Below are 57,671 nucleotides of genomic sequence, written 5' to 3'. Positions count from 1 at the left end.
TGCTCGTGTTCATCGGGGCCGTGGCCGTGCTCCTGGCGCTTTTGTGGCCGTTTCGCCACTCCATCTTCCTGGCCGCCATCCTCGCGCTGCTGCTGGCCCCGCTGCGAAAGCGCATGTTGCCGGTGTTTTGGGGGTCGCGCCTTGTTACGGCCGCCTTGCTCTCCACCGCGACGCTGCTCTTCATCGTCCTGCCCACCGCCACCCTGATCGTAATTCTGGCCAACGAGGCCGGGACAGTCATCGAGGCAGGCGCCCACTGGTTCAACGATGGAGGCATGGCTATCCTTCTCGACTGGTTTAATTCCCTGGGGCTCCCTGGCTGGCTCCAGGCCATCGTGAACAAAATCCCCTTTGATCCCCAGGAGCTGAAGACCAGCCTGGTGGGAGCCGCCGGAGGGGTCGGCAAGGGGATTTTGTCCATCGGGCGCGGGTTTGCCGGACAGATGACCAGCTTCCTGGCTCAGGTCGTCATGCTGCTGCTGTTCCTGTTCTACTTTCTGGCCGAAGCTGAGCGCGTGGTGAAGGGATTGCGGCGCTTGTCGCCGCTTCGCCGCTGCCAGGAGCAGGAATTGGCCGAAAGGCTCAAGATGGTGACGCGTTCCATTCTCGCCGGAGGCGTCGCGGCCGGTTTGTCGCAGGGCCTGGCTACCGCGCTCGGCCTGTGGATCGTGGGCATCGACGCGCTCTTCTGGGGCATGGTCGCCATCGTGGCCTCGCTTGTGCCAATCATCGGCCTCGCCCTCATCCACATTCCTTTCGTGCTTTACCTGTTTGCCCAGGGCTCCAACGGCAAGGCGGCATTTCTGCTCTGCTGGTGGCTTTTGGTGGTGAGCACCGTGGACAACGTGGTGCGCCCATTCTTCATAAGCGGGAGCGCGCAGTTGCCGCTGCTGATGATCTTCGTGTCCATCGTGGGAGGCGTGCTCCTCTTCGGGCCGCTGGGGATCATCTACGGTCCTGTGGCCATGAGCCTGTGCCTCGTGGTCTTTCAGCTGTTCATAGAGTCCCAGAAGACGACGTAGCGCACCCGGCGGGCGAAGGCTGCAGGGCGGGCTGGGAAGGGCGCGGGGCAGGCGTCGGGCAAACAAAAAGCCGCCAGGGGGCGGCTTGGACCGATCAACGTCTGCGAATATCCGCATGGCTGGCTGCCATGGACGAACTCGTACGCGAGGACGGGAAAACGCAGGCGTCAGCCTCCGCAGTATCCTCCATGCCGCTGCGCTCCATCAGCATTCGTCTGCTCACCAATCATGGTGTCCCAACAAATCCGGCGTGCACGCCTAGCCCAGACCCTGGCCACACGCATCAAACGATCCTCGTGCCAGTCCGGATGCGCAGTCCGCAGAATTTCTACCTGTCTTTTTAATACGATATCCATAGATCTTGATGACAACACCTGAAAGTGATCTTGTTTGATTGACCAGTCAACGTGAGGACCACCTGCCAGTGCCTATTCCGAAATGCTACACAAGAACCTCAGTCATGTCCACCTCGTGACGTTCATACGGTATACGCGCCACATCCCAGGCCGGGGCCTGACCTGCCGGTCGGCCATGCCAGACCATGAGCCTGCGCGACGCGCCCACGCCCAGGCAAGCCATCAAAACAGTCTATAAAAAACCTCCATTCAATGCCTTTCATCTATCTTGAACGGAGAGAATACTTCCTGCAAATCATACCAAAAAGAATCCAGCTTGGGAAAAACAGCACATTGGCTTGTTTTTCTTGACGATTATTTCCCGCTCCTGCATAAGTCGTTTCAAGAGTCGGCAGTCCGTGACGCAACGACAACAGGCAGGGGAGCAATGGTTTTCACATGGCTGAACGTGGCGGTCTTTGCATGTCTGGCTGCCGGCATCGCTTTCGCGGCAGGCCCGCTGGCGGCATCCTACCTCCTGGCTCCCCGCACGCGCGGCGGCGCTTTCGCCGCACCGTATGAATGCGGCATGATTCCGCGCGGACAGGCCTGGACGCGCTTTGGCATCAACTACTCGCTCTACGCGCTGATTTTCCTCTCCTTCGACGTCGACGTGCTCTACCTCTTCCCCGTGGCCGCGCATTATCCGCACAGCCAGGGGTGGGGGCCGTTCATCGCCGTGGCGCTGTTCGTGGCCGTTCTGGCCATGGCCATGGTCTATTTCCAGAGAAAAGGGGTGTTCACATGGCCCAGGCGCATCCAATAGTCCCGCGCGCGGACGAGGTCCTGCCCCCGAGGCTCGATTTCGCGCTCCCCGCGCAGGTCTTCGACCTCTGCCGGTCCATGTCGCTGTGGCCCATGACCTTCGGTCTGGCCTGCTGCGCCATCGAGATGATGGCCGTGACAATGCCCCGCTTCGACCTGTCGCGCTTCGGTGCGGAAGTCTTCCGGCCCTCGCCGCGCCAGAGCGACCTGATGATCGTGGCCGGGACCGTCACCCGCAAGATGGCCACGGCCCTGGTGACCCTCTACGAGCAGATGCCCGCCCCAAAGTACGTGCTGGCCATGGGCAACTGCGCCGTGTCCGGCGGGCCTTTCAAGTATCCGGGGCAGTACGCCCTGATTGAGGGCGTGGACAATCTGGTGCCCGTGGACATCTACGTGCCCGGCTGCCCTCCCCGCCCCGAAGCCCTGATGGAGGGCATCTTCCGCCTGCAGCAGAAGATCACCGGTCGCCGCTTCTGGCCCACCCCGGCCCTGGTGGAGGAAGACTGAGATGCCTGAACTCACCTCGCGACTGAGCCTGGCCCTGCCCCCCGGAGAGACCGGGCGGGAAGCGGCGCTGCTCATCACTCCCGAAGACCTGCGCCCCGCCGCCGAGCGCCTTTTGTGCCAGGACTGGTTCCTGGAGGACATCTGCGGGCTGGACCTGGCCGAGGGCATGGCGCTCCTGTATCATTTCGCCCACTGGACCCGCCCTGGCCGCATCGTCCTGCGCCTCCTGCTGCCTCACGAGAACCCGTCCTGCCCCACCATCGAGGGCATCTACCCCGGCGCTGCCTGGCACGAACGCGAGACCCGCGACTTCTTCGGCGTGGTCTTCACGGGCGCGTCCAACACCACGCCGCTGCTGCTGGCCGAGGCGCTGGATCCGCCGCCGCTCCTGAAAGCGCCGGTTTCGCGCCTGTCGCGCAACGTGATCTGGCCGCACGCGCAGTGGCAGGGCTCCGCCAAGGGCCACGCCCTGACCGAGGAGCTCATGGCCGCATGCGGCGGCGAGGATGGCCAGGAGGACGAATCATGAGCGGCGCCTTCAACCAGAGCATTGGCGCAGACCCCTGCCAGGGGCTGGACGGCGACTTCTACGCCCAGACCTTCGCCCTGGACGCCAGGGAAGACTCGCTCATCGTGAACATGGGGCCGCAGCACCCCTCCACCCACGGCGTGCTGCGCGTATTGCTGGAGATGGACGGCGAGTACATCCTTCGCTCCGAGCCTGTGCTTGGCTACATCCACCGCATGCACGAGGCCATGGCCCAGAACCGCGCCTACGCCCAGTTCTTCCCCAACATGGGCCGCGTGGACTACCTGCACGCCCTGGCCTGGAACTGGGTCTGGGCCGGGGCGGTGGAACGCCTGGCCGAGATCGAGGTGCCGGAGCGCGCCCAGTACATCCGCGTCATCTCCACGGAGCTGAACCGGATAAACTCCCACCTGCTCTGGTGGGGGGCCTATCTCCTGGACCTGGGGGCGGTCACCCCCATCATGTACGCCTTCCAGGACCGCGAGATGATCATGGACATCCTCCAGGAGATCACCGGTTCGCGCCTGACCTACTGCTCCTTCCGCTTCGGAGGTGTCACGGCGGACATCACCCCCAACTTCGTGAAACGCACCCGCGAACTGCTGGACATCATGCCCGAGCGCTTGAAGATGTACCGCGAGTTGGTGACCGGCAACGTCATCCTGCGCGGACGCCTGGAGGACGTGGGCGTCATAGACGAGATGATGGCCCGGCGCTACGGGGCCACCGGCCCGGTGCTGCGCGGGTCGGGCATAGCCTACGACGTGCGCCGCGCCGAACCCTACGGCGTGTACGACCGCTTCGACTTCAACATCCCCGTCTACCCGCAGGGCGACTCCATGGCCCGCTACATGGTGCGCATGGACGAGATCGAGGCGTCGCTTTCCATCGTGCGCCAGGCCCTGGACGGACTGCCCGAGGGCGACTTCATGAACCCCGACGCCCCCCGCGGCAAGTGGAAGCCCCCTGCGGGCGAGAGCTACTTCGCCGTGGAAGGGGCCAGGGGCAAGATCGGCCTGTATCTGGCCAGCGACGGCAGCGAGATCCCCTACCGGGTGAAGCTGCGCTCCCCCAGTTTCTCCAACCTGAGCCTGTTCCCCGAGCTTGCCAAGGGCACGCTGCTCTCGGACGCGGTGGCAATCCTTGGCAGCCTCGATCTGGTTATCCCGGAGATTGACCGATGACCGACTTCATACCCGGCGAGCTCATCCGCCTCGCGGTGGCCCTGGTGGCGCTCATGGGCTTCATCGCCGCCAACGGCATGATGCTCCTCTATGTGGAACGCAAGGTGGCAGGACACGTGCAGCGCCGCCCAGGCCCGTTTGAGGTCGGCCCGCACGGGCTCTATCAGGCCCTGGCCGACGCCGGGAAGCTCGTGGGCAAGCAGTTGGCCACACCCTCCGGCGCGGACGCCCTGCTCTTCTGGACCGCTCCGCTCATGGCCTTCATGCCCGTGCCGCTCATGTTCATCGCCATGCCCTTCGGCGAGAACCTCTGGGGCTTGGACACCAACCTGGGGCTGGTGCTGATCCTCTCTTTCGCGGGGTTCAACGTGCTGGCGCTGTGTCTGGCGGGCTGGGCCTCCAACAACAAGTGGTCGCTTCTGGGCGCGTCACGCGCCGTGGCCCAGGCCGTAGCCTACGAAATCCCGCTGCTCCTGTCCGTCCTGGCCATCGCCCTCATGACCGGGAGCCTCGATCTTCGCGTGCTGGCCTCAAGCCAGGGCGGCTGGCCCTGGCAGTGGAACGTTGCCGTGCAGCCCCTGGCCTTCTTCATCTACTTCGTGTGCGCCGTGGCCGAGACCAACCGCGCCCCCTTCGACCTGCCCGAAGCCGAGTCCGAGCTGACCGCAGGCGTGCACACCGAATACTCCGGCATGGGAAACGGCATCATCTTCCTGGCCGAGTACGCCAACATGCTGGTGGTCAGCTGCGTGGCCACGGTGCTGTTCCTGGGCGGCGCGCAGGGGCCGTTCATGCCTGGGCCGTGGTGGTTTCTGGCCAAGATGTACGCCTTGGTCACGCTCATCATCTTCATGCGCTGGACGTACCCGCGCGTGCGCTTCGATCAGCTCCTGAACCTGAACTGGCGCTGGCTCATGCCGCTGGCTCTGGCGAACCTGGTGCTCACGGCTTTTTTGACCAAGCTGTTCGGGGGTGCGTGATGGGAAAATACTGCGTGAAGAAAGCCTCCGGCGGCCAAAGGGCCAAAGCCCTTTGGAATCCCTTATGGGGGGCGCGAATGGCTTCAGACATCGGAGCCAGGGGGTAGATGATGGGATATTTTGAAAAGATTGCAGAGGCATTGAAGGGCTTGGGGAGCATGGTCACGGGTCTTCGGATCACCGGGACCAACTTCCTGAAGCCTCAGGTGACGGTTCATTATCCGCGCCAGGAAGTCGACACGCTGGCCACGTTCAGGGGGCATGTCGAACTGGTGCCATCGGACGAGGACCCGACGCAGTCGCGCTGCGTGGGCTGCGGCCTGTGCGCAGAGTTGTGCCCGTCCAACTGCCTGCGGGTGGTCGCCGAGGACCCTCCCGCCGATTCGGGCGTCTGCTACCCCTCCCAGGCAGGCACGGAGATGCTCATGCCCACCCCGCGCTTCCGGGTGGCTCCGCCAAGCCAGACCCCCACAGTCAGAAAGCTGCTTGGGCACTTCCTCACCTACCACACGTGCAGCCTGTGCGGCCTGTGCGCCCAAAACTGCCCGTCCGGCGCGCTGCGCTTCTCGCAGAACGTCTATCTGGCGGGCACTGCGCGCGAAAACTTCGAGATCGACCTCATGGCCCGGCTGCGCCGCCAGGCCGAAAAGGGAGGCACACCCCATGCGTGAGTTCGTGGTTCAGGTCTCCTTCGCACTCTATGCGGCAATCACCCTGGGCGGGGCCGTGTGGGCCGTCACGGCCAAGAGCCTGGTCCGGGCGCTTCTGGGGCTTACCATCTCGCTCATGGGCGTGGCCGCGCTTTACGTGCTGATCGCAGCGCCCTTCGTGGCGCTCATGCAGATCCTCATCTACGTGGGCGCGGTGGTGGTGCTCATCTTCTTCGCGGTGATGCTCACCCGGGCGCAGTCCGAGGTCGAGGAAGAAGGCCCCAAAGACGTCAGGCGGCTGTGGCGAAGCGGTGCTGCCGGAATCGGCATCGCGGGCCTTCTGGCAGCAGCCTGCCTGAAGCACGGCCCCACGCTCACGCGCGAGGCCGTGGAGATCTCCCCGGCGAAGCTTGGCGAGGTGTTCATGGGCACCTACGTGCTCGGTTTCGAGGCCATCTCGGTGGTTCTTTTCGCGGCCATGGCCGGAGCGGTGCTCCTGGCCTTCCAAAGGAGGAAGGGACGGTGAGCACTCAGGTGATGACAAGGAGGCAGGCATGAACGCGCTGGCTCTGTATCAGCTGGTGGCCCTGGGCCTCCTGGCTGTGGGACTCTTCGGGCTCTTTTCGCGCGCAAGCCTAGTGGGCATGCTCATAAGCGTGGAACTGATGCTGAACGGCGCGGGGCTGGCCGTGGTGGCCGCAGGGCAGCTCACGCCCATGCCGGGCGAAATGTCGCAGGCAACGGCGCTCTTCATCATGGGTCTGGCGGCGGCGGAATCCACGCTGGTGCTGGCCATCGTGTACGTGGTGCGCAAGCGCTTCGGCAGCGCCTCCAGCGCCACACCATCGGAACTCAAGGGGTAGCCAATGGCCGAATTCATCGAAAGCCCGAGGCTGCTTCTGCCTTTGGCCATCACCATGCTCGCGCCGCTGGCAATCTGGCGGTTCGGGGCGCGTCCCAACCAGCGCGAGGGCGTGAGCCTGCTGGCGGGCCTTGCGGCCTTCGCCTGCGTGTGCTGGCTGGCCCCGGCGGTGCTGGCGGGCAAGGTCTGGATGTGGACCATGTTCACGCTGCTGCCGGGCGTCACGGTCACCTTCTGCGCGGACGGCCTGTCCCTGGTGTTCGCCCTGGTGGCCTGCTTCCTGTGGATGTTCGCCACCAGCTACAACATCGGCTACATGCGCACGCTGAACGAGCACGCCCAGACCCGCTATTACTTCTGCTTCGCCGTGGCCATCTTCGGGGCCGTTGGCGTGGCCTTCTCGGGCAACGTGTTCACGCTGTACCTGTTCTACGAGCTCATCACCATCTTCACCTACCCGCTGGTGGCCCACCACCAGGACGAAGAGGGCTTCTCGGGCGCGCGCAAGTACATGGTGTACCTGATGGGCTCTTCCAAGCTCTTTCTGCTGCCAGCCATGGTGCTCACCTACGTGCTGGCAGGGACGCTTGATTTCAACCTGTCGGATGTGTCGCGCGGCATCTTCCCGCCGGACGCCAACCCGACGCTGGTGTCCGTGACCTACTTCCTGTTCCTGTTCGGGCTGGCCAAGGCGGCCATCATGCCCCTGCACAACTGGCTGCCCGGCGCCATGGTGGCCCCGACCCCCGTCTCGGCGCTGCTGCACGCGGTGGCGGTGGTCAAGGCGGGCGTGTTTTCGCTGAGCCGCGTCATGCTCTCGGGTTTCGGCGTGGACCTCCTGGACAAGCTGGGCCTTGGCATGGTCACGGCATACCTGGCGGCCTTCACCATCGTGGCCGCGTCGGTGATCGCGCTCACCAAGGACGACCTGAAGGCGCGGCTGGCCTACTCCACCGTCAGCCAGCTCTCCTACATCATCCTGGGCGTGGCGCTCCTGACGCCCATGGCGGTGTCCGGCGGGCTCACGCACATCGCTCACCATGCCTTTTCCAAGATCACGCTGTTCTTCGCCGCAGGAGCCATCTACGTGGCCGCGCACGTGAAGAAGATCAGCCTCATGGACGGGCTCGGGCGCAAGATGCCGTTCACCTTCGCGGCCTTCTCCCTGGCCAGCCTGTCCATGATCGGCGTGCCGCCCTCCTGCGGGTTCGCCAGCAAATGGATGCTGGCCGGAGGGGCGCTCCAGGCCGACAAGATGATCATCCTGATCGCCCTGGGAGCGTCCACGGTGCTGAACGCGGCCTATTTCACGCCCATCATCTACCGGGCCTTTTTCAAGGCGGCTCCGGCTGGCGCGGAGCACCACGGCGGCGAGGCCCCACTGACCATGGTGGTCCCCTTATCCGTGACGGCGCTCATCTCCATCTACCTGGGCCTGTTCCCGGAAACCTTCCTGCGCTTCGTGCAGACCTTCGGAGGCTACTGATTATGCGAACGCTCGAAACCCGCGAAGCTAAAGCCGGGTCCAGGGGGAGGCTTCTCCCCCTGGCCGCCGGAGGCATCTTGTATCTTCCCTCCCACGAGCACGCGCCATGCTGACCTCCACATCAACACGCGTCCTCCTGGTTATCCTGGCCGGCCTCCTCGTGGCGAACATCTTCATACGCCCGGCGCACCCGCACTTCGCCGTGGAGGCCCTGCCCGGCTTCTGGGCCGCCTTCGGCCTCGGCGTCGGCCTGGGGCTGGCCGCTTTCGCCGGAAAGCTCCTGGCCCCGGCGCTTCGCCAGAAGGAGGACGCCCATGACAGCTGAGTCCGTGGCCTTCGTGAACCCGGCTTGGGCCTTCATCCTGCTGGCGGCGGCCCTGCCTTTCCTGGGACGCTTTTCGCCCTGGCGCTCACTGACGCTCATCCCGCCGGTGCTGGCCATCGCCTGCGCGGCAACGCTGAGCATCGCGGTGCTGGACGGCCCGCTGCTGCTGACCCAGGTCCACTGGCTGGGCATGACGCTGACGCTTGGGCGGGTGGACAAGCTGTGCCTGGTGTTCGTGTGGGTGTTCGCCATCCAGTCTCTGCTGGCTGCGGTCTATTCCATGGACTCCAAGACCCCCGGCGAGCCCGCAGCCGCCGCCTTGCATGTGGGCGGGGCCTTCGGGTGCCTGTTCGCGGGCGACTACCTGACCCTGTTCATCTTCTGGGAACTGACCACGCTGGGCTCCACGCTGCTCATCTGGTTGCGCAGAACCGACGCGGCCCTGGGCGCTGGCTACCGCTACTTCCTGTTCCACATATTCGGCGGCGTGCTCTTGCTGTTCGGCCTGATCCTTCGAGCCAAGGCCACGGGCAGCTTCGCCTTCGAGCACCTGGATGTGGCCGCGCTCCAGTACTACGACTGGCTTATCCTGGGCGGCTTCGCGGTGAACGCTGCCGTGGTGCCGCTGCACGCATGGCTGTCCGACGCCTACCCCGAGGCCTCGGCCATGGGCGCGGTGTACCTGTGCGCCTTCACCACCAAAACGGCGGTGTACGTGATGGCCCGGGGCTTCGCCGGACTCGAGACGCTGACAGCGTTCGGCGCGGTCATGACCCTGTACGCGGGCATCTACGCCCTGGTGGAGAATGACGCGCGCCGCGCCCTGGCCTACCAGACCATCGCCCAGGTGGGCTTCATGGTGGCGGGCATCGGCGTAGGCACGGAGTTGGCCATAAACGGCGCGTGCGCCCACGCCTTCGCCCACGTTGTCTACAAGGGCCTCATGTTCATGACCGCAGGGGCGGTGCTCACGGCAACGGGAACCAGCCGCCTGGACAAACTGGGCGGCCTTGGTGCTCGCATGCCCCTGGTGGCGGCGTGCTATCTGGCGGCTGCGGCCAGCACCTCCGGCCTGCCTCTGTTTTCGGGCTTCACCACCAAGTCCATGACCATCGCCGCTTCCAGCGAATACAGCGCGATCCTGGGCCTTGCCCTGGAAGTGGGCGCGCTGGCGGCCATCCTGGGGGTGGGCGTGCGCCTGCCGTATCTGCTCTTCTTCGGTGAGCGCAGAAGCGAAGGCGAGCTGGCCCCCATCTCCAATACGGCCAAGCTGGCCATGGCTGCCGGAGCCGGACTGTGCCTGGCCGTGGGCGCGGCCCCGCAGGCGCTGTACGCCATCCTGCCGTACCCCGTGGCCTTTGCCCCGTATTCCTCATGGAGCGTGCTCCAGGCCCTGCTGCTGGCCGGGTTCGCCGCGCTGGCCTACCTGATGGCCAAACCGCTGCTGGCCCCCACGCCGGGCCGCCTGCACGACTTCGACGGTATTTACCGCCTGATTGGCCGGGCCTTCTACCAGCTGGTCTCGACTCCGCTGGCCTGGGTCGACGCCATCTGGAGCGAGGTCTACCGGACCATCGGCCTGAACGGCCTGAGCTTCCAGGCCCGTTCGGCGGCGGTGTTCGACCGCAAAGGCATCGACACAGTAGTGGACGGCACAGCCTACACCACGGCCCGCCTGGGGAGCCTTGCAGCATCGGCCCAGACCGGACGTTTGCAGCAATACCTGACGGCCTCTGCGGTGATCGCCGTGGCGGTTTTCGCCATCATCTGGTTTTCGTAGCGAGGAGAACGCATGACCGGCCACAGCGGATTTCCCATATTGACCTGCCTCATGGTCCTGCCCCTGGCGGCGGCGTTGGCCGTCCTCCTCCTTCGGCGCGAATCCGCCGTCAGGGGTCTGACTCTGGCCGTGGGCGTGCTGGAGCTTCTCCTGAGCATCCCGCTCTACAATTTCGACCCCGCCCTGCCGGGCTTCCAGTTCGTGGAGATGCGCGCCTGGGTGCCGCAGTGGGGCATGAGCTACTACCTGGGCCTGGATGGGTTGAGCCTGTTCATGGTGATGCTCTCGGTGCTGCTTCTGCCGCTGTGCGTGCTGTGCTCCTGGACCTACATCAAGATCCGCGTGAAGGAGTTCCACATCTGCCTGCTGGTGATGACGGCGGCCTGCGTGGGCGTTTTTTCCGCGCTCGATCTGGTGCTGTTCTACGTGTTCTGGGAGGCCATGCTCGTCCCCATGTTCCTCTTGATCGCCGTGTGGGGTGGGCCTGAGCGACGCTACGCCTCGCTGAAATTCTTCCTGTACACCCTGGCGGGCAGCACGCTTTTGCTGGTGGCCATCATCGCCTTCAAGGCCGTGGGCGGCAGCTTCGCCATACCGGAACTGCTGGGCAAGGACTTCCCCGTGGCCTTCCAGCGCTGGACGTTTTTGGCCATGGCCCTGGCGTTCGCCATCAAGGTGCCCATGTTCCCGTTCCACACGTGGCTCCCGGCGGCCCACGTGCAGGCTCCGAGCGCGGGCAGCGTCATCCTGGCGGCGGTGCTCCTCAAGATGGGAACCTACGGCTTCATGCGCTTCTGCCTGGGGCTGACGCCTGAGGCCAGCGTGTTCTTCGCGCCGCTCATGATCGCCTTGTCCGTGGCCTCCATCCTGTACGGCGGGCTTACCGCCCTGGGCCAGACGGACCTGAAGCGCATGGTGGCCTATTCCTCCGTTGGACACATGGGCTTCGTGACGCTTGGCATCTTCATGTTCAACATCCAGGGGCTCTCCGGTGCGCTGTTTCAGATGCTCAACCACGGAATCACCACCGGCGCGCTGTTCATGATGCTGGGCGCGGCCTACGAGCGCAGCCACAGCCGCGAGATGGCCGACCATCTGGGCATGGGCAAGTACCTGCCCGCCTTCATGGGCATGTGGGGCTTGTTCGCGCTGTCCTCCCTGGCCTTTCCCGGCACCAACAGCTTCGTGGGCGAACTGCTGGTGCTCACCGGGGCCTTCTCCACCAACCTGTGGGCCGCCTTCCTGTCCATTCCCGGAGCCATGCTGGCCGCTGCCTACATGCTGCGCGCCACGCGCAGCATGGCCTGGGGATCGCCCACCACGGCCAAGGGATGGGCTGACCTGAACCGGCGCGAGTGGGCCGCCCTCATCCCTATGGCGGTCCTGGTGCTCTATCTGGGATTCGCTCCCGGACTGGCTCTGCGCACCATCGAGCCGTCGCTCACGAGGCTTTTGGCCAACATGAACCGGGGCACGGTCAAGGTCGTGATGACTGCGCCCCATGGCGCGCCTGCCAGTGCGCCAACAGCGCCCATACTCGCGGAGGCCGCCAGATGAACGCCAGCTTGCTCGCTCCTGAAATCGGCATGGCCGCTCTCGTGGTGGTCTTCTTCCTGGAGACCCTGGGCTACGACTGCTTCAAGCGCCTGGGCGGCCTGACCATCTGGCTCTCAAGCGCTGTGGCTCTGCTGGCTGCGGCGAGCCTCGGCGCGCACGGCACGGCCTTCAGCGGCTGCTACCAGGTGGACGCGCTGTCCCAGTTCTTCAAGCTGGCCGTGGCCTTCGGCTTCGCGGTGGTCACGGCCATCGGGCCGCGCCCTGCTGGCGTGGGAGACGAAAAGCGCCCTGACTACTTCATGCTGCTGGCGATATCCTCGCTTGGCCTCATGCTCATGGCCTCTGCGGCGGAACTGACCACCATGTATCTGGCCCTGGAGCTTGCATCGCTCAGCCTCTACGCCGTGGCCCCGCTGCGCGCGGACAGCCGTCCGGCAGCAGAGGCCGCCGTGAAGTACATCCTGTACGGGGCCATGGTCACGGCGCTGTCCCTGTACGGGCTGTCGCTCATCATGGCCTCGCAGCATACGACGTATCTCTCCGAGCTGGCCGCAAAGCCCTGGAACATGACCGAAGCGCCGTTGGCCATCCTGGGAATGTCGCTCTATCTGTGCGGGTTCCTGTTCAAGCTGGCCCTGTTCCCGTTCCACTTCTGGTGCCCGGACGTGTACCAGGGCGTGGGCAACGAGACGGCCGCCTTCGTCTCCACCCTGCCAAAGCTTGGCGCGCTGGCCGTACTGGTGCGGCTTGTGGGCGAGATCGGCATGAACGCCCAGACCGGGACCGCCCTGGCCGTGCTGGCGGCTCTGTCCATGACGGCCGGCAACCTCTCGGCCCTGGCCCAGAAGGATCTCAAACGCCTGCTGGGCTTTTCCAGCGTGTCGCATGCCGGTTTCGCGGTGATGGGGCTGGTGGCTGCCGGGCCGGAGGGATTGGCCTCGGCGGCCTTCTACGGCATCTGCTACCTGCTCATGAACCTTGCGGCCTTCTTCGTGGTCTGCCGCCTGGGACAGGGGGACGTGAACCCGACGCTTGAGAGCCTGAACGGCCTGTACAAGCGCTCGCCCGGCATGGCCTTCGTGCTGCTGGTGGCGGCGTTCTCGCTGGTTGGCCTGCCGCCCACGGCCGGATTTGCCGGAAAGTTCTTCCTGCTTGGCTCGCTGTGGGGCAAGGGGCACGACTGGCTGGTGATCGTGGCGGTGATCAACACGGCCATCGCCATCTTCTACTATCTGAACATGGTGCGACACGCCTACACGGTTGAGCCCACGGAGCAGGACGCACAGACCCAGGACGCGCAGGCCCAGGCCCCGGCAGGCAGCCTGCTGGCGTCAGTGGCCCTCACCCCGGCCCGAGCGCTCCTAGGCGGCGGGCTGGCCGTGTCGCTGCTCATCGGCGGGCTGTACCCGGCCCCGCTCTACGCCCTGGCCCAGGCCGCCGCACGCCTGACCCTGCCCTGATTTCGTCCCGCACTCCCGAACGCAAATACGCCCCGCCAGCGCGCATAACGCTGGCGGGGCTTCTCTTTTGAATCAATCCGTGCGAAATAATTCTTCATATTTCGCCAAGGAGTTCACCATGTCCCAGCAAGACCAGGGCCAGCAGGTCCAGATGCAGTTTCCCGCCGACCTGGAGTACGTCTACCGCGACTTCTTCACCGTGTATGCCGGCCCCGACGACGTGATCCTGGAGTTCGGCAACGTGAACCGCTCCGTGGCCAATCAGGTGAAGATCGCCAACCGCATCGTGCTCACCCCGGCCAACGCGCTGCGCCTGCGCGAGATCCTGGACCGCACCATCGCCGAGATGCAGCGCCGACTCTCCGCCAACGCCGGGCAGGCTTAGCGCCTGAATCTTTTGATCGCCCACTTGGCAACAACAGGAAACGCGGCCAGCAGCACGAAAGCCACCAGCAGGCCGGGCGAAAGGATGTCCCGCAGGCTCTCGATGCGACCAAGCTCCGTGCCCGCGTTCACGTACACCGCCGTTCCCGGCAGCATCCCCGCCTGCGACACCCAGTAGAAGGTGCGCAGCGGCATGGACGTCAGCCCCATGGCCAGATTAATCAGGAAGAAGGGGATCACCGGCACGAGGCGTAGCGAGAAGAGATACCAGGCCCCTTCGTGGGCCACGCCTGTGTCCATTTTGGCGATGGCTATTGTGAACCGCTGGCGGATCATGTCCCGCAGCACGTAGCGCGACAGGGCGCAGGCCAGGGTGGCCCCCATGCTGGACGCGAACGACACAACCAAAAGCCCCGCCCAGAACCCGAATACCGCGCTACCCGCCAGGGTGAGCACCACCGCGCCCGGCAGGTTCAGGGCCGCAGCCGCCACATAGATGAGAAAAAATCCGCCCAGCATCAGCACGGGCTTCTGCTCGTAGAGCGCCTGCAACCCGTCGCGGGAGCTTTTGAGCGTCTGAAGGTCCAGGTACTTCGGGCCGTCCAGCCAGAAGAACAGGCCGATCGCCGCTGCCACCAGGGCAACGGCCCCAAATTTCTTTCCGGTGTGTCCCGTCATGTCTGTCCCCTTGTGCTCCTGCGGCACGTGCAAGACGTGGCGTATTGATCGACCGCGCCTTGCCAGCTGCACAGGCCGGTGCTATTTTTTTGAATGCGCTACGAACCAGCCAGAATCGGCGTCGCCCTCATCAATTCGGACTCCGCCCAGATGAACAAGGACCGCCAGACCCTCTCCCGGCTCGGGTTCACCAACATACAACAATTCCAGAATATTGGCGAGGCCAAGCCCTTCCTGCCGGAAGCGTCCATCCAACTGGTCCTGGTGGGCGACAAGACCGGGGACATTGGCGGCATACAGTGCATGCGAGCCATCAAGCGCGACCAGGAACTCTCGGGCAAGGCCGTGGTCATGGTTTCCGCCAATGGCCGCCGCGAGCACGTGCTGACCGCCATCTCCGCCGGATGCGGCGGCTACGTGCTGCGGCCCTACCTCCAGGACACCTTCGCCAAGCACATCAAGGCCGCCTGGGAAAGCAGCAGGCCCGACGACGAGAGCCAGGCGCGCCTGGAAAAGGGCATGCAGCTGGCCTGGACAGGACACCATGGCGAGGCCGTCCAGGAGCTGACCTTGGCCGTCTCCCAGGAAAACGACGCCCTGGCCTGGTTCAACAAGGGCCTGGAGCACCTGCGCAAGCAGGAGTTCGGCCAGGCCATCCAGTGCTTCAACAAGTCTTTGGCCATGAACACCCTCTTCGCAGAGGCCTACCGGGGGCTCGCCCACGCCTACAAGGGCCTGGGCGACATGGAGCGGCACATGGAGAACCTGAAGAAAGCTGCGGACATCCTGGCCATGCAGGACAAGCTCCAGGAGCTCAAAGAACTGTACGTGGAGATCCTCGGGCACGACCCGGAAGCCGTGAACCCCTACAACACCCTTGGCGTGCGGCTTCGCCGCTCCGGCGACCTGTCAGGGGCGCTGCACGCCTACACCCGCGCCTTGTCGCTCACGCCCTCCGACGAGAATCTGCATTACAACATCGCCAAAGCCTATGTCCACGCAGCCAGGAAAGACAAAGCCGCCGACCATCTCCGCCAGGCCCTGGCCATCAAGTCCGATTTCACCGAGGCCGCCCAGATGCTTGCCGAATTGGAAGCCCAGAGGCCCCAGGACTCCTGACCGCTTCGGACCGCCCGCATCGCCTGCGATGCCCGATTCGTCGAATTCATACGCAAACGCACGGAATTCCATCCGATACGGCCTTGATCTTTGGTCCGCATAGGGTCTATTGCGCGTGTTCGCCGTCGCGCAGGGCCAGTGGTCGGCGCGCATCCGCACGCACGGGAGATAACAATGTCCAAAACCCTCAGGGCCGATCTGCTGCTCATGGTCACGGCCACCATCTGGGGCCTCGCCTTCGTGGCCCAGCGCGTGGGCATGGAGCACGTGGGGCCGTTTCTCTTCAACGGCGTCCGCTTCGCCCTGGGCGCGGCCGCCCTGCTGCCCCTGGCCATGCGCTCGAAAAACGCCATGCGCGCCGCCCCCGGCATGCACGCCCCGGCCTGGCTCGGCTGCTTGTGCGCCGGGTTGGCCCTCACCTTCGGCGCCAGCCTGCAACAGATCGGCCTGCAAGACACCACCGCCGGGAAAGCCGGGTTCATCACCTGCCTGTACGTCATCTTCGTGCCCATCTTCGGCGCGTTCCTTGGCAGCCGCACTCCGCTGGGCACATGGATCGGGGCCGCCATCGCGGTCGTTGGCATGTATCTGCTGAGCATCACCGACGATTTCAGCATCAATCGCGGCGACCTGTTCGAGCTGGTCGGCGCGTTCTTCTGGGCCGGACACGTGCTGGTGGCAGCATGGTTCGCACCGCGCATGAACCCCATCCATCTGGCAGTGGGGCAGTATGCCTTCTGCTCCGTGGCAAGCCTTGGCATCGCCTGGTTCGCCGGAGAATCCTTCGCCCTCTCCGGGCTGATGGACGCCGCAGCGCCGATCCTCTACGGCGGCCTTCTCTCCGTGGGCGTAGCCTACACGCTGCAACTGATCGCCCAGCGCGACGCCCCGCCCTCCCACGCGGCCATCATCCTCAGCATGGAGTCGGTGTTCGCGGCCCTGGCGGGCTGGGTGCTCATCGGCGAGGTGCTCACGCCGCGCGGCATGCTGGGCTGCGCGCTTATGCTCTCGGGCATGCTGTTGTCGGAGATGTGGCCGTATTTGAAGAAGAAATAAGACAATGCCTCCGGCGGCCAGGGAGGGCTCCGCCCTCTCTGGACTCTCCCGCCAGGGGGATGATCCCCCTGGACCCTCAGTAGGCTTCGCATATCGCCCCGCTACGTTTCCGATATCTTGCAAGAAAGCCCGGAAGCGCGCAAAGCCGCGCTACCGGGCTGTATATTCTTAAGATCGTCGTCATAACGATAGCAGGGGCTGGGTGCTGTCACGATCGGGTTCTGGCGGGCGGGCGACGAATCGTCTTCAAATCGATTCTAGCCCGCCCGCCAGGACACGAACGGGACAGTACCCAGCCCCATGCCGTCCAGACGACGTTACCCCGCGATGGAATGCGAAGCCCGCTAAAAGTTTTTGAGAGGAGGTCCCGGAGGAGAACTTTTTCCAAAAAGTTCTCCTCTGGGCCGCCGGAGGCATCCCCCTCCCCTTCCAAAGACAAAAGCCGGGAGCGCTCAAACAAGCGCTCCCGGCCTCTTTGCATGGGAGGTGACGAAAGAGGCTAGCGACCCAGGGCCTTCGCTCCGCTGATGCCTGCTGAACGCTCCAGTCCATTGTCCAGGAAGGTCTTCACGTAGCGTTTGTCGGTCTTGATGATGTGGTTCGCCAGCCAGTCCTTGAGGAAGTTCATAAGGTCCATGGACACGTCGGCCTGTCCGGACTTGAACTTGCCGATCACCGCCACCACCTGGCTCTTGAGCTCCTCGTGCAGGCGCTTGTGCTGGACGGTCTCGGAGTACTTGAACTGGTCGAAGTATTTCTCCTCGGTGCCGAAGTGGTACACGGTGTATTCGGCCAGCCCGTCCAGAATCTTCTCCATCACGCTGCGGCTCTGCCCGGACTTCATGGCGCCGTAGAGCTGGTTGACCATGTCCACCAGCTGGTGGTGCTGCTCGTCGATGATCTTCACGCCCGTGGCCAGCTCGCTGTTCCAGGGCATGAGCACGTTGGTCTGCATGCCGCTTTTGAGGTCCGCGATGAGCACCGAGAGTTCTTGGGACAGTTCGGAAAGTTCCAGCACGGAATGGGCGGACTCGTGGATGCCGTCGGCGATCTCCGTGGCCACCTGCTCCACCTCGTCGATGGCCTTGGTGATGTGGGAGGAACTGGCGGATTGTTCTTCGGAGGCGGTGGCGATGGACAGAATCTTGGACGTGTTGTCCTCGGTGTAGCGCAGGATCAGTTCCGCCGATTCGCCGGACTTGCGGGCCATGGAAGACGCCTCGTCCGCGCGCGTGACAGCCATTTCCATCTGCTCCACGTTCTGGTGGATGGCGTTCTGGATGGCCATGATGGAATCGCCCACTTCCTTGGTGGCGTGCATGGTCTTCTCGGCGAGCTTGCGCACCTCGTCGGCCACCACTGCGAAGCCGCGTCCGGCCTCGCCAGCTCGCGCCGCCTCGATGGCGGCGTTCAGCGCCAGCAGGTTGGTCTGGTCGGCAATGTCGTTGATCACGTTGATGATCTGGTCGATGCTCTTGGCCTGGTCCCCAAGGCTGCCCATGTTCTGCTTGAGCACCGCCGTGGCGTCGTTCACCTTGGCGATGGAGGCGATGGCCTCCTGCGCTATGCGCGAACTGGCCCCGGCCTGTTCCTTGGAGTGCTCGACGCTGACCGAGGCGTCCGAGGAGCTGCGGGAGATGTCCCCGATGGCCATATTCATCTCGTCCATGGCCGTGGCGGTCTCGATCATGCGCTGCTTCTGAAGGTCCGCGCCCTCGGAGATGCGTTCCATCCGGTTGGACAGCGCCCCGGCGGAGTTCATGATGCGCTCCACCACTGTTTCAAGTTTCGTGGAAGCCGAGAGCAGGTTCTCTGCGCGCGACTCCTCTGCCAGCCGAGAGGCTTCCTGAGCCTGGAGGATGGAGTCGTCGCAGGTTCTCTGCGCCTGAAGCAGCGCCGCCTCATTGTCGGCAGCAGCTTTACGGGCAGTTGCGAGGCATTCGGAAAGATCGCACAAGGCCGTAGAAAGCACTGCGAATTCGCCGGGACCGGCAGACGGCGTGCTGGAGTTCAATTTTGTGGATTCTGCTGCCTGGGCCATCTCCAAAAGTCTGTTCAAGGGGGAAGCCATCATAAAGCCAAAAACCGACAATGTTACGAGGACCGTAACGGCAATACTTAAGATCAGCCAGGCAGGCGCTCCACCAGAACCCAAAGACATTATAGCAGCAGCGACTGCCAAAACAGCAGCAATGCCCAACAGGACAAGTACACTTGACTTAATTGACATACACGCTCCCAGATTCTGCTTCCAAAATATGTTACTACAAAGGAGGACACCCCCGCAAGACGAAGGTTTTACAATTTCGTGTTCTTCCGCCGCAAAAAATACTCGTCTGTGACTTGCATTCCTCGCCATGGGCGGCTAAAGACCCGGCTTATTCGGAATAAATCTGAAAATCCAGGAGATATCTCATGTCCACTTCCGAGGCGCCCCGCGGCGCCATCCTTCAGCGCGACGGCCAGACCTGGGCCATCGTCCCCCGCACCCCCGTCGGACTCATCACCCCCGAAGTTCTGGACGCCCTGAACAACGTGGTGAAGAAATATTCCATCCCCATCGTCAAGATCACCTCTGGCCAGCGCATCGCCCTGGTGGGCATGAAGGCCGAACAGGTGGAGGACATCTGGAAGGACCTGGGCACCCTGGTGGGCCAGGCCATCGAGCTGTGTGTGCACTTCGTGCAGGCCTGCCCCGGCACCAGCGTGTGCAAGTTCGGCGTGCAGGATTCCCTGGGCCTGGGCCTGGAGCTCGAAAAGCTCTATGTGGGCATGGAGCTTCCCGCCAAGGTGAAGATGGGCGTTTCCGGCTGCCCCTTCTGCTGCGCCAGCTCCCTGGTGCGCGACGTGGGCGTCATCGGCAAGAAATCCGGCTTCACCGTGTCCTTCGGCGGCCATCCCGGCGGCAAGCCCCGCGTTGCGGACGTGGTGGCCGAGGACCTGGACAAGGACCAGGTGGTCGCCCTGGTCAAAAAGCTCCTGGAATTCTACCGCGACAACGCCAAGAAGAAGGAGCGCTGCGCCCGCTTCGCAGAGCGCCTGGGCATCGACGCCATCAAGGCTGCCGTGCTGTAACACCATGACGACCGGCCGCCCCTCCCGGGGCGGCCGGTTTCGCTTTCACCTTGACGGCGACGGGTATTCGCGGTTTCCTGCCGATCCTATTGCGCCGAGGAAGGCCGGGACAACAGCCCCAGCCGCCCCCCCCGGAGCACCAGGAATACTCATGGAGTCCGGCCCGTGACGCAACCGGTCGTTTCGGTTCTCCTTCCGGTCCGCAATGCGGCGGACCACCTCTCCACTGCGCTGGAAAGCCTGCGCGCCCAAACGCTCCTCGATCATGAAATCCTGGCCGTGGACGACGGCTCCGACGATGACGGCCGCACCGTCGCGCTGCTGCGGGAGCATGCCGCCCTGGACGCCAGGATCATCCTGCTGGAACCGGGCAGGCTAGGCATCGCGCACGCCCTGAACCTGGCCGCGTCGCGAGCGCGCGGACGCTATCTGGCGCGCATGGACGCCGACGACTCCTGCCATCCCGACCGCCTGCTGCTCCAGGCCCGTCATCTGGACGCCAATCCCGAAACCGACGTGGTGGGCTGCGGTGTGCATTTCGGCGGCGACAGGGACGCATGCGCGGGCTATGCCCGCCACGTGGACTGGCTGAACAGCCTGCGCACGCATGAAGACATGGCCCTGGGCGCATTCCGCGACGCCCCGCTGGCGCATCCGTCGGTGATGTTCCGTGCGGATTCCTTCGTCCGTTTTGGCGGCTACCGCCAGGGGCCTTTCCCGGAAGATTACGAACTCTGGCTGCGCTGGCTCCAGGCCGGGGCAAGACTGGGCCGCGTGGCGGACGCCCTGCTCACCTGGAACGATCCGCCGGACAGGCTGTCGCGCACCGACCCCCGCTACTGCCTGGAAGCCTTCCACGAGCTCAAAGCGGGCTATCTCGCCGCCTGGCTCGCGCGCAACAATCCGCACCATCCACATGTGACGATAGTCGGCGGTGGGCGCGTCACCCGACGAAGGGCCGAGGCACTCTGTAGGCACGGCGTACGCATCTGCGCCTACCTGGACATCGATCCGAGAAAAATCGGCAATGTTTTCCAGGGGCGTCCCGTCATACATCACAACGAGGTTTCACCCCCGCAAGATGTGTTCGTTGTGTCTTATGTAGCCACACCGGGGGCTGCGGAGCATGTGGCGGGTTTCCTGGAAAACAGGGGATTCAGGCCGGGGCGCAACTATGTCCAGGCAGGATGAGGTCTTGTGCGATTTCGCCTCAAAAAACGCCCATATTCGTGCGAAATAGGGATTTTTCAAGACATGCTCCCGGTTGCGTGACGGACACGATTTCAAGCATCAGTTTCAGTATTTTTGACATATTAAAGAATTCAAAACACTTACCAAAAGACAGGATCCGTCGGGTCACGCAGGTAAAAATGACAACTACCTTGTCAACCCCAAAAGTAGAGAAAAATTGCTAGCAAAACCTGACAATAGCCAAAGAAAAAGAAATGAATCGTGAAGAATGGGGAATAAACAAAAACAGACCCTGTTAATAACTTTCCAAGATGCTGTGCATAACATTCGGCTTGCCCCAGTGAAATCCCTGAGCACATGCCGCTTCCCGGCCTCCTGGCCTTCGCTGACACGGCCCCGTCGTTTTCGCATCTCTCACGCAATAACAAGAACTTACGTTTGGGAAAACCAGTGACGGGCTCCGTTCGGCTCCCGCCACTCAGCCGGGTTGAGAAAAATGCCACGCCGGCGCATCACACCCAACATGACGAACACGACCTGGAAACACATCCAACAAATCCTCGAACGCAGCCTGAATCCCGGTCTGTATCAAGTCTGGATCAAGCCTTTGACCGCCACTCTCGAGGATGGCGGCCTCACCCTGCACGCTCCCAACGAGTTCGTCGCCGCCTGGGTGCGCGACAGGCTTGCAGGCCAGATCCTCGAAGCGGCCAAGCAGGTCATGGGACACAGCCCCAACCTGATCGTGACCGCCGGAACACCAGCCAGAACGCCGCTCATCGCCATGCCCGGCCAGACCGGCCAGAGGGGCCAGGCGGGCGTCCTCAGCGCGCCCCAGAAGTCCAGGCGCCGCAAGACCACGGACCAGGCAGCCCCTGCGCCGTTCCGTTTTTCCTTCGACCAGTTCGTGGTCGGGCCCTCCAACGCCCTGGCCTACGAGGCGTCCCTGGGGCTGTGCCGCGAGACCCTGCCCGCCGGACAGCTCTTCATCAGCGCCGGGCCGGGCCTGGGCAAGACGCACCTGAGCCAGGCCGTGGGCAACCACTTCCTGTCCGAGTCGGACTCCGCCCCCCCTAAAGTTGCTTACCTCACGGCGGAAGAGTTTTCCTCCCGCCTGATCCTCTCCATCAAGACCCGCGAGATGGAGCGCTTCAAGGCCCAGTTCCGCGAAAACGTGGACGTGCTCATCCTGGAGGACATCCACTTCTTCCAGGGCAAGCTGAAGCTTCAGGACGAACTGCTGAACACCCTCTCCGCGCTCCAGTCCAGGGGCTGCCGCGTGGTGTTCACCAGCTCCTTCCTGCCCAAGGAGCTCACCGGCCTGGACAACCAGCTGGCCTCCAGGCTGTGCGCCGGGTTCATGGCCACCATCGAGCACCCCGACCTGAAAACCCGCCTGAACATCCTGGAGAGCAAGGCCCGCAGCCATCAGGTGCTCCTGCCCGGCAACGTGGCGGGGCTTTTGGCCGACCGCATCAGGACCGACATCCGCCAGCTGGAATCCTGCCTGCAGAACCTGGCCCTCAAGGCCCGCATCCTGGGGCAGGCCATCTCCATGGAAATGGCCTGGGACGTCCTCCAGAACTACGACCTGGAGCAGCCCTCCCTTGGCCTGGACCAGATCGTGGACTACGTCTGTTCGGTCTACGACATCAAGGCCGAGCACCTGACCTCCAAAAGCCGCAAGCGCCAGTACGTCATCGCCCGCAACACGGCCTTCTTCCTGGCCCGCCAGCACACCGAGCTTTCGCTGCACGACATCGGCGACCGCTTCAACCGCCGCCACTCCACCGTGGTCAAGGGCATCACCGCCGTGGAGCGTCAGCTGAGCCTTCAGACCCCGCTGGGACGCCAGATCGAATCAGCCATAGACCGGCTGGCTCATTAAGCCTTTCCGCCCGGCTGCCGGACATGACCGGGACAATGCCGCAGCACGTGGGATTCCCCGCATCATCATGAGTAGTGACCAAGTCGAGTGATTACGTCCGTCAAGGGCGGCCGTGCCGTGAAGGTCCGGCCGCCCTTTCTGCGCCTGCCGCCACCACTTTGACGCCAGGCCCGATGTGCGCCGGATTTGCGCCGGATACGCGCCGTATCTTTGTCGCTCCGGTCGGACCTTGCGGACACAACGCGAGCTCAGGCCTCATTATATTTCGTATTATCAGTAACCTCCGACCCGTCGTCCGTGCAGGCGCATCTGGCAGGATATTTGCTAGCCATGCGCCATGATCAACCTGCACCAATACCTCACCGCCAACCTGGAATCCCTGGCAGCCCGCAAGGAGCCGGTGGCGACCTGGCTGGCTCACGCGGCCAAGGATATCGAGGGCGCGCTCTCGCGAGTTTTCGTCAACCACATGGGCCTTCTGGACTGGCGCATGGAAGACGGCGGCGGGGTTTTCGAGAAGTGCCCGCCCTTGCCGGTACTCTACGACGAATGGCGCGTTCTGAAGCAGCCGGAGCGCGACGCCACGGTCATCGTCGGCGCGAACCTGGGGTATGGGTTGAACCACGTGCTCACCGGCACGCCCAACACCCACAAGGTGCTGGTGATCGAGCCGCGCCCCGACATGCTCCTGGCCTGCCTGGGCCAGACCGACTACCGCCCCTTCATCGAGGCGGGCAAGCTGCGGTTCATCGTTCCCAGCCACGACCAGGTGGAAGCCGCCATACAGCGCCTGGACCTCAATCTGGTGTACGGCAACATCCATCTGCGAAACGACCTTGCCTCGCAGCAGATCGGGCCGGAATACGCCCAGTTGAGCCACCTCACCCGTGGCAAACTGGAAAACTTCTCCGTTGAGCTGGCCACGCTTCGCCTGAAGCAGGAGGTCATGGTCGGAAACGAGCTCAAAAACTACGCGGACGCCATGGACAACGGGAGCCTCCTGCCCATGAAAGGCATGGCCCAGGGCGTCACGGCGGTGATCCTGGGCGCGGGTCCGTCCCTTGCGGACATGGGCCCGCTTTTGGCAAAACGTCCAGGCCACGCCCTCTACGCCTCGGCGCTCCAGACCCTGCCCGCGCTTGAGCGCGTGGGCCTCAAGCCAGACTTCTGCCTGGCCATCGACTTTCGCGCAAATATGATGCGCCTCTACGACAACATTCAGGACATGTCCTGGCTCAGTGACCTGCCGCTCATCTACTCCACCAAGCTCAATCCGGAGGTCGTGCAGCGCTATCCCGGCCCCAAGATCCCCCTGTGGACCATGGGCGGCATCGGCACCTACGTGTTCCAGGAGCACGAGTTGGTGCTGGACGCGGGCGGCAACGTGGGCGTCACACTGGCGCGGTTTCTCTCATGGGCGGGCGTGAGCCGCATCCTCCTGGCCGGGCAGGACTTCTCCTGGCCAGCGGAGCGCACGCACGCGCCGGGCCACCACGCGCACCAGAATGTGCAGAGCTTCGACCCCAACCGCGACGTGCAGATGACCAACCTGTGGGGCAAGACCATCTACTCCAACGTGGGCTACCTCTCGGCCAAGCGCGACCTGGAGAAGGACCTGCGCAAGGCTGAGGTGCCCGTCTACAACATTTACGGCGGCGGAGTGGAGATCGAAGGCAGCCGCGTGGTGGACGTGGAGGAGTGCCATCAGCAGGGGCTTCTGGCCTCGCAGCCCGGGGCGCGCGAACGCTTCCTGGATGCGCTTCGCCGCGCCAACCGCCAACGGGTGCGCCCGGTCTATCAGCCCCGGCACGCCACATGGAACATGTCGCTTCGAAACGCCACCAAGCGCTTCGAGAAGCTCCTGAAGAAGCCGGGCAAGCACCAGGGTGAGATCAGGCAGCTCCTGAACAACGTGCTGCACTTCCTCAAGCAGGACCCGCTCTATCTGCCCTACCTGTACAACGAGGTCATGGACATGGCGGCCATGGTGAACCTGAAGGCCAAATACGGCCCCACCGACATGAAGGAGTATCGCGATATCCTGAAGCGGTCCCTGGCCAAGGTGAAGCAGGTGGATCTGGCCCTGGGGCCGGAAGGGATTGAGAGGCGGGAAGCGGCGGCCTGAAAGGACGAGGAGAATTGATATGACTCAAAGGACGCTCCGGCGACGGAGCGTCCTTTTCTATTCGAGGGCACAGTCAGCCCTTGCACAACGCGATATATAATCGTAAAACTATAAAAGCCTGTTGACAAAAATATCGCACGCGGTGCATCAACCTCGAAAAGGAGATGCGACTCATGTTCGATATATCCGAAATTGAAAAAAACGTACGAACCATCACTGAACAGAAAACCCCGGACGAAAAGTATATTACTGATATTATTATCGGCCATTGCTCTGACGAGGAAAGCGTTCCTCTACGAATCAGAGACGAGATCTACAAGTATCACAAATCTTTATGGGAGCAAGACATCAGGCTCGCGACAAACAAGATTGATGCATTGATCAGCGATTATCTCAGCGAGAAGGAACAGATCGATTCCATGATCAAGAACATTGCTTCGATCCTGAAGCAACTTCCAAAAAAAATTCAAGATCCAGAATCTGATGGTAAGCCTTGGACCAAGAAATCGAAGCTATCTGCCTCGCTAATAGTACTATTACTCATCATTATCGTGGGATTAAGCTTCATAAACTTTCCATCAATACTCATAGCAAACTCTATTTTCGCCCAACAAAACAAAATTGTCACATATCTTTTCTGCATAGTAATGTCAATCTCAGTGACAGGGTATAAGTTTGCCGAATTATATCTGGATGAATTAAAAAAATACAGCAGATTGACAACAACAATTGCAGCAATCGTAGCACTTATATCCATACTAACAGCCATTACAGCGCTGCTACTCTCATCATTCGGCCAGCCGGAAAACCTTCCAATACTAGGTGCATCCGCAGCCCCCGTCATAGGCAAGGGAACGCTGAAAATATTCACATCTGCATCAATTATTCTCTCAGAAATGAGCACGGCAATGCTGTTCGCGAAATCCTTGGCCCAAATCATCAAGGAACACGGTAAACCTGAGATGGAAAATCCAGAATACATCGACAACCGTCAAGCTCTCGACATGCTTTTCAAACGTGTCAGCGCATACGAAAAAGCGGTTAAGCTCAAATCGACCATCAACGAAGTGGCCTCCATAGGCCTTGAAAACTATGTCCAACGTGCAGACGCAGAACTCAGCAAGGCTTTCATCTCACTCAAAGCAGGAGTAAAATCATGATGGCAACTCGAGTATTCCCAATCCTACTTGCCCTCATAATTGCGTTGCAAGGCTCTGCTTCGGCTGGAACAGAATACATCTTCATATACAACGAAAAGGCGACATCCCGAGACGGAGAAGATCCGTCAATGAAGTACATCCTGGATTTTTTAAATTCCAAACCAGTGATTGGCGACATCATCACGGTATTTGGAGCATCGCAAAAATCCCCTTCGGGCAGGATCGTATTCCCAGACACCCTCACGGACCTCAACGACTCCATTCGCAACCAGGTCATTTCAGCAGAATGGAACAAAATCATACGCGACGCGAGAGAGCAGCAGAGTGCCAAGCAAGTCAGCTTGTACTCGCTCACGATGACTCTTTCGGATTATATCCAGACTAGCGACAGCAAGAACATCATTGTCACAATGCTGAATATGTCCAACCCCTTGCTCGCTACCAAAGCATCGGACTTCTCCAATCCCAACTCCCTCCACCACCTGCCTAACACCCTCAGGGCGAAATTATGTGGCATAATGGTGAACACCATTGACCTGGACAACATTGACAAGCACGACCACCTGACTGCCAAAAGCAAATTATGGGATGATTATGCCCAATTCACAGGATCGACTATCGGGCAGACGTCTTCTAGCCGTCAGTCTTTCTCGAAGATAGGCAACCTTGCGATCAGCGACAGAGAGAACAATTGCAGGAGGAAAATAGAACCGGACAACACGCCCCCCTCCATGGTTTCGGTAGAAAAGCTGACAGGATATGTCATGGTCGAACTATCCTGGGACAATCGGGGCTGCGACCTGGACCTGAAAATCACCAGGGGCAACGAGTCACTGTTTTATGGAAATCCATCAACGTCGTTCGGAGAATTCTACAAACAACCAATGTCCGGGAAGGAAATCATGAGGATTTCCAGTGAAGCGCTCAAAGGGGATTTTGAAATAGTTCACGCCAATGGTCCGCCTCCGTCCAATGCAAAACTCACTATAAAACGTCAGGACGGGACCGTCGTTCAGGAACGCAACATAAACAACTTCACGAAATTCAGCTCGTACTCCAAACCAGTGAGCGTCATATTGCTTGATCTATACAAAAACACCTGACGGATCACACAACCACGAACTTGTGGGGGGCTAATCATCCCCCCACAAGTTCTCCCACTTGATCTTGCCTTCGGTCTTTTTGCGCTGCCGGAGCAGCACGTAGATGGCCCCGGCCCCGCCGTGTCTCGGCTGGGCCGTGGAGAACCCCAGCACCACGCGTTTGAGTGGATCGCGCGTCAGCCAGGATTTCAGCTCCTGCTTGAGCACCGGCATGCCCCCCGGCGAATTGATGCCGCGCCCAGGTATCAGCAGGATGCAGCGCTTGCCCTGATAGTAGGCGTCGCGCATGAAGAACAAGAGCGACTCGTAGGCCTGCTCCGCGTTCAGGCCGTGCAGGTCCAGGTGGGCCTCCGGGCTCAGTTGTCCGGCTTTCAGCTGGCGGAAAATCTTCTGGTCGATGCCTATGACGAAGCCCTGGACGAACTCATCCGTGAATTCCAGCTCGAACTCCACCTTGCCCGACACCAGGTCGCGCAGCATGGACCGGGCCTGCTCGTCGGGGTCCACCTTGGCCACCGGCTGCGCGGGCTTGGCCACCTCGGCGATCTGACGCCCGGCCTGGGCCTTGCCCATGCGGTCCACGCCCGACATGGCCAGCCTGAAGAGGTCCTCCTCGTCGGGTTGCGCCACCGGCGCGTCTTTGGGAGCGGCAGGCTTGGGAGGGACGACGGGCTTGGGCTTCTCTTTCTTCTTGAGCTTCAAGCCCTTGAGCTGATCGAACGGATTGTTGAACGAGTCCTTGGTCTTGGTCATGCCCCGGTGCTAGCCTGCCTCGGCGCGGATTGCAACGCGCCATCCCACTCTGGATTCCCCCCTTTGACTCGTGTATAGCCTGGAGGTGAAATCCGCCGTGCCTTTTTGTTTCAGGTACTTGACGGAATCGCCTTGCTCCTTATTATGTAAACTTGCCACGGCATGAACGCTCCCTGCCAAAGGATAACCACGTGGAATACAAAGATTACTACAAACTCCTGGGGGTCTCCCGTTCCGCCTCGCAGGACGAGATATCCAAGGCTTTCAAAAAGCTGGCCCGCACCTGCCACCCGGACCTGAACCCTGGGGACTGCACCGCCGAGGGCAAATTCAAGGACATCAACGAGGCCTACGAAGTGCTGCGCGACCCTGAAAAGCGCAAGATGTACGACACCCTGGGGCCTAACTGGCAGCACGGACAGAACTTCCAGCCGCCTCCGGGCCGCGAGAACTTCCGCAACTTCGGCGGCGGTGGCGCAGACTTCTCGGACTTCTTCCAGACGATCTTCGGCGCGTCGGGCGGCATGGGCGGTTTTGGCGGCCAGAGCTTCGGCGGTGGGGGCTTCGGAGGACAGAGCTTCGGCGGAGGCGGCTATCAGCGCCGTCCCCAGCGCGGACAGGACGTGGAAGCCTCCCTGGAACTCACCCTGGAGGAAGCCTACCTGGGCGGCTCCAAGTCCGTCACCTTGCAGGAGGAGGCCATAAGCCCCGACGGACACCCCTACCTGAAGCCCAAGACGCTCTCGGTGAACATCCCGGCTGGCGTGCGCGACGGCGCGAAGATCCGCCTGGCCGGCCAGGGCTATCCGGGGGCTGGCGGCGGCCCAACCGGCGACCTGTACCTCAAGGTGATGATCCGCCCGCACTCGCGCTTCAAGCTCGAGGACGTAAACGTGGTGGTGGACCTGCCCGTGGCCCCCTGGGAGGCGGTGCTTGGCGCGACGCTTCGGGTGCCGACCCTGGACGGAGAAATCGACCTGACCATCCCGGCCGGGATAGGCTCGGGGCGCAAGCTGCGCATCCGGGGCAAGGGCCTGAACGGCAAGGCCGGACGCGGCGACCAGTTGGTGCGCGTCATGATCCAGGTGCCCAAAGACATCACCGACAAGGAGCGCGCCCAGTGGGAGAAGCTGGCCAAGAACTCCACCTTCGACCCGCGCGCGCATCATTAGGCAATTGAACGGCACGCGCGCGGTTTCAGCGAATGGCAAAGGGTCGAGAAGCCGTACAGGATCACATTCCGTAACGCCGCACGAGCATTCGGAGGCCTCATGGTTGAGATATCCGTCTTCACAAGCTCGGAACTTCCCGTGAAGTCCCAACTGATCGCCTGGACCCAGTTCATGGAACTGACCGGTCTGCACCCCTCCTTCGTGGGGGAGTTGATCGAACTCGGCTGGCTCGCGCCGCAACAGACCCACGGCAGCGAGTACCTGTTCAGGCACCGCGACGTGTACCGGGTCAAGAAGCTGTCGCGCCTCTGCCACGACCTGGATATTTCGGCAGTGGGAGCATCCATCATCGTGGACCTCGTGGAGCGCGTGGAGTTTCTGGAAAAGCGCGTGCGCGAGCTGGAACGCCTCGTCTGATTGTACAAATCACTCCTCAAGGAGAATCGAACATATGGACCTCAACAAGTTTACGCAGAAATCCCAAGAAGCCATTGGACAGGCCCAGGCCGTGGCCGTGCGACTTGGGCATCAGCAGATAGACGCCGGACACCTCATGTTGGCCCTGGTGCAGCAGGAGCAGGGTCTGGTCCCGCGCCTTCTGGAGCGTGCGGGCTATGATGTGCGCGCCTACCAGCGCGCTCTGGACGACGAACTGGGCAAGCTGCCCAAGGTCTCCGGACCCGGCGTGCAGCCGGGACAGGTGTCCGTCACCCCCAGGGTGAACGAGGTGCTGGTGGCGGCCAGCGATCTGGCCAAATCCATGAAGGACGAATACGTCTCCGTGGAACACCTGTTCCTGACCCTGGCCGACGAGCCCGCCTCCTCGGCCCTGGGCAAGGTGAACAAGCAGTTCGGGCTGACCCGCGAGAAGATACTTGGCGTGCTCACCGACGTGCGCGGCTCCCAGCGTGTCACCTCCGCCAACCCGGAGGAGACCTACGAGGCCCTCAAGAAGTACGGGCGCGACCTGGTGGAGGAAGCCAAGAAGGGCAAGCTGGACCCGGTGATCGGACGCGACGAGGAGATCCGCCGCTGCATCCGCATCCTTTCGCGGCGCACCAAGAACAACCCGGTGATGATCGGCGAGGCGGGCGTTGGCAAGACGGCCATCGTGGAGGGACTGGCCCAGCGCATCGTCAACAAGGACGTGCCCGAGGGGCTGAAGGAAAAGACCCTCTTCGCCCTGGACATGGGCGCGCTGATCGCCGGAGCCAAGTACCGGGGCGAGTTCGAGGAACGCCTCAAGGCGGTGCTCAAGGAGGTGCAGTCCAGCGAAGGCCGCATCATCCTGTTCATCGACGAGCTGCACACTATTGTGGGCGCGGGCAAGGCCGAAGGCGCAATGGACGCGGGCAACCTGCTCAAACCCATGCTGGCGCGCGGCGAGCTGCACTGCATCGGCGCAACCACCATCGACGAGTACCGCAAGTACATCGAGAAGGACCCCGCCCTGGAGCGCCGCTTCCAGCCCGTGCTGGTGGACGAGCCCACGCTCGAGGACACCGTGTCCATCCTGCGCGGCCTGCGCGAACGCTTCGAGGTGCACCACGGCGTGCGCATCGCGGACGCCTCCCTGGTGGAGGCCGCCGTGCTCTCCCAGCGCTACCTGCCGGACCGCCAGCTGCCCGACAAGGCCATCGACCTCATAGACGAGGCCGCAGCCATGATCCGCACCGAGATCGACTCGCTGCCCTCGGAGCTGGACACCATCAACCGGCGCATCATGCAGCTGGAGATTGAACAGGCGGCGCTGACCCGCGAGACGGACAAGGCCTCCAAGGAACGCCTGGACAAGCTTCGTGAAGAGCTTGCCGGACTCAAGGAGGAGCAGACCGTTCTGCTCACCCAGTGGGACCGCGAGAAGCAGTCCATCGAGGAGCTGCGCCATATCAAGGGCGAGATCGAGCGCACCAAGGTGGAGATGGAAAAGGCCGAGCGCGAATACGACATGAACAAGGCCGCCGAACTGAAATACGGCACCCTGACAAGGCTGGAGAACGAGCTGCATCAGCGCGAGGCAGCCATCGAGGAGGCCTCCGGCGGACAGCGCCTGCTGCGCGAGGAGGTCGGCCCGGACGACATCGCCCAGGTGATCGCCCGCTGGACCGGCATCCCGGTCACCAGATTGCTGGAGACGGAGCGCGAAAAGCTCTTGCGCCTGCCGGATGAACTGCACCAGCGCGTGGTGGGCCAGGACGAGGCCGTCACCGCCGTGGCGGACGCCGTGCTGCGGGCGCGCGCCGGGCTCAAGGACCCCAAGCGCCCCATCGGCTCGTTCATCTTCCTCGGCCCCACTGGCGTGGGCAAGACCGAGCTGTGCAAGACCCTGGCCGAGGCCCTGTTCGACACGGAAGAAAACATCGTGCGCCTGGACATGAGCGAATACATGGAGAAGCACACGGTCTCGCGCCTGATCGGCGCGCCTCCGGGCTACGTGGGCTACGACGAAGGCGGCCAGCTCACCGAGGCCGTGCGCCGCAAGCCCTACTCCGTGGTGCTCTTCGACGAGATCGAGAAGGCCCACCACGACGTGTTCAACGTGCTGCTCCAGATCCTGGACGACGGACGCCTGACCGACAGCCACGGCAAGACGGTGGACTTCAAGAACACCATCATCATCATGACCTCCAACCTGGGCTCGCAGTTCATGCTGGACGGCATCCAGGACGACGGGGCCTTCAAGCCCGGCACCACGGACCGGGTGATGGAGACGCTGCGCGGACACTTCCGGCCCGAGTTCCTGAACCGGGTGGACGAGGTGGTGCTGTTCAAGCCGCTCATCAAGAGCCAGATCGGGGCCATCATCGAGCTTATGCTCACGGGGCTTCGCGCGCGCCTGGTGGAGCGCAAGATCACGCTCACGCTCTCGGACGCGGCCAAGCTGTTCATCGCGGACGCGGCCTACGACCCGGTGTACGGCGCGCGCCCGCTGCGCCGCTACATCCAGGCCCACATCGAGACGCCGCTGGCCCGCAAGCTCATCGGCGGAGAGGTGTTGGACGGACAGACCGTGACTGTCGAGGCGGGAGACGAAGGACTGTACTTTACAGGCTAGCGCGGCTCAATACGCACTGGGCGCAACGGAACGCCCTGCGCCGAATGCACGTGGCCGGTTTCAATTCGCAAGTACGATCACGCGCACTGGCCAGATGATGTCAAACTATCGGGCCTCGGCCGGTTTGCCGGGCGAGGCCCGCTAATTCAAGGCAATTCAGACCTTTGCGGTAGAGTTCTTTATAAGAAATCCTATCACCTCGAAAGTACTTGCCTTTTCACACGGAACGACTAGAAGCTGCGCATCCCCTTTAGGAACGGTGGCCAAGATGTTATCATGCTTGCCGTTTTTGAGCCCTCCCAAGCAGAGACACAAACGCGCCCGGACATTGCAGGGCGTTTTCCTGGCGCTGTTCGCGCCTTCGGGGTGGATTGCGATCAACGCGCTCCAGGGGACCCCACCGTTGGAACTCGTGCACCAATCACCGGGGCTGCTGGCCTACATGCTGCTCGGCACCATGGCCGCCTTCGCTGCTTTCGGCTGGATGTTGGGGCGCGAGGAGGAGCGGCTCTCCAAACTGGCCCTGCTGGACGAATTGACCGGCCTGGCCAACAACCGTCTCTTCGGGCAGCGCCTGGAGGAGTGCATCACTTCCAGCCGTCGGTCCGGGAAACCCCTGAGCCTGGTGCTTGTGGACATGGACCGTTTCAAGTCCATCAACGACAATTTCGGGCATCAGGTGGGCGACATGGCCCTGAAAGCGGCTGCCGGGGTGCTGCGCTCCTCGATCCGCGCGTCGGACGTGGCCGCGCGGGTAGGCGGGGAAGAGTTCGCCCTGATCCTGCCGGATACGGGGACGCGGGAAGCGGCCAAGGTGGCCGGACGGGTGCTGGACGGCCTGCGCGGCAGCAGCATCCCGCTGGTGGACGGCACTCACGTCAACCTGTCTGCGTCCATCGGGCTGTCCGGCGGGGTGCTGGCCGAGGGCGAGTCGTCCTTCGCGTTGTTCGCCGAGGCCGACAAGGCCTTGTACAAGGCCAAGGAAGCCGGACGCGACCGCCTGATGACTGCCTGAACGCCGCGTTTTTTCCGCCCAGGCGACCTGAGTTCGACCCAAAAGAACCACTTCTTATTGACACTATTTCATATGAGGCTTTTGCAAATTCCTCATATTTTGAAATTTTCAGTCACGCGCTCGGTTTGTGATGCAGGTCCGCCCGCAGGGCGTCTTCGCTCCAGGGGACCGCTTTCCCGTTGTGGTTGGGCTCAGGGCATTTTTCGAAGGCGCAGCCGTCGCACAGGTCGTCAAAGCAGATATCCGTCTTTATCAGCACCTCTGCGACGCCGCCGAAGTGCTTCCTGAACAGTTCCTCCAGATCGTTGACGATGGCCTGGGACCGCTCGAAGGAGATATCCTTGGGCAACACCAGGTGGAAATCGATGTTCACGAAGCGCCCGGCCTGCCAGGCGCGCAGCTTGTGTATCGAGATCCATTCAGGCCGCCTGTTCTCATTGAGCAGGCGCGTTATCTCCGTGGTCAGGGCGCTGTCCGCCTCGTTCATCAGGCCCTTCACGGCCTGGCGTACCAAACCGTAGCCGGTCCACACGATGTTGAGGGCAACCACGCAGGCGATGGCCCCGTCCATCCAGAACCAGTCGGAAATCCATACCACGACAAGTCCCAGCAGCACGCCGCCCGTGGTGTAGACGTCGGCCAGCACATGCTTGCCGTCAGCCACCAGGGTGATGGAGTTCGTCTTCCGGCCTTGGCGGACGAGATACATCCCCAGCGCGAAATTCAACCCTGACGCCAGCACGGACACCGCGAGGCCGAAGTCCAGCTTCTGCAAGACATCCGGGTTCATGATCTTCGGGAACGCGGCGTAGACGATGCCTGCCGCCGCCATGATGATCAGCGCGCCCTCCAGCAACGCCGAGAAATACTCCACCTTGCCGTGACCGTAGGGATGGTCCGCATCCGGCGGGGTTTTCGCCACATGGATGCTCCACATGGCGAAAGCACTGGCCACCACGTTGATGATGGATTCGAGCGCATCGGATAGAAGGGCCGAAGAATTGGTGATGAAGTATGCGGCGAACTTGAGGAACAGAATGAGGATTCCGAGACCGAACGATACCCGGATCGCCTTTTGCTGGATTCGATCGATTTCAAGCATGGCTAGTCCTTATGTGCATCGCCTCGGATGGATGCGGCTCCTTCGCAAGAGAGCTTTACCTGAGAAAGCCGTCTCATTGCCGCAAATTTATGGTCCCTCAAGACAGTATACTCTGTCCTGCGAAAAATGCAAAAAGGTCCATCACGACACCTCGCGAAGGACCTTGTTCACACTTGGCCGCAAGCCGCAGCAGGGAACTCGTGCGCGTCTCTGAAAACCAGGAACATGTCTTTCAAGGACAAAACACATGGTTCTCTTGGCTTAGGCTCAATACCCGTATGCCCCCACTTGAGGGCGCACTCTGAACGCTCCCCGCCGCAGAGGATCAGGACGCCCTCGGCGTGGATCAACTGCGAGGACACCACACAGAACGCGTCCTGCCGGTCAGGCCGCTCCCAAGTCCGTCAGCAAACCGGCGACACTCCACGCCTCGCCGTTGCTCCATCGCTTGGCGTGAGGCGCGACCACTTCCGAAATTTCCCTGGCGTGCAGCAGAATGTCGCGGCAAAGGTGCGGATCGTACCGGTTGCCGGAGCAGCGCTCGACCTCTTCAAACACTTCATCCAGGGTCATGGCCGGATGGTACACCCGGTTCTCCAGCATGGCGGCCATGCTGTCGGCTATGGCCAGGATGCGCCCGCCAAGCGGTATTTCCAGACCCGAAAGGCCGCCCGGATAACCGCTGCCGTCGAAGCGCTCGTGATGCGTCTGCACCAGCTCCGCCACACCGTTTTTCGACCCGAACAGCTCGATAGGGCGCAGGATCTGCGCACCGATGAGCGGATGTTCGCGGATGAGCGCCCATTCCTGCGCATTGAGCGCGCCAGGTTTGCGCAGCACCTCGTCCGGAATGCCGATTTTTCCGATATCGTGCAGGTGCCCGGCGATGTGCACCACGTCCGCCTGTTTGTGCGACAGCCCGTGCGCCAGGGCCAGCACGGTGGCCAACTCCGCTGTAAGTGTGGAATGCTCGAAGAGGCGCTTGTCCTTGGCGTCCACTGCCCTGCCCAAGGTTTCCGCCAGTTGGTGAACCGTGGCGGCCATCTGCCCGCACCGGAACGTGCCGAGGCAGTCTGAAAGAGTACAACTCGCTAGCATTTTTCCTGCTCCCATGTCCTGGGGAGCAGAGATATCGACAATGATTTTCAAAATCAATATAAATTAATTTCAAGCAAGATTTTCCTATGTATTTTCCAAGGATACACATCAAGGGCGGACAGGTGTGGTTCCGTCGCGCAGCAGCACCCGCACGCGCCCCGGTTCCGGGGCTTTGCGCCAGAAGGTTGCATCGAGGGTGAAGGTCTTCTCTTCCACTCCCTGGCCGTCATTGGTCAGGCGGGCGAAGACCACCGGCGCGCCCACCGGGGGAAGCCAGGCCGCCAGCGTGCCCAGAGTACGCGGCTTGCCGGGCGCGGAGCCCGTGCGGAAAACCGACTGGTCCGGCCCTCCGTCGCGGTCCAGGGACAGCGCCGTGAATGCCCCCAGCCCCAGCCTGCCGGGCGACTGGTCCAGAAGGCCGCGCATGCGGTCCAGCCGAACCATGCTGCCCGTGGCGGCCTTGGTCTCCCATATGTCCGGGAAATCGCGCGAAAGGGGATGGTTGGTGTGGACGCCCGACTCTCCCGACGCGACGGGGAGGATACGGTAGTCCCCGCCCGAGGCCTCGATCATGACCGCGCCGGTGGAGTCGGCCACCAGGGCGAAGACCGGGTACAACATGCGCAGCGCCTCCGGGTTGTCCAGGAGCTCCCGCAGGCTCCGAAACCGGGTCAGGATGGCGCGTGTGGGGTTTTGCAGTTTCCCCGCCCTGCTCCTGCTTATGCGCTCCTGCTTGGGGATGGTGCCCACGGTGGCGGTCACCACGGCCAGGCCGTGTTCGTTGACCCCGCCCACCATGTTGCGTTTGCCTTCGGCGCTGGTGGCCACCATGGCGAACGCACGGTAGCCGTTCTCCGGGGCTATCACCTCGAAGTGATTGGGCATGTCTGTGGTAAAGTCGCGGTTCTTGGCTATGAGCGTGCCGCCCCCCTGCACACGCTCCCCGCTGAGGGACCACAGGGTGCAGGCCAAGGCCGAAAAATCGGACGCAAGCAGAGACACGGCCAGGAGCAAAAGGGACGTTCGCGCCAGGAGAGAGCGCCGGAAGCAGTACATCTTGTGTGGCTCCACGGGTTTGGGGTCAGCCCTGATTTTTCGGGACAAAGCTGTCTCTTTCGAGACAACCCGGCACGAACGCAACTCCTGTGGCATCTGCAAAGCCGCTGCACGCTTATCGTGCAGACAAAGGATCAAGCTATTGCTCCCCCTGAAAAACACGCATGTGCTTCAGCAAGGGGATGCTACAAATCGAAGTGCGCCTTGAGATCCTTGGCGTTGTAGCGGCTCACCACGATCTCGGAGCGCTCGCGGTCGCTCATGATGAGCTTGTAACTGCCGCCGGTCCAGGGAAGTATCTCCGCCACGTGGTTCAGGTTCACAAGGTGGCTGCGGTGTGCGCGGAAAAACCCGTGCGGCGTCAGGCGCGCTTCCAGCTCCGCGATGGTGGCCCTGGCGGTGTAGCGACCGTGGACCGCGTGCACGGTGATGCGCCCCTCCTCGCTGGTGACGAAGAAGATGTGCTTGGGGTGCGTGGGTACGATGCGTTCGCCGTCGAACAGGGGGATGCGCTTCTCCTGCGGCGCCGCCTCCGAGCCCGGAGCAACGGCCCCTGGCACGCCGGACTCGCGGGCCTGTTCTGGAGCCGCGCCCGGCTCATCCAGGCGCAGATAGCGCCGGGCCTTGTCGATGGTCTTGCGCAGCCGCTCCAGCGTGAAGGGTTTGAGGATGTAGTCCAGGGCGTCGAGCTCGAAGGCCTGGACCGCGTGCTCCTCGTAGGCGGTAACGAACACCAGCAGGGGTTTTCTGGGCAGGTCCCCGAAAAGGTAGGCCAGCTTCAGCCCGGAGAGTCCAGGCATCTGGATGTCCAGGAACACCAGGTCCGGCAGGAGCGCCCGCACCTCCGGCATGGCGGCGGCCGCGCTCGTGGCTTCGCCGACCACGGCAACGTTCTCGATGCGCCCCAGCAGATGCTTGAGTTCGCGCCGGACCGGCCCCTCGTCGTCGATGATGAAAACGCACAGGCTCATGGCTTGGGAATGGTGAAAGATATGGTGACGCCCTGGCCAGGGGCGCTCTGGATGCGCAGCCCGTGCTGCACGCCGTGGATGGCCACCAGTCGCGCGTTGACGTTTCTCAGCGCGAGGCCGGTGCCCAGCGGCACGGGCGCGCCCTGGGAGTCCGCCAGCAGCGCGGCGGCCTCGGCCTGTTCCATGCCCACGCCGTCGTCCTTGACCATTATGCGCACAGCGCCCTTCTCGGCATAGGCCCCGATGACGATCTCTCCCCCCTCCTCCTTGGGCATGATGCCATGGCGCAGGGCGTTCTCCACCAGGGGCTGGAGAATCAGCGGCGGCACCGGGCACTCCAGGGCGGCGGGGTCGATGTCATAGGTGACGCGCAGGCGCTCCTCGAAGCGGGCGCGCTCGATGGAGAGGTAGTCCTCGCAGTGTTCCAGTTCCTTGGAGAGCGACACGCTGGACCCGCCGGGCTTGATGTTCTTTCGGAAGAAATCCCCAAGCTTCACCAGGAGGTCGGAGGCGGTCTCCGGGTCGGTGCGGATGTAGTGCATGATGGAAGTGATGGCGTTGAACAGGAAGTGCGGATTGATCTGGGCCTGGAGCATCTTGATCTCGGCCTCGGTGCGCAGCTTCTTCTGGCGCTCGGACTCCAGAAGCGCCTGTTCCGCCTGCTTCTTGCTGGTGACGTCGCGCACGATGGAGATGATGCACTTCTCGCCGCCGATCTCCACCATCTCGCCGGAGCGCTCGACCGTGATCACCTCGCCGGACTTCAGGCGGTACTGCAGCTCCTGGTTCTGGGTGCGCCCGTGGCGCAGGAATTTCTCGTCCAGTTCGTAGCGTTCGCCGGGGTTGGCGTAGATGCCGATATCCAGGGAGGTCTTGCCCAGCACGTCCTTGCGGGTGAAGCCGGTTATCTCCACAAAGGCGTCGTTGACGTCCATGTACGCGCCGTCGCTCAGGCGCAGGATGGCGATCCAGTCCGGGCTGTGGCGGAAGATGCGCTCGAACTTTTCCTCGGATTCGCGCAGGAAGGCCTCGGTCTTCTTGCGCCCCTGGATGTTCACCCACAGGGCCGCCACCATGCCCAGAAGCACCATGAACGTTACGACGACGGCCAGCACCTTGCCCTGGTGCTCTTCATAAAAGGACGCGGGCCGGTTCACCACGCGGCTGCCCTCCGGGAGCAGGCTGGCGGCGACGCCGAAGCGGCGCAGCTGGGTGTGGTCGAACATGTAGCGGTTGGGGCTCTCCTTGACCACGGGGATGTCCCCGGCCTTTTCCCCGTTGAGGATGCGCAGGGCCATCTCGGCGGCCACGCGTCCCTGGTCGAACCCGCTGACCAGCAGTCCGCCCACGATGCCCTTGCCCAGGTAGAAGTCCCACACGCCGTAAATGGGCGCTTTGGACTGCGCGGCGATGAGCGCCAGGGACTCGTTGTAATCGAAAGTGCGGCCTGACTTGTCCCTGTTGAAGGTCATGAGCAGCACGACGTCGCCGGGAGCGAGCGAACGCACGCGGGCCAGCAGTTCGTCCATGTCCAGGTCGTCCAGGGACACCACGGACACTCTCTTCTCGAATTCCGGCAACACCTCGGCCAGTATCTTGCGGTTGGCGAGGCCGGTGCTGGAGCGGTCGTTGATCACCACGATCCGGTACGCGCCAGGATGCAGGGCTAGGGCGGTGCGCAGGGTGTTGCGAACGTCGTAGGCTTCCACAACACCGGTGAAGAAGCCGCGCTTGCCCGACAGCATGGCGTCGTCGAAGAAGTTCACGCCGCTAAACACCACCGGCGCAGCGGGAAACAGGCGCTCGCGCCGGGACAGCATGAACTGGAAGGCGTCGTCATCGGAGGCGATGACCACGTCGATGGGAATGCGGGAATACTTGCGGGCCAGAAATTCCACCAGCCGGGGTTCATCGTCCGCCGAGGGCACGCGCTTGGTGTCCATGTACTCGGTGAACACCTCCACCTGGGGCAGATCCCTCAGCACCGAGGCCACGCCCGCGTCTTCCTCGTCGGTCCAGGCCAGCCCCTTGTGGTAGGAGTGCAGCACCAGCACGCGTTTCTTGTCTTGGGCGCAGGCAGCCTGGACCCACAACAGGCAGGCGAGCACGGCCACAAGAAGCGAAAGCAGCGGGGAGTGTCGAAACGTCATGGCGGGCCTTGGCCGAACAGGGTGAATTGGCGGCGATGCCTGGGGCAGCCGTGGGCAATCCCTACCACGAACAGGGCCGCAAGGGAATGGCGGGAAGCGGCCGGGCCGTCCCACACCCTCAGGACGAGCCTGCCCCCTTGCGGGAGAGGAAGCGCGCGAAGCGGTCAGCCTCGCCGAACTCCGGATTCAGGCGCAAGGCGTTTTGCAGGGCCTCTCCGCACTCGCGGAAATCGCCCTTGTCGTAGAGGACCCTGGCCATGTTGAAATAGAGGTTTTCGTCGCCCGTCTCGATGGCCAGGGCCTTGTTGAAGAATTCGATGGACTCGTCGAGAAGGCCGTCCTTGCGCAGGGCCACGCCGAAAAGATTGAAGCGGACGCAATGCTCGCGCCTGGCCTCCACGCCACGGCAGGTGAGAGCCTCGAGCAGGCCTGTTATGTTCTCCATCATGGCCTGATGGGCCTGCTCATATCCGGGATGCGAGTAATCAGGCTGCACAAGCGGTTCGCACAGCAAGGCCTTGAGCGCGTCGAGTTCATGCGGGTCCAGCATGCTGAGAGAGGCGTCCTCGCCGGACTCCAGCAGTTTCGCGGCAAGCGACTTGACCACCGGGACGGCGTGTTCGTCGTAATAGAGCGGCTCCGGCGTGTACGCCTTGATGAACTGCTTCATGCCGACTTTCTTGATGATCCCCGAAGGCAACCCCTCGACGGTCAGGGGCTGCACCTCCACCAGATTCTCGCTCATCTGCCGGACGTACCAATAGGTCACGTTCCTGTGCTCCACCATGGTGACGCCGGACCCGAGTTCAGCCAGTTGCCGCAGGGAATAGACGCCCAGCACCGTGGGCGAAGAGGTTTCAGATGGCATAAGTCTCCATCCCGCATACTCCCGGAAACATTCGGGGTCGTCTCGGACGTTCAATTTGCGCGGCGCGGGCCGAATCTTCGTCGTGACTCTTCATGATGCTGATACATTCCGGCGCAGACGGGGTCAACAGCAAGGGAGGCGACAGGGAATCAGACGTCGAGCATGCCTGCGGCGCGAAGTGAAAGGCTCAGTTGTTCGCTGCGCGTATCGTCCTTGGGCAGGAGGCGCTTGTCCAGCACGTATTTGGCGAAATACAGCCCTTCCTCGAAGTAGCTGTTGATGTCCAGGGCCTTCAGAAGGTGCCAGACGGTCTTCTCCAGGTCGCCCTTCTCGAAATAGGCGCGGGCGATGTTGAACTGGAGGTTCTCGTCCATGGAGGTCATCTCCTGGGCCTTGAAGTAATACTGGAGGGTCTGGTCGAAGAGGCCACGGCGGCGCAGGCTGATGCCCAACTCGTTGAAGAGGTGCTTGTGTTCGTCGGCGAAGGCTTCGTCCATCTCCAGGATGTTCTTGAAGACGTAGAGCGCCTTGTCCGTGTGCCCAAACGCCAGAAGCGAGATGCCCAGGCCGAAGTTGGCGCGGATGTTGGCCTCGTCGATGCGCCGCACCTTTTCGTATTCGCGCACCGCCCCGGTATGATTACCGCCTTCGCGGTAGCTGTCGCCCTCCATGAGCGGGCGGCTCAGGTATTTGTAGGTGGCCTGCGGCTCGGGCAGGTAGCCGGAGAGCAGCTCGCCCCGCTCCACCTCGATCAACTGCCCCTGGAGGTTGAAATCCACGTCCAGGCTGCGAAGTTCGACCTTGCCGCCCGGCACCTCCTTGGCGAACCAGTAGGTCTTGGACAGGGCCTTGCGACGGGTCATGCCGCTCCCCAGGGTCACTTCGACCTCCAGGGAGAATATTCCGTAGAGCTTGATGAGGGCGTGGTCCATTGGATTGCCGCAGCCGGGTACAGCACTTCCCGTGGATGCGGCCTGGTCAGGGTGTCGGACGCCGTGCAGCCAGGCGGCGCGTCGAGCTGCGAAATGCAGCCGACATGTTTCGCCAGGCAGGCGGACCGTGATGAAAATTCCGGCCCCATTTCCCCACTTGGCTGGCTCAGCCCTGCCGGATCAGGGGGAATCAGTCGATGAGAAGCCTGCTGCCGGCATCCGGTTCAGGGGCCGGCCCGCCCGGCGGATGTCCGTTCGCGCCATCGGCGCCCGCATCGCCAGAGGTTTCGCCCATGAGCTTCTTTATGAGCGCGCTGGCCTCACGGAAGTCTCCACGGATGGCCACTGCCTCACGCAGATGCCCCAGGGCCTTCTGATTGTCCCCGGCGTAGATGTGGGCCTTGGCGATGTTGTAGTGCAGGTTCTCGTCGGTAGGGGTCAGCAGCAGGGCCTGATTGTAGGCGTGCAGCGCCCCCAGGTAGTCCCCGGAACGCCTGAGCTTCACGCCCAGGTTGTTGTAGGGGTTGATGGCTTCCGGGTCGTCGGTGAGGATCTCCCCGAACACTTCCTTGAGCTCCTGGAGCTTGTCCTGCATGGCGAACAGGTCCGCCGCGCGGGTCAGGTGCGCGTGGTAGGCCGCGTCGTCTCCCTTGCCCTTGTGTGCGTAGGCCAGCCCGCGATGCGCTTCGGCGTAGAGCTCGTTCAGGGCCACGGCCTTGTTGAAGGACAGGATGGCCTTGCCGAAGCTCTTGGCTCGCAGGTACTCCATGCCCATGTTGAAATACTTGAGGGCCTCGTTCTCCTCGGACACGACCTCCTCGAACTCGCTGATGGCTGCGTCGAAATCGCCGCGCACCAGCGAGGCCTTGGCGGTGTCCAGCATCTCCTGCTCGATCTCGCCCACGCTGAGCGACTGCCACGCGGTGCGAATGTGCTTCTCCAGCGTCTCCAGCGAATAGGGCCTGATCACGTAGCCCGAGCACCCGGAGGTGACCGCGTTCAGCACGTACTCGCGCTGACACTCGCTGGTCACCATGACCAGGGCCTTCACCGGCAGGTCGCGGTCCCTGGCGATGGCCCGCAGGCACTCCAGGCCGTCCATGTCCACCAGCGAGGAATCGATGAGCGCGATCTGGACGGTCCCGTCCCGCAGATGGTCCTTGGATTGCTCGAAGGACGGATACGCCCGGACGTCCTGAAACTGCATCCGCGTGAGGATGCCTTTGTCCCGCGAAGCATGATGGACGTTGCCGGACAGTACGGTCACCGAGATTGAAGACGGGTCGAAGAGCATTCGCGGCTGCCTTTGCATGAGAGATAGGGACGCTTACCTATCGATGAGGCATGCTTTCAGTCTTGTCAACTGCAAGCGGTCGCGCCCATGGCGACGGACAACGCGGAAAACGTTCAGGAAATACGAAAAGCCCGCACGACCAGTGGTCGGCGGGCTTCAAGGCTTTAGCTCAAGACCGACTAGGCTTCGATCTTGTTGACGGCCAGATTCAAGCGGGAGACCTTGCGGGCAGCGGTCTTCCAGTGGACGATCTTCTTGGAGGCGGCGCTGTCCAGGACGGCGGTGGCCTCCTGCAGGGCGGCCTTGGCGGCGGCGGCGTCCTTCAGGTCAATGGCGGCGCGCACTGCCTTGATGACATTCTTCACCTGGGTTTTAGCGGAACGGTTGCGTGCACGTGCAACAAGACTCTGACGGTGCCTTTTCAGCGCGGACTTATGATTGGCCAAGGGATCTCCCTCCTCAAAGCAAGTTCAAAGACGGACTTGATAGTCCTGAACGGTTAGTCTGTCAAGTGGTTCGTCTAAATTTGCAGCGCGGCGAAGTCCGCCAGCCTGCCGAGACGATCCACCAGGGATTTCAGCAGATTGAGTCTGCCCAGTTTCAACACCGGATCGTCGCACATCACCATGACGTTGTCGAAGAAGGCGTCCACGCTGGGACGCAGCTCGCCCAGGAGCCCAAACAGGGCGTCGAAATTATCGGCGGCCCACAGTTCCTCGAAGCGGGCGGCGTTGGCGGCCAGGGCGTCGGCCAGGGCCAGCTCGGCAGGCTCCACCAGCTTCTCCCGCGCAATGTCTCCTGTAAGCTCCATGGCGGCGGCCTGCTTGCGTATGATGTTGGCCGCACGCTTGAAGGCCAGCACGGCCTGATCGAACCCGGCCCCCTCGCTGAAGCTGGTCAGGGCCGCCACACGGGCGTCGAAAGCCCACACGTCGGAGAACCCGGCACCGATGGCCGCGTCCACAACCTGCGGACGCACGCCCTTGCCCTGATACAGCGCCTTGAGGCGCGAACCGAAGAACTCCAGCAGTCTGGCGCGCGCCTCGGCGGGGTCCAGCTTCCAGGTCACGCCCTCGTACCCGGTGAAGGCCAGGGCGATGAGGTCCTCCAGGTTCAGGCGCAGGCCGTGCTCGACGAGCGTGCGGCAGATGCCCAAGGCCTGGCGGCGCAGCGCGTAGGGGTCGGCCGCGCCGGTGGGGATCATGTCCAGGCCGAAGCATCCGGCCAGGGTGTCCATCTTGTCGGCGATGGCCAGGAGCGCGCCGCCCAGGCTCGGGGCCACGGGGCTGTCCGGGCCAAGGGGCAGGTACTGCTCGGCGATGGCCTGGGCCACCTGCTCGCTCTCGCCCTTCTTGCGGGCGTACACGCCGCCCATGATGCCCTGGAGGTCCGCGAACTCGCCCACCATCTCGGAGACCAGATCAGCCTTGGAAAGCCGCCCGGCCTGGCACAGGTCCAGCATGATCTCGGACTTGGCCTGCTCGGCCATCTTGCAGCACAGGGCCTCGATGCGCCGGGTCTTGGCCCCCATGGAACCCAGGGGAGCCAGGAAGGTGACGGTGTCCAGCTTCTTGAGCCACGTGTCGAAGCTTGATGCGAGGTCGGTCTCCCAGAAGAAGCGGGCGTCCTCCAGCCGGGCCTTCAGCACGCGCTCCCAGCCCTTGCGAACCAGGGCCACCTCGGTGGGCTTGAGCCCCGCCGTGGTCAAAAAGTGCGGCAGCAGGCGTCCCTGGGCGTCTTCCACGCCGAAGCTCTTCTGGTGGCTCTCCATGCTGGTCAGCAGAACCTGCCGGGGCAGCTCCAGATAGCGCTTGTCGAAGTTGCCCAGGATCACCAGGGGATATTCCACCAGACCGCAGACTTCCTCCAGCAAACGCTCGCCGATGATGGGCCTGCCCCCGGCGGAGGCGGCTGCCTCCTGGCACTGGGCCACGATGGCGGCGCGGCGCTTGGCCGGGTCCAGCATCACCTTGCCCTTGTCCTCCAGCGTGGGGAAATAGTCGGCCACTGCGGCCAGTTCCCAGGGGCCGGCGCCCATGACCCGATGCCCGTAGGTGGAGCGGCCAGAGGGCACGGTGGCCACCTCAAAGGGGATCACCTGGTCGTCCAGCAGGGCCACGATCCAGCGGATGGGACGTCCGAAGGTGTAGTCGAGGCTCCCCCAGTGCATCTTCTTGGGAAAGTTGAGCGCCTTGAACACCGACAGGCACACGCCGGGCAGGATATCTTCGGCCTTCACGCCGCCGGTTGTCTTGCGCAGGGCCAGGTACTGGCCCTTGGGGGTGTCCACGGTGAATACGTCAGACATCTGCGCGCTCTGGCCCTTGGCGAAACCAAGCGCGGCGGCGGTGGGGTTGCCGGAGGCGTCATAGGCGGCACGGACCGGAGGACCGGTGACGGTCTCCTCCTCGCGGCGCTGCTGGGCGTCGAGCCCTTCCACCAGGGCGGTCAGGCGGCGCGGCGTGGACCATGTGGAGACGCCCGTGCAGGAGAGCTTGTTCTGCTCCAGAAGCCCGGCAAGCCCCTGGCGAAGCTCCTCGGTGAGGGAGGCCAGAAAGCGCGAGGGCATCTCCTCGAATCCGATTTCCAAGAGAAAGGCTGGCATGGGTATGATCCTTTAGCTTTTGAGGAGGGGGTATTCCATGTCGCGGCGCTGGGCGGCGTACAGCCGGGCCAGGGCCTGGGCCAGGGCGCGCACGCGGGCAATGTAGCCGGTGCGCTCCGTGATGGAGATGGCCCCTCTGGCCTGGAGCATGTTGAAGGTGTGCGAGCAGCGCAGGCAGTAGTCGTAGGCGGGCCAGGGGAGACCGGCCTCGCACAGGCGCTTGCACTCGGCTTCGCAGGCGTTGAAGAAGGAGAGCAGCATGTCCGGGTCGGACAGCTCGAAGTTGTACTTGGAGTGCTCCACTTCGCCCTGGTGATGCACCTGGCCATAAGTGACGTTCTCGTTCCAGGAGAGATCGTACACGGACTCCTTCTCCTGAAGGTACATGGAGATGCGCTCCAGGCCGTAGGTGATCTCCACCGCCACCGGCGAAAGCTCGATGCCGCCGATCTGCTGGAAGTAGGTGAACTGCGTGACTTCCATGCCGTTCAGCCACACTTCCCAGCCAAGGCCCGACGCGCCGAGCGTGGGCGACTCCCAGTCGTCCTCCACAAAGCGGATGTCATGGGCTTCAGGCGGCACGCCAAGGGCGCGCAGGCTCTCCAGATAGAGCGACTGCACGTTGTCGGGCGAAGGCTTCAGGATAACCTGGAACTGATAGTAGTGCTGGAGACGGTTGGGGTTCTCGCCGTAACGTCCGTCGGTGGGGCGGCGGGAAGGCTCAACATAAGCCACGCTCCAGGGTTCCGGGCCGATGACCCGGAAAAAGGTGCTGGGGTTGAACGTCCCCGCGCCGACCTCCAGATCGTAAGGCTGAACGATCAGGCACCCTTGCCTGGCCCAATAGCTCTGCAGGGTGAGGATGACATCTTGAAAGTGCATGCGGACTCCTCTGGACTTTAAAAGGCGTCAGATGCGCCTAAACGAGCCGTGGTCCCAGGTCAAGCCCAGGTGATATTCCACGAAAAGGTCAAGCGCGCGCCCGCACTCCATGCGCGCCTGGTTGGACACGGCAAGCCCGGCCCACTGAAGCGGCGAAAGCTCGCAAACAGCCTGCAAAACATCAAGTGAGGGCGACGAAAGCCGCACGCTGGCCCCATGGCCCCACTGGCGGCAGTCGCCGCAGTGCAATTTGCCCTGCTCCACGAAAAGCTGGGCTCCGCCCTGCAGGGCCACGTCCGCGCCGCAGCGGGCGCAGTGCGAGAGTTCAGGCTTGAACCCCTGGTCGAAGGCCATGCGGGCGCGGAAAAACAGCGGCAGGAGGCGCGAGGGCTGTTCGGCCTGCTCCAGCGCGTCCAGGGTCTCCATCAGCAGGTCGAAAGCGTGTTCGCTGCCCGTTGCTCCCAGGTGCGCTGCCTCAAGAAACTTGATGCAGTTGACGGCCATGCCCAGGCGCTCAACATCCTGGCGGAGGCGCGGATGCGCGGCCATGAGCGAGCCCTCCAGCAGGTAGGTGTAGCCCTTGGCGGCTTCGTGCTTCACCTTGAAGTTGACCACGTTGAAAGGGTCCAGGCAGCCCAGGAAGCGGCGACGGCTGACCGAGCCTCCAAAAGCGAAGGCCGTGAAGATGCCCTTGCGCGGCGAAAACAGGCGCACCCAGGCGTCCACTTCGCGGAAGCGTCCAACTTTTAGCACCAGGGCTTTTTCCGTGGATTCCATGATTTTCCCGGCGCGAGTTCAAACAGGTTCGCCGCCTCCCCGCGACTGGGGAGACGGCGTCTGATAATTCGCAATAAGAACAGATCGTTGCGAGGCGTCTTCAGTTCACTTGCCGGGAGCGCCTACGCGGACTCTCTGCGCTCATCAGTAAAATTCTCGAAGGACTCTGACGGAAGAAGGCCTCCGGCGGCCAAAGGGCTCCGCCCTTTGGAAACCCTGATTGGGGCCGTTATGGGAAAGTAATGCTCTTCCCGTCTGCCCTGCCGCCTTCCAGCGGGTAGTCCTTGCCGTTCAGCTTCACGCTCACCGAGGGAGCCTGCTGGAAGCGGACGACGACCCTGTCGTTGAAGCGAAGCGCGAGGCGCTGGCCCTTGACCAGGGTCAGGGAGCGCTTCTGGCCGTCCTCGGTGGTAGCCTCCACCGTTGCGGGCTGAATGGCGTTGATCTCCACCACCTGCTTGCCGGACGCGGCGAACTGGGCCTCGGCGGCAAGCTTCTCGGGTGTGATGTTCTGCTCGGGCGCAGGAGCGGCCGGAACAGCCGGGGCCTGCTTCACGCCGCCGGGGCCGGGGGTGGTGGCCAGCAGATCGCGCTGCACGGGGCCGGATTGATCGGCCTGGGCCGGGGCCGCCTGTTCGGGCTTGGCCTCGGCCTTGGGACCGGAGGCCGACGCCGCAGGAGCCGCCGGGGCGGACGCGGCAGGCTTCTGGGCGGCCTGGGTCTCGGGGGCGGCCTGCTCCTGCTTGGAGGAGAACAGCCCCAGGACGCTCTCCACGGAGAATCCCTGCCCGAAGCTCGAGAAGAAGAAAAACCACACCAGTCCGCCAAAAACCAGGAGCAGCGGCAGCGCCAGCCACAAGGAAGGCTTGAACCCGGACGTCCCCTGAGAAGCGAAGGAAGGGCGGCGTTCCCTGATGCTGGGTGCGGCTTCACGCGGTTCCTGTCCGGGCGGTTCGCGCAACTGGTCGTCGTCCACGGCGTAGTGGCTGGAAAGGACCGCGCCCATTTCCTCCGGATCAAGACCGAGCAGGCGGGCGTAGTTCTTCACGAAGCCTTTGGCGTATACCGGATGCGGCAACTCCTTGGTCTGGCCTTCCTCGAGCGCGACAAGATACTTCTTGCTGATCTTGATCTCGGTGGCTGCCGTCTCCAGGCTGATGCCTTGGCGTTCCCGCTCCTGGCGTAGGAGCGCGCCCATTTCCTCAAGAGTCATCATACGTCCTTTCAGGGAAGCTCATCAAAGATTGATTTTGATGACCGACTTGGAGCGCAGTTTCTCCATGTAGTCGGCAAACTGCTTTTCAAGCTTTTCCTTGTATATGCGCTCAAATATTTCATCACGAACGCTTTCGTAGGGAGGCGGTCCCACCGGAGCCGGGGCGGCCTTGGCCGTGGTGTCGCTGGCGATGGTCAGCAGCACGGGCTTGCCGTCGAGCAGCACGGGCTCGCTCACGCCGCCTGCATTCACGTTCTGGAGAGCTTGGCGAAGTTCCGGAGCAAGATCCTTGAGTTCGACCTTGCCCAGGTCGCCGCCCTGAGCCGCGCCGGGACCCACGGAGAACTTGCGGGCTGCGTCCGCGAAGGAGATCTGTCCGCTGGCGATGCGCTGCCTCAGGGCCTTGGCCTCGTCCATCTTGCCAAGCATGATGAGCCCGATGCGTTGCCCAGTCTCGACCTTCATGCCGGTCTTGTTGCCCTCGTAGAAGTTCTTGACCTCCTCTTCGGTGACCACGACCTTACGCTGCACCATGTAGCCGAGGAGCTGCTTCTTGAGGATATCCTTCTTGATGGCGCTGGCGAACTCCTTGCGGGTCATGCCCTCAAGGCGGAGCTGCTGGTTGAACTGCTCATCGGAGAGGCCGCCCTTCTCGCGCATTTCGCGGATGCGCGAATCGACCTCGGTGTCAGACACCACGACCTTGAGGCGGGTAGCCTCCTGCTTGAGCAGGATGTCATCGACCATGGTCTTCAGGATGCGGGCCTGAAGGTCCGCTATGGCCGGGTCGGCGGGGTTGAACGCCCTCTTCTCGACCTGCGTGGTATAGATTTTCACCTTTTCGTTCAGTTCGAACAGGGTGATGACCTCTCCGTTGACCTGGGCCACGATCTTGTCGACCACCACCTGTTGGGCGGCGAAAGACGCGGGGGCCAGGGCCAGGCAGACACTCAGCGCAATAAAAAGGCGGAAAACGGCGGACAATGGCATCCTCCACGGAGGCAGGTTGGCGGACAGTAGGGGTCCGGCCTTGCGGCGCTCCCCTTGTATTCGCTTTTTCAAATCGATGCAATGAACCGCGAGAGGAAGATTCCAGACCTAACGCGGCGACAATGCGGGGCTGATTTCCAGCCGGGACGAGGCTGCCGTATGGGACAGCCATGACGAAAACTCCTGGGCCAGACGCGCTTCCAGCAGTCTTTTTTCCACCAGGGCATACACCTGAACCGGTCCTTCCACCCTGGCCTCGGACCTCTCCAGCAGGATGAAGGCCTGATAACCGATTCCGCCGCGAGTAATCGGCCCGACCTGGCCTGGCTTCAGCCCCTTGAGAGCGTCTCGCCAGGAGCGGGGGAGCACGTCCTCGGGGGAAGCCTGGGTTTGCAGGCTCACGTCGTCAAAGACCATCAGGAGATCAGCAGGGTCCTTGGCCTTTTTGGCCTCTTCCAGGGCTGCCTTCAGCGCGTCGGCATTGATGGACTCCACCTTGAGAAACTTGAGCGTAACCGGCTGGGAAAACTCCTGAAGATGCGCCCGGTAGTACTGCTGGGCCTCTTCCGGGCTGATGGTGACGCGGGGCCTGAGGACCCTGGCGGTGAAGGCGTCCAGGACCAGGCGCGCGCGCAGGCGTTCGCGCCAGAGGGCCAGGTCGAGCCCTTCCTCCGCCAGCATGTTCTCGAAGGCGTTGCCCTGATAGCCGGAGCGCAACGACGTTTCCGCGTTCTTTATTTCCGCCTCGGTTATTTCGATCCCGCGCCTGGCGAGCTCCTGGCTAACCAGCTCTTCGACGATGAGCGTGGCCAGGGCCTCGCCGTATTCGGCCTGAAGGCCCGCCAGGGTCTCGCCCGGAATCATGGACGGCGAGGAAAGCCTTAAGGCCTGAACGTATTCCAGAGTCTTTACGGAGATGGGCTTGCCGTTCACCTTGGCCGCGACGCCCTTCTCGACCGGCTCCTGGCTGCATGCTCCCAAGGCCAACGCCAGGGCAATGAGCATCCCCGCCAGAAACACCCTCCCCACACCACGTGCCCCGCTCCGCCGAAAACCTCCCGCACAGGACGCGAAGCCCATAGCCGGGTCCAGGGGGAGGCTTCTCCCCCTGGCCGCCGGAGGCATCTTTCTGTCTTCACTCTTGCTCTTGCCTGTACGCATCATGCAACCAGCTTGGCCAACTCGGCCGTGGCCTGATCCAGTGCCTCGCGCAGCGGCTTGCCCTGATCAAGGCGCACCTCAAGCTTGGCGGGCGGCAGGAGCTTGGCCGTGGCCTGGCGCGGGGTGATCCAGGCGATGAGCGCCTCGGGGCTGACGGCTTTGGCTCCCTCTTCCCAGGTGAGCACGGCCTTGACCTGATGAATGTCGGCGCGCTTGACGCCAAGCTTGGTGAGCACGCGCTTGAAATTGAGCACTGCGGCAAACGTCTCCACCTCTTCAGGCGCATGGCCGAAACGGTCGCGGATGTCGGCCATGGCCTCGGCGAGGTCGGCCTCGGAGTGCGCGGCGGTGAGGCTCTTGTAGAGGCGCAGGCGCTCCTTGGAGTCGGGCACGTAGGTCTCGGGGATGCGGGCCGGCACGCTCAGGTTGAGCTCGGTCTCGACCTCCTCGCGCGGGGGCTCGCCCTTGACCCGGCGGACCTCCTCGTCGAGCATCTCCAGGAACATGTCCAGGCCGATCTTGGCGATGTGGCCGGACTGGGCCTCCCCCAGGATGTTGCCCGCGCCGCGCAGACGCAGGTCCTCCATGGCGATCTGGAAACCCGCGCCCAGATAGTCCATGTCCAGGATGACCTGAAGGCGCTTGCGGGCCAGCTCCGGAATGTGGTCGATGGAGGGCACCACGAAATAGGCGTAGGCTTGGCGCTCCGAGCGCCCCACCCGGCCGCGCAGCTGATAGAGCTGCCCCAGGCCGAACATCTGGGCGTTGTCCACGATGAGGGTGTTGGCGCGCGGGAAATCCAGGCCGGATTCAATGATGGCAGTGCACACCAGCACGTCGATCTCGCCGTGCCAGAACTTGTGCATGGCGTCTTCCAGGTCCTTCTCGGCCATCTGGCCGTGGGCCATGGCCACGCGCGCGCCGGGCGCGAGCTTCTTGACGAAGTCGCCAACGGCGGCGAGGCTCTGCACGCGGTTGTGCACCCAGAACACCTGGCCCTGGCGCTCCATCTCCTTGGCCACGATGTTTGCCAGCATGGTCTCGTTGCGGTCCACCAGGGCGGTCTCGACCGGCTTTCTGTCCACGGGGGCGGTCTCCATGACCGAAAGCCCCCGGATGCCCGACAGCGAGAGCTGGAGCGTGCGCGGGATGGGCGTGGCCGAGAGCGTCAGGGCGTCCACATTCATCTTGAGGGCCTTCAGCTTCTCCTTGTGCTTGACCCCGAAGCGCTGTTCCTCGTCCAGGATGATGAGGCCCAGGCGCGGGAAGCTGACGTCCTTGGAGAGCAGGCGGTGCGTGCCGATGAGGATGTCCACCTCGCCCTTGGCTGCGGCCTCCGTGACCATCTTGGCCCGCTTGGTCGTGACGAAGCGCGAGAGCATGCCGACGTTGACCGGGAACCCTTCCAGGCGCTTCATGAAATTCTGGTAGTGCTGCTCGGCCAGCACCGTGGTGGGGCACAGAAGCGCCACCTGCTTGCCGTCCAGCACCGCCCGGAAGGCGGCGCGCATGGCCACCTCCGTCTTGCCGAAGCCCACGTCGCCGCAGACAAGGCGGTCCATGGGTTCGGGGCGCTCCATGTCTTCCAGCACCTCGGTGATGGCGCGCTCCTGGTCCGGGGTCTCCTCGAACCCGAAGGTGGCCTCGAACTCCCAGTACAACTCGTTCACAGGGCCGTAGGCGTAGCCCTTGGCCACGCGGCGGTAGGCGTACATCTCCACCAGATCCTGGGCGATACGCTCGATGGCCTTGCGGGCCTTCTCCCGGCTGGTCTTCCAGCGCGTGCCGCCCAGGCGGTCCAGCGAGGGGTCCGTTCCCTCGGGGCCTTTGAAGCGCTGCACCAGACTCAGGCGGTCCACCGGCAGATAGAGCTTGTCGCCACCGTCGAAGAGCAGCAGCAGGTAGTCGTTGGCGGTCTGGTCCACGGACAGGCGGCTCAACCCCTCGAAGCGGGCCAGGCCGTAATCGCGGTGCACCAGCAGGTCGCCGGGGTTCACGTCGTCGAAGGCGGTCATGCCCTTGAAGCCCTTCTCGGGCTTGGGCTTGGCGGTCTTGGCGGCTCCCGGCTGCAACACGTCCTCGGGCAGGATCAGCGTGTTGTTCCAGGAGAGCTCCATGCCCCGTCGCAGCGGCGAGACCAGCGCGTACAGGCCGGGCTTGCCGGTGAAGGCCTCCTGGGAAAGCGCGATGCCCTCGTGCTCGCAGAGCTTCAGGAACTTGCGGCGCGACTGCTGCGAATGGAAAGACAGCAGGACCTGCCTGCGCTCGTCCTCCCACTGCTTCATGGCGGCCACCAGAGTACTCCAGGGACGCCGCGCCTCGTCGGGCCGCCAGAACAGGTCCTGGAAATTCTCGATCCTCTTCTCGGGCAGGTCGAAGCCGTGCTTCTCGTGGCCGATCACCAGATCCTCGAACACCAGCTGCGGCTTGTCGCGCCAGGTGCGCCGGGCCATTGCTTCGGGCCAGATCACCTGATGCCTGGGCCACTGGAAGCCGAAGGAGCCCGACAGCTTCTCAAGCTCCGTGACCCAGCCGAACTCCTGCTCCTCCAGGCGCGGGCGCAGGCTGGTGGACTGGGCCAGCACGTACACCGCGTCCTTGGGGAGCCACTGCTCCAGGGCTTGCGGGGCGTCGTAGTAGAGGCCGGGGAAGATGTTGCCGTCGCCACGTATGAGCATGTCTTCCAGATGGGCCTGGGCGGCGCGGCTGAGTTCCCCGGTCTGGGCGATCCTGGCCCAGACGGCCCTGGCCTTGCCGATGAACAGTTCGTTCAAGATTGCAGGCGACACCGGCAGGATGGACGCCTCGCGCACCTCGGAGAGCGAGCGCTGGGAGTTGGCGTCGAAGAGGCGGATGTTCTCCAGGGTGTCGCCGAAGAATTCCAGACGCACGGGGTGGTCGTATCCCGGCGGAAACAGGTCCAGCAGGTCGCCGCGCAGGGCCAGGTCGCCCGGCTGCGAGACCATGCCCACCCGGCGGTAGCCCCAGGCCGTCACCTGCTCCAGGATCATCTCCGGCGAGAGCTCGTCGCCGGTTTTGAGATCAAGGATGTGGTGCTCCAGGGCCTCCCTGGGCGGCCACTTGGGGAGCAGGTTGTCCACGCTCAGGCAGAGAATCTTGGGCTTTATGGTTGTCGCGCAGGCGTGCAGGAAGGCCCAGCGCCTGGCCCAGAGGGCCTGGCTGGGCAAGCCCGGCGTATAGCTCGGCAGCGCGGCCCAGGGCCTCTCGCCGATGGGTTCGTCCTGCGCCGGGTAGAACAGGTGCAGAAGCGAGGTGATCTGCGCAAGATCCGCCGCGCCGGGTGCGATGAGCACCACGGTGCGACCGCGCGACACCGCCTCGCGGCACAGGCTTAAGAGGCTGCCCGGCCCGCTCTTGTAGATGCTGACAGCCTGGGACGCCCCGGAGAGTATTTCGGTGAGTGGACTTGCTGGATTGGCCATGGGCCTAACGGAGAAACGCCGCCGGGCCGTTTGGACCCGGCGGCGCGTTATTCAGAGGTGATGATCGGGCTACACGCCGACCAGATTATCCTTTTCTTCATGGGAAAGCAGACGATCAAGGTCGAGCATGATGAGCAGGCGGTCTTCCAGCTTGCCCACGCCGCTGATATACTCGGACTCCATGCCCGAAACCACCGGCGGCGGCGGCTCGACCGTGCTGGAGGGAATCCGCAGCACCTCGGAGACCGAATCGACCACGAAGCCGACAATCATATTGTTGATCTCAATGACGATTATCCGGGTGTGCTTGTCGTGCCCGCGCGCCGAAAGACCGAAACGGCGTCTCAGATCAATGATGGGGATAACCTTGCCGCGCAGGTTGATGACACCCTCGACGAATTCGGGGGCGCGCGGCACTTTGGTGATCTCCATCATGCGGATGATCTCCTGCACCTTGAGGATGTCGACGCCGAACTCCTCATCGCCGATGCTGAACGTCACCAACTGCATGAGTTCCGCGTCCTGCTTTTTCAGGGCCTCATCCATCCTGTTTCCTCCCGGTTGGGTCAGTTGCCGAACCCCGCCACATGTGTGGCAAAAGGCCCGAACGTTCTTTCAGTAAACGGATTCGCCGCCTGCCGCAACCACAATCTCTTGGCGCCAGCGCCAATAAATCTTGCTCTTTAGCCACTTGCAAAAATCCTACGGTCGTTTAATGATGCAGGCCGGACACGTCCGACGAAGGCGGCTTTCACACATGGGACAGTATTTTCCTGAGAACGACCAATACCCGCTCGAAGAGCAGGTGAAAAATCTCGCGGACGATGAATTGCTGGACTTCTGGGAAGAAACACAGTTCATCGAACGGCCGGATCATCAAGAAATTGCCCCCATTCCGGTAAATCAACTGGAATACGAGCGCATCATCCTCCAGGAACTCATGTTGCGCTCCTGCATGCGCGGCGCTGGCCCGCGCTGAGCCCGACTTCATTCAGCCCCCAGTAAGACCCGGCCCTGTCCGGGTCTTTTTTTTGGGGGGGGAGATCGGCGGGCAAAGAGGGCGGGGGCAGGATGCTGTCCCGTTCGTGTCCTGGCGGGCGGGCTAGAACCGATTTGAAGACGATTCGTCGCCCGCCCGCCAGAACCCGACCGTGACAGCACCCTGCCCCCGCCCAAGGCACGCTCTGGCGCGTAAAATAAACACGCACGACAGAGCTGACCGTGTGCTCTACAGCAATGAGAACACATACTATCGAACTGACCGTTCGCCCCCAACACTGACAGCACGCGCAACCGCGCTCACAACACGTCCTCTCGTACTGACGCACACTTTGCCGTTATGAAAACATACACTTTCGTGATGAAATGCGCGTCAGGATAAAGATGCAGATGGTCGGCCGGGAGCGTTCAATGCAGTGCATCCCGGCTACAAGTTATTCGTCAAGGGTGGGATTTCAAGAATAATCAAGCCCTGAAGCACGGTTTCGCGCGCGTCAGGGCTTTCTTGCGAGCTCTCTGAACAGAAACGGTGCTGCCCGCGAAGCGGATGCAGGGTCCAGGGGGATCATCCCCCTGGCGGGTCCAGGGCAGAGCCCTGGCGGGTCTGGGCGGAGCCCAGCACTATCCGGTCAGAACCTAGTCGTTGTGCTGGGCCAGATACTCTTCGATCTCGGCGGCGGGTTTCGGCTTCGAGAACAGGTAGCCCTGGGCGAGCTGGCAGCCGAGGGTGCGGATGACGGCCAGCTGCGCTTCGGTCTCCACGCCTTCGGCGATGAGACCGAGCCCGAGGTTGCGTCCCAGACCGACAATGGCCCGCACGATTTCGGTATGCCCGCCGGTGGCGTCGATCTCCCGGATGAAGGACCGGTCGATCTTGAGCATGTCGATGGGGAAACGGTGCAGGTAGGAGAGGGACGAATAGCCGGTCCCGAAGTCGTCCACGAAGAGGCGCAGACCGAGCGACTTGAGTTCTTCCAGCCTGCCGATGGCTGCCTCGCCCCGGTCCATGATGACGCTTTCGGTGATTTCCAGTTCCAGGCTGCCGGGAACGATATTGGAGGATTGCAGAAGCGCCTTGAGCTTTTGCCCCAGGTCTGCCTGCGAGAACTGCTTGGCTGAAATGTTCACGCTCATGGTGAGGGGCTTGGGCCTGGGGAAGCGGGCCTGGAACAGCGCGAGCTGCCTGCAGGATTCCTCAAGCACCCACCACCCCAGGGGCACGATGAGCCCGTTCTCTTCCGCCAGGGGGATGAAATCCAGGGGGGGAGTATAGCCCCGTTCGGGATGCTTCCAGCGAATCAGCGCCTCAAGGCACATGACGCTTCCGGTGTCCACGTCCACGATGGGCTGGTAATGGAGCTCGAATTCGCCGCGCGCCATGGCCCGTCGCAGTTCGGTCTCCATGGTGAGCAGCTTGATGGTCTGCTCGTGCAGGGCGTTGTCGAAGACCTCGTAGCGCGCCTTGCCGTTGCTTTTTGCGCGGTACATGGTCAGGTCGGCGTCGCGCAGGACTTCTTCCGCGCTGCCGCAGTAGCCGGTGCAGCAGATGATGCCGATGGAGACGGTGCTGTAGATTTCCCGTCCCTCGATGACGAAGGGAGCGCGCATTTCTTCCAGGATGCGCTCGGCCACCATGGTGGCGGCAGACAGGCTGCGCACCTGTTCGGATATGACGGCGAATTCGTCGCCGCCAAGACGCGCCAGGGTGTCGGCTTCACGGGTGCAGGCACGCAGCCGCTCGGCCAGCTGAATGAGAAACTGGTCGCCCAGGGCGTGGCCGAGGCTGTCGTTGATGACCTTGAAGCGGTCCACGTCCAGGTAGAGCAGTGCGAAGAAGCTGTTTTGGCGCGAGCAACGCGAAATGGCCTGGGAAAGGCGGTCGGTGAACAGGGCGCGGTTGGGCAGCCCGGTCAGCGCGTCGTGCAGCGACTGGTGGAGCAGTTGTTCCTCGAAGCGCTTGTGGTCGCTGATGTCTTCCAGCGTGCCTTCGAAATGGACGGTCTCGCCCGTCTTGCCCGTAACCAAGTGGGCGTTCACGGAGCCCCACATGGGCTGTCCGTCCTGGCGGAATGTCTGGATTTCCAGGGCCTGAACGGAGCCGTGATCCTTCAGGACCCGGAAGAACTTTTCCTTCATGCCCGGCGCGTCGCACAGGCGCGAACAGAAATCGCGGGACTCTCCCATGAGTTCCTGCATGGACGGGTAGCCGAGAATCCGGGCCATGGCGGGGTTGGCGCTCACCAGTTTGCCCATATGATCCACCTGGAAGATGCCCTCGATGGCGTTCTCGAAGATGGAGCGGTACTTGGCCTCGGCAACCTTGCGCTCGTCGATCTCGGTGTGCAGGCGCTGGTTGGTTTCTTCAAGCTGGAGCGTGCGGTCGTGGAGCTCGCTGGTGCGGCGACGCACGAGGTTTTCCAGGTTCTCCCGGTAGGCCTTGTTTTCCTTGATGAGCTTGGTGCGCTCCAGGGCGCGGCGCACGGAGTGCTCGAGTATGCCCAGGTCTTCCACGGGCTTGAGCACGTAGTCCCAGGCGCCCAGGCGCAGGGCTTCGATGGCGTCCTGGATCATGCCCGTGCCGGAGACCACGATGATGGGCACTTCCGGGGCCTCGCGCACCACAGTGGCCAGAACCTCCAGGCCGTCCATTTCCGGCATGCGCAGGTCCACAAGGATGATGTCCGGGTGATGCTCCCGGAACACGTCCAGGCCGATGCGCCCGTTCTGGGCCTGCAGGACTTGGAAGCCGCTGTCTTCGAGATATGCTTGGAAGGATCGCCGGATGACGTCTTCGTCATCAATGGTAAGAATCGTTGCGACTGGCTCGCTGGACATGAATTATCCTTGC

50 protein-coding genes (2 of these 50 only partly in view) are annotated in these 57,671 nt (G+C 62.9%); 28 read left to right on the top strand and 22 right to left on the bottom strand.

Annotated features, from left to right (window positions below; genetic code table 11):
- The 15 genes from G453_RS23110 to G453_RS0108560 all read left to right on the top strand — a co-directional run.
- On the top strand, positions 1 to 1,022 hold the 3' portion of the coding sequence (locus G453_RS23110; RefSeq protein WP_051272061.1) for an AI-2E family transporter. Its footprint begins 169 nt before the window's first position; the window shows 1,022 of its 1,191 coding nt (coding positions 170–1,191); its start codon lies beyond the left edge, outside the window; the stop codon is at positions 1,020 to 1,022.
- Positions 1,023 to 1,805: 783 nt separating this feature from the next.
- Positions 1,806 to 2,183, top strand: a complete 378-nt coding sequence (locus G453_RS0108625) for an NADH-quinone oxidoreductase subunit A (protein WP_027190737.1) — start codon at positions 1,806 to 1,808, stop codon at positions 2,181 to 2,183.
- Entirely contained in the window at positions 2,162 to 2,692 is a 531-nt protein-coding gene (locus G453_RS0108620) for an NADH-quinone oxidoreductase subunit B (protein ID WP_027190736.1), read from the top strand. The genes G453_RS0108625 and G453_RS0108620 overlap by 22 nt, the downstream gene beginning before the upstream one ends.
- 1 nt (position 2,693) lies before the next feature.
- The gene (locus tag G453_RS23105) at positions 2,694 to 3,221 is read left to right on the top strand and encodes an NADH-quinone oxidoreductase subunit C (protein WP_051272058.1); all 528 of its coding nucleotides are present in this window, start codon (positions 2,694 to 2,696) and stop codon (positions 3,219 to 3,221) included.
- Positions 3,218 to 4,405 carry an NADH-quinone oxidoreductase subunit D gene (locus G453_RS0108610; protein ID WP_051272055.1) on the top strand — a complete coding sequence of 396 codons (1,188 nt, stop codon included), beginning with the start codon at positions 3,218 to 3,220 and terminating at the stop codon, positions 4,403 to 4,405. Before G453_RS23105 ends, G453_RS0108610 begins: the two co-directional genes overlap by 4 nt.
- Positions 4,402 to 5,385 carry an NADH-quinone oxidoreductase subunit NuoH gene (gene nuoH, locus G453_RS0108605; RefSeq protein ID WP_027190734.1) on the top strand — a complete coding sequence of 328 codons (984 nt, stop codon included), beginning with the start codon at positions 4,402 to 4,404 and terminating at the stop codon, positions 5,383 to 5,385. Before G453_RS0108610 ends, nuoH begins: the two co-directional genes overlap by 4 nt.
- A 107-nt stretch (positions 5,386 to 5,492) precedes the next feature.
- Complete coding sequence (locus G453_RS0108600; RefSeq protein ID WP_051272052.1) at positions 5,493 to 6,056, top strand: 4Fe-4S binding protein; 564 nt, start codon at positions 5,493 to 5,495, stop codon at positions 6,054 to 6,056.
- Complete coding sequence (locus G453_RS0108595) at positions 6,049 to 6,561, top strand: NADH-quinone oxidoreductase subunit J family protein (protein WP_027190732.1); 513 nt, start codon at positions 6,049 to 6,051, stop codon at positions 6,559 to 6,561. The genes G453_RS0108600 and G453_RS0108595 overlap by 8 nt, the downstream gene beginning before the upstream one ends.
- A 28-nt stretch (positions 6,562 to 6,589) precedes the next feature.
- Complete coding sequence (locus G453_RS0108590) at positions 6,590 to 6,898, top strand: NADH-quinone oxidoreductase subunit NuoK (RefSeq protein ID WP_027190731.1); 309 nt, start codon at positions 6,590 to 6,592, stop codon at positions 6,896 to 6,898.
- 3 nt (positions 6,899 to 6,901) lie between these two features.
- Positions 6,902 to 8,383 (top strand): monovalent cation/H+ antiporter subunit D family protein, encoded by a 1,482-nt coding sequence (locus G453_RS0108585; RefSeq protein WP_027190730.1) that lies wholly within the window; start codon positions 6,902 to 6,904, stop codon positions 8,381 to 8,383.
- 106 nt (positions 8,384 to 8,489) lie between these two features.
- Positions 8,490 to 8,708, top strand: coding sequence for a hypothetical protein (locus tag G453_RS23100; RefSeq protein WP_051272050.1), 219 nt, complete (start codon positions 8,490 to 8,492; stop codon positions 8,706 to 8,708).
- Complete coding sequence (locus tag G453_RS0108575) at positions 8,698 to 10,488, top strand: Na(+)/H(+) antiporter subunit D (protein ID WP_027190729.1); 1,791 nt, start codon at positions 8,698 to 8,700, stop codon at positions 10,486 to 10,488. The genes G453_RS23100 and G453_RS0108575 overlap by 11 nt, the downstream gene beginning before the upstream one ends.
- A 12-nt stretch (positions 10,489 to 10,500) precedes the next feature.
- A complete protein-coding gene (locus G453_RS0108570; RefSeq protein WP_027190728.1) occupies positions 10,501 to 12,045 on the top strand; it encodes a complex I subunit 4 family protein in 1,545 nt (514 codons plus the stop codon).
- Positions 12,042 to 13,505 carry an NADH-quinone oxidoreductase subunit N gene (locus tag G453_RS0108565; RefSeq protein WP_027190727.1) on the top strand — a complete coding sequence of 488 codons (1,464 nt, stop codon included), beginning with the start codon at positions 12,042 to 12,044 and terminating at the stop codon, positions 13,503 to 13,505. Before G453_RS0108570 ends, G453_RS0108565 begins: the two co-directional genes overlap by 4 nt.
- A gap of 118 nt (positions 13,506 to 13,623) precedes the next feature.
- Positions 13,624 to 13,890, top strand: coding sequence for a DUF3467 domain-containing protein (locus tag G453_RS0108560; RefSeq protein ID WP_027190726.1), 267 nt, complete (start codon positions 13,624 to 13,626; stop codon positions 13,888 to 13,890).
- Here the strand turns inward: G453_RS0108560 and G453_RS0108555 are convergent.
- Entirely contained in the window at positions 13,887 to 14,567 is a 681-nt protein-coding gene (locus G453_RS0108555) for a TVP38/TMEM64 family protein (protein WP_027190725.1), read from the bottom strand. The two genes, G453_RS0108560 and G453_RS0108555, sit on opposite strands and share 4 nt — an antisense overlap.
- Positions 14,568 to 14,660: 93 nt before the next feature.
- Here G453_RS0108555 and G453_RS23095 point away from each other — a divergent pair, with 93 nt between their 5' ends.
- Both G453_RS23095 and G453_RS0108545 read left to right on the top strand, forming a co-directional pair.
- Positions 14,661 to 15,686, top strand: a complete 1,026-nt coding sequence (locus tag G453_RS23095; protein ID WP_051272047.1) for a tetratricopeptide repeat protein — start codon at positions 14,661 to 14,663, stop codon at positions 15,684 to 15,686.
- Positions 15,687 to 15,860: 174 nt separating this feature from the next.
- Entirely contained in the window at positions 15,861 to 16,742 is an 882-nt protein-coding gene (locus G453_RS0108545) for a DMT family transporter (RefSeq protein WP_043645041.1), read from the top strand.
- A gap of 499 nt (positions 16,743 to 17,241) precedes the next feature.
- Here G453_RS0108545 and G453_RS0108540 read toward each other — a convergent pair whose 3' ends face one another.
- Positions 17,242 to 18,801, bottom strand: a complete 1,560-nt coding sequence (locus G453_RS0108540; RefSeq protein ID WP_235731724.1) for a bacteriohemerythrin — start codon at positions 18,799 to 18,801, stop codon at positions 17,242 to 17,244.
- A gap of 356 nt (positions 18,802 to 19,157) precedes the next feature.
- On the opposite strand from G453_RS0108540, the gene G453_RS0108535 reads away from it, so the two are divergent.
- The 6 genes from G453_RS0108535 (at position 19,158) to G453_RS0108510 (ending at position 27,284) form a co-directional block, all read left to right on the top strand.
- On the top strand, positions 19,158 to 19,817 hold the full coding sequence (locus G453_RS0108535; protein ID WP_027190722.1) for a nitrite/sulfite reductase domain-containing protein: 660 nt from the start codon (positions 19,158 to 19,160) through the stop codon (positions 19,815 to 19,817).
- A gap of 165 nt (positions 19,818 to 19,982) precedes the next feature.
- Positions 19,983 to 21,008 (top strand): glycosyltransferase, encoded by a 1,026-nt coding sequence (locus tag G453_RS0108530; RefSeq protein ID WP_027190721.1) that lies wholly within the window; start codon positions 19,983 to 19,985, stop codon positions 21,006 to 21,008.
- Positions 21,009 to 21,531: 523 nt separating this feature from the next.
- Entirely contained in the window at positions 21,532 to 22,896 is a 1,365-nt protein-coding gene (locus G453_RS0108525; protein WP_027190720.1) for a chromosomal replication initiator protein DnaA, read from the top strand.
- A gap of 337 nt (positions 22,897 to 23,233) precedes the next feature.
- Positions 23,234 to 25,021, top strand: coding sequence for a motility associated factor glycosyltransferase family protein (locus G453_RS0108520; RefSeq protein ID WP_235731723.1), 1,788 nt, complete (start codon positions 23,234 to 23,236; stop codon positions 25,019 to 25,021).
- A 173-nt stretch (positions 25,022 to 25,194) separates the two neighbouring features.
- Positions 25,195 to 26,181, top strand: coding sequence for a hypothetical protein (locus tag G453_RS0108515; RefSeq protein ID WP_027190718.1), 987 nt, complete (start codon positions 25,195 to 25,197; stop codon positions 26,179 to 26,181).
- Positions 26,178 to 27,284 (top strand): hypothetical protein, encoded by a 1,107-nt coding sequence (locus G453_RS0108510; protein ID WP_027190717.1) that lies wholly within the window; start codon positions 26,178 to 26,180, stop codon positions 27,282 to 27,284. Before G453_RS0108515 ends, G453_RS0108510 begins: the two co-directional genes overlap by 4 nt.
- Positions 27,285 to 27,314: 30 nt before the next feature.
- Here G453_RS0108510 and G453_RS0108505 read toward each other — a convergent pair whose 3' ends face one another.
- Positions 27,315 to 28,037 (bottom strand): Smr/MutS family protein, encoded by a 723-nt coding sequence (locus tag G453_RS0108505; protein WP_027190716.1) that lies wholly within the window; start codon positions 28,035 to 28,037, stop codon positions 27,315 to 27,317.
- A gap of 191 nt (positions 28,038 to 28,228) precedes the next feature.
- On the opposite strand from G453_RS0108505, the gene G453_RS0108500 reads away from it, so the two are divergent.
- From G453_RS0108500 to G453_RS23090, 4 genes are all read left to right on the top strand, one after another.
- The gene (locus G453_RS0108500; RefSeq protein WP_027190715.1) at positions 28,229 to 29,209 is read left to right on the top strand and encodes a DnaJ C-terminal domain-containing protein; all 981 of its coding nucleotides are present in this window, start codon (positions 28,229 to 28,231) and stop codon (positions 29,207 to 29,209) included.
- 99 nt (positions 29,210 to 29,308) lie between these two features.
- The gene (locus tag G453_RS0108495) at positions 29,309 to 29,626 is read left to right on the top strand and encodes a chaperone modulator CbpM (protein WP_027190714.1); all 318 of its coding nucleotides are present in this window, start codon (positions 29,309 to 29,311) and stop codon (positions 29,624 to 29,626) included.
- A gap of 34 nt (positions 29,627 to 29,660) precedes the next feature.
- Complete coding sequence (gene clpB / locus G453_RS0108490) at positions 29,661 to 32,264, top strand: ATP-dependent chaperone ClpB (protein ID WP_027190713.1); 2,604 nt, start codon at positions 29,661 to 29,663, stop codon at positions 32,262 to 32,264.
- Between the two features lie 412 nt (positions 32,265 to 32,676).
- On the top strand, positions 32,677 to 33,279 hold the full coding sequence (locus G453_RS23090; RefSeq protein ID WP_169725305.1) for a GGDEF domain-containing protein: 603 nt from the start codon (positions 32,677 to 32,679) through the stop codon (positions 33,277 to 33,279).
- Positions 33,280 to 33,391: 112 nt separating this feature from the next.
- Here G453_RS23090 and G453_RS23085 read toward each other — a convergent pair whose 3' ends face one another.
- The 17 genes from G453_RS23085 to G453_RS0108390 form a co-directional block, all read right to left on the bottom strand.
- Positions 33,392 to 34,381, bottom strand: a complete 990-nt coding sequence (locus tag G453_RS23085) for a cation diffusion facilitator family transporter (protein ID WP_084502187.1) — start codon at positions 34,379 to 34,381, stop codon at positions 33,392 to 33,394.
- Between the two features lie 384 nt (positions 34,382 to 34,765).
- Entirely contained in the window at positions 34,766 to 35,425 is a 660-nt protein-coding gene (locus tag G453_RS23080; RefSeq protein ID WP_051272041.1) for an HD-GYP domain-containing protein, read from the bottom strand.
- Between the two features lie 162 nt (positions 35,426 to 35,587).
- On the bottom strand, positions 35,588 to 36,535 hold the full coding sequence (locus G453_RS0108465; RefSeq protein WP_043645038.1) for a carcinine hydrolase/isopenicillin-N N-acyltransferase family protein: 948 nt from the start codon (positions 36,533 to 36,535) through the stop codon (positions 35,588 to 35,590).
- Between the two features lie 185 nt (positions 36,536 to 36,720).
- Positions 36,721 to 37,506, bottom strand: coding sequence for a LytR/AlgR family response regulator transcription factor (locus tag G453_RS0108460; RefSeq protein ID WP_027190710.1), 786 nt, complete (start codon positions 37,504 to 37,506; stop codon positions 36,721 to 36,723).
- Positions 37,503 to 39,656 carry an ABC transporter substrate binding protein gene (locus G453_RS28585; protein ID WP_051272039.1) on the bottom strand — a complete coding sequence of 718 codons (2,154 nt, stop codon included), beginning with the start codon at positions 39,654 to 39,656 and terminating at the stop codon, positions 37,503 to 37,505. The genes G453_RS0108460 and G453_RS28585 overlap by 4 nt, the downstream gene beginning before the upstream one ends.
- Before the next feature lie 118 nt (positions 39,657 to 39,774).
- Entirely contained in the window at positions 39,775 to 40,524 is a 750-nt protein-coding gene (locus tag G453_RS0108445) for a tetratricopeptide repeat protein (protein ID WP_027190709.1), read from the bottom strand.
- A gap of 149 nt (positions 40,525 to 40,673) precedes the next feature.
- Complete coding sequence (locus G453_RS23070) at positions 40,674 to 41,456, bottom strand: tetratricopeptide repeat protein (protein ID WP_051272036.1); 783 nt, start codon at positions 41,454 to 41,456, stop codon at positions 40,674 to 40,676.
- A 190-nt stretch (positions 41,457 to 41,646) separates the two neighbouring features.
- Complete coding sequence (locus G453_RS23065) at positions 41,647 to 42,750, bottom strand: tetratricopeptide repeat protein (protein WP_084502184.1); 1,104 nt, start codon at positions 42,748 to 42,750, stop codon at positions 41,647 to 41,649.
- A 179-nt stretch (positions 42,751 to 42,929) separates the two neighbouring features.
- Complete coding sequence (rpsT, locus tag G453_RS0108430; RefSeq protein ID WP_027190708.1) at positions 42,930 to 43,196, bottom strand: 30S ribosomal protein S20; 267 nt, start codon at positions 43,194 to 43,196, stop codon at positions 42,930 to 42,932.
- A gap of 74 nt (positions 43,197 to 43,270) precedes the next feature.
- A complete protein-coding gene (gene glyS, locus G453_RS0108425; RefSeq protein ID WP_027190707.1) occupies positions 43,271 to 45,355 on the bottom strand; it encodes a glycine--tRNA ligase subunit beta in 2,085 nt (694 codons plus the stop codon).
- 12 nt (positions 45,356 to 45,367) lie between these two features.
- Entirely contained in the window at positions 45,368 to 46,237 is an 870-nt protein-coding gene (gene glyQ / locus G453_RS0108420) for a glycine--tRNA ligase subunit alpha (RefSeq protein ID WP_027190706.1), read from the bottom strand.
- A 27-nt stretch (positions 46,238 to 46,264) separates the two neighbouring features.
- Positions 46,265 to 47,014 carry a DNA repair protein RecO gene (gene recO, locus G453_RS0108415; protein ID WP_027190705.1) on the bottom strand — a complete coding sequence of 250 codons (750 nt, stop codon included), beginning with the start codon at positions 47,012 to 47,014 and terminating at the stop codon, positions 46,265 to 46,267.
- Positions 47,015 to 47,243: 229 nt separating this feature from the next.
- Positions 47,244 to 48,227: a helix-turn-helix domain-containing protein gene (locus G453_RS0108410; RefSeq protein ID WP_027190704.1), complete on the bottom strand. Its 984-nt coding sequence runs from the start codon at positions 48,225 to 48,227 to the stop codon at positions 47,244 to 47,246.
- A 24-nt stretch (positions 48,228 to 48,251) separates the two neighbouring features.
- Complete coding sequence (locus G453_RS0108405) at positions 48,252 to 49,214, bottom strand: SurA N-terminal domain-containing protein (protein ID WP_051272034.1); 963 nt, start codon at positions 49,212 to 49,214, stop codon at positions 48,252 to 48,254.
- Positions 49,215 to 49,328: 114 nt separating this feature from the next.
- Positions 49,329 to 50,300 (bottom strand): peptidylprolyl isomerase, encoded by a 972-nt coding sequence (locus tag G453_RS0108400; RefSeq protein WP_268870770.1) that lies wholly within the window; start codon positions 50,298 to 50,300, stop codon positions 49,329 to 49,331.
- Between the two features lie 80 nt (positions 50,301 to 50,380).
- Entirely contained in the window at positions 50,381 to 53,824 is a 3,444-nt protein-coding gene (mfd, locus tag G453_RS0108395; protein ID WP_027190701.1) for a transcription-repair coupling factor, read from the bottom strand.
- Between the two features lie 69 nt (positions 53,825 to 53,893).
- Entirely contained in the window at positions 53,894 to 54,370 is a 477-nt protein-coding gene (locus G453_RS0108390; protein WP_027190700.1) for a chemotaxis protein CheW, read from the bottom strand.
- A 211-nt stretch (positions 54,371 to 54,581) separates the two neighbouring features.
- Between G453_RS0108390 and G453_RS0108385 the strand changes: the two genes are divergently transcribed.
- Positions 54,582 to 54,803, top strand: coding sequence for a hypothetical protein (locus G453_RS0108385; RefSeq protein WP_027190699.1), 222 nt, complete (start codon positions 54,582 to 54,584; stop codon positions 54,801 to 54,803).
- Between the two features lie 656 nt (positions 54,804 to 55,459).
- Here the strand turns inward: G453_RS0108385 and G453_RS0108380 are convergent.
- Positions 55,460 to 57,658, bottom strand: coding sequence for an EAL domain-containing response regulator (locus G453_RS0108380; protein ID WP_027190698.1), 2,199 nt, complete (start codon positions 57,656 to 57,658; stop codon positions 55,460 to 55,462).
- 3 nt (positions 57,659 to 57,661) lie between these two features.
- On the bottom strand, positions 57,662 to 57,671 hold the final stretch of the coding sequence (locus G453_RS0108375; RefSeq protein ID WP_027190697.1) for a response regulator. The gene runs 371 nt beyond the window's last position; the window shows 10 of its 381 coding nt (coding positions 372–381); the start codon falls outside the window, past its right edge — the gene reads right to left on this strand; the stop codon is at positions 57,662 to 57,664.

This window comes from Fundidesulfovibrio putealis DSM 16056, from assembly GCF_000429325.1.
GTDB classification, from domain to species: Bacteria; Desulfobacterota; Desulfovibrionia; order Desulfovibrionales; family Desulfovibrionaceae; genus Fundidesulfovibrio; species Fundidesulfovibrio putealis.
The sequence above is the reverse complement of the archived record's forward strand: the minus strand, read 5'-3'. Positions and strand labels throughout refer to the sequence as shown.

Bases quoted from the DNA above. Each gene is read 5' to 3' on its own strand.
- G453_RS0108565 (WP_027190727.1), top strand. From the start codon at position 12,042: ATGAACGCCAGCTTGCTCGCTCCTGAAATCGGCATGGCCGCTCTCGTG.
- G453_RS0108600 (WP_051272052.1), top strand. From the start codon at position 5,493: ATGATGGGATATTTTGAAAAGATTGCAGAGGCATTGAAGGGCTTGGGG.
- G453_RS23105 (WP_051272058.1), top strand. From the start codon at position 2,694: ATGCCTGAACTCACCTCGCGACTGAGCCTGGCCCTGCCCCCCGGAGAG.
- G453_RS0108515 (WP_027190718.1), top strand. From the start codon at position 25,195: ATGTTCGATATATCCGAAATTGAAAAAAACGTACGAACCATCACTGAA.
- mfd (WP_027190701.1), bottom strand. From the start codon at position 53,824: ATGGCCAATCCAGCAAGTCCACTCACCGAAATACTCTCCGGGGCGTCC.
- glyS (WP_027190707.1), bottom strand. From the start codon at position 45,355: ATGCCAGCCTTTCTCTTGGAAATCGGATTCGAGGAGATGCCCTCGCGC.
- nuoH (WP_027190734.1), top strand. From the start codon at position 4,402: ATGACCGACTTCATACCCGGCGAGCTCATCCGCCTCGCGGTGGCCCTG.
- G453_RS0108595 (WP_027190732.1), top strand. From the start codon at position 6,049: ATGCGTGAGTTCGTGGTTCAGGTCTCCTTCGCACTCTATGCGGCAATC.
- G453_RS23085 (WP_084502187.1), bottom strand. From the start codon at position 34,381: ATGCTTGAAATCGATCGAATCCAGCAAAAGGCGATCCGGGTATCGTTC.
- G453_RS0108545 (WP_043645041.1), top strand. From the start codon at position 15,861: ATGTCCAAAACCCTCAGGGCCGATCTGCTGCTCATGGTCACGGCCACC.
- G453_RS0108400 (WP_268870770.1), bottom strand. From the start codon at position 50,300: ATGGGCTTCGCGTCCTGTGCGGGAGGTTTTCGGCGGAGCGGGGCACGT.
- G453_RS0108535 (WP_027190722.1), top strand. From the start codon at position 19,158: ATGTCCACTTCCGAGGCGCCCCGCGGCGCCATCCTTCAGCGCGACGGC.
- G453_RS23100 (WP_051272050.1), top strand. From the start codon at position 8,490: ATGCTGACCTCCACATCAACACGCGTCCTCCTGGTTATCCTGGCCGGC.
- G453_RS23065 (WP_084502184.1), bottom strand. From the start codon at position 42,750: ATGCTCTTCGACCCGTCTTCAATCTCGGTGACCGTACTGTCCGGCAAC.
- glyQ (WP_027190706.1), bottom strand. From the start codon at position 46,237: ATGCACTTTCAAGATGTCATCCTCACCCTGCAGAGCTATTGGGCCAGG.
- G453_RS0108510 (WP_027190717.1), top strand. From the start codon at position 26,178: ATGATGGCAACTCGAGTATTCCCAATCCTACTTGCCCTCATAATTGCG.
- G453_RS0108390 (WP_027190700.1), bottom strand. From the start codon at position 54,370: ATGGATGAGGCCCTGAAAAAGCAGGACGCGGAACTCATGCAGTTGGTG.
- G453_RS0108385 (WP_027190699.1), top strand. From the start codon at position 54,582: ATGGGACAGTATTTTCCTGAGAACGACCAATACCCGCTCGAAGAGCAG.
- G453_RS0108610 (WP_051272055.1), top strand. From the start codon at position 3,218: ATGAGCGGCGCCTTCAACCAGAGCATTGGCGCAGACCCCTGCCAGGGG.
- G453_RS0108570 (WP_027190728.1), top strand. From the start codon at position 10,501: ATGACCGGCCACAGCGGATTTCCCATATTGACCTGCCTCATGGTCCTG.
- G453_RS0108380 (WP_027190698.1), bottom strand. From the start codon at position 57,658: ATGTCCAGCGAGCCAGTCGCAACGATTCTTACCATTGATGACGAAGAC.
- G453_RS23070 (WP_051272036.1), bottom strand. From the start codon at position 41,456: ATGGACCACGCCCTCATCAAGCTCTACGGAATATTCTCCCTGGAGGTC.
- G453_RS0108575 (WP_027190729.1), top strand. From the start codon at position 8,698: ATGACAGCTGAGTCCGTGGCCTTCGTGAACCCGGCTTGGGCCTTCATC.
- G453_RS23080 (WP_051272041.1), bottom strand. From the start codon at position 35,425: ATGGCCGCCACGGTTCACCAACTGGCGGAAACCTTGGGCAGGGCAGTG.
- G453_RS0108585 (WP_027190730.1), top strand. From the start codon at position 6,902: ATGGCCGAATTCATCGAAAGCCCGAGGCTGCTTCTGCCTTTGGCCATC.
- G453_RS0108590 (WP_027190731.1), top strand. From the start codon at position 6,590: ATGAACGCGCTGGCTCTGTATCAGCTGGTGGCCCTGGGCCTCCTGGCT.
- G453_RS0108410 (WP_027190704.1), bottom strand. From the start codon at position 48,227: ATGACTCTTGAGGAAATGGGCGCGCTCCTACGCCAGGAGCGGGAACGC.
- G453_RS23095 (WP_051272047.1), top strand. From the start codon at position 14,661: ATGCGCTACGAACCAGCCAGAATCGGCGTCGCCCTCATCAATTCGGAC.
- G453_RS0108525 (WP_027190720.1), top strand. From the start codon at position 21,532: ATGACGAACACGACCTGGAAACACATCCAACAAATCCTCGAACGCAGC.
- G453_RS0108555 (WP_027190725.1), bottom strand. From the start codon at position 14,567: ATGACGGGACACACCGGAAAGAAATTTGGGGCCGTTGCCCTGGTGGCA.
- G453_RS0108465 (WP_043645038.1), bottom strand. From the start codon at position 36,535: ATGTACTGCTTCCGGCGCTCTCTCCTGGCGCGAACGTCCCTTTTGCTC.
- clpB (WP_027190713.1), top strand. From the start codon at position 29,661: ATGGACCTCAACAAGTTTACGCAGAAATCCCAAGAAGCCATTGGACAG.
- recO (WP_027190705.1), bottom strand. From the start codon at position 47,014: ATGGAATCCACGGAAAAAGCCCTGGTGCTAAAAGTTGGACGCTTCCGC.
- G453_RS0108445 (WP_027190709.1), bottom strand. From the start codon at position 40,524: ATGCCATCTGAAACCTCTTCGCCCACGGTGCTGGGCGTCTATTCCCTG.
- G453_RS0108620 (WP_027190736.1), top strand. From the start codon at position 2,162: ATGGCCCAGGCGCATCCAATAGTCCCGCGCGCGGACGAGGTCCTGCCC.
- G453_RS0108520 (WP_235731723.1), top strand. From the start codon at position 23,234: ATGATCAACCTGCACCAATACCTCACCGCCAACCTGGAATCCCTGGCA.
- G453_RS0108625 (WP_027190737.1), top strand. From the start codon at position 1,806: ATGGTTTTCACATGGCTGAACGTGGCGGTCTTTGCATGTCTGGCTGCC.
- G453_RS0108505 (WP_027190716.1), bottom strand. From the start codon at position 28,037: ATGACCAAGACCAAGGACTCGTTCAACAATCCGTTCGATCAGCTCAAG.
- G453_RS0108460 (WP_027190710.1), bottom strand. From the start codon at position 37,506: ATGAGCCTGTGCGTTTTCATCATCGACGACGAGGGGCCGGTCCGGCGC.
- G453_RS0108560 (WP_027190726.1), top strand. From the start codon at position 13,624: ATGTCCCAGCAAGACCAGGGCCAGCAGGTCCAGATGCAGTTTCCCGCC.
- G453_RS28585 (WP_051272039.1), bottom strand. From the start codon at position 39,656: ATGACGTTTCGACACTCCCCGCTGCTTTCGCTTCTTGTGGCCGTGCTC.
- G453_RS0108495 (WP_027190714.1), top strand. From the start codon at position 29,309: ATGGTTGAGATATCCGTCTTCACAAGCTCGGAACTTCCCGTGAAGTCC.